Annotated in this window: 39 protein-coding genes (1 of these 39 cut by a window edge); 28 read left to right on the top strand and 11 right to left on the bottom strand. The window is 70.3% G+C overall.

Annotated elements, in window-relative coordinates:
* Window positions 1–264 precede the first annotated feature (264 nt).
* From pyrH to AB0J88_RS19935, 5 genes are all read left to right on the top strand, one after another.
* A complete protein-coding gene (pyrH, locus tag AB0J88_RS19955) occupies window positions 265–1,035 on the top strand; it encodes a UMP kinase (protein ID WP_364342088.1) in 771 nt (256 codons plus the stop codon).
* A 33-nt stretch (window positions 1,036–1,068) separates the two neighbouring features.
* On the top strand, window positions 1,069–1,626 hold the full coding sequence (gene frr / locus AB0J88_RS19950; protein WP_364342091.1) for a ribosome recycling factor: 558 nt from the start codon (window positions 1,069–1,071) through the stop codon (window positions 1,624–1,626).
* Window positions 1,627–1,742: 116 nt separating this feature from the next.
* A complete protein-coding gene (locus AB0J88_RS19945; protein ID WP_364342094.1) occupies window positions 1,743–2,903 on the top strand; it encodes a phosphatidate cytidylyltransferase in 1,161 nt (386 codons plus the stop codon).
* Window positions 2,904–3,235: 332 nt separating this feature from the next.
* A complete protein-coding gene (gene rlmN, locus AB0J88_RS19940) occupies window positions 3,236–4,354 on the top strand; it encodes a 23S rRNA (adenine(2503)-C(2))-methyltransferase RlmN (RefSeq protein ID WP_364342097.1) in 1,119 nt (372 codons plus the stop codon).
* Between the two features lie 43 nt (window positions 4,355–4,397).
* On the top strand, window positions 4,398–5,603 hold the full coding sequence (locus AB0J88_RS19935; RefSeq protein WP_364342100.1) for a DivIVA domain-containing protein: 1,206 nt from the start codon (window positions 4,398–4,400) through the stop codon (window positions 5,601–5,603).
* A gap of 737 nt (window positions 5,604–6,340) precedes the next feature.
* Here AB0J88_RS19935 and AB0J88_RS19930 read toward each other — a convergent pair.
* Window positions 6,341–6,571 (bottom strand): hypothetical protein, encoded by a 231-nt coding sequence (locus tag AB0J88_RS19930; protein WP_364342103.1) that lies wholly within the window; start codon window positions 6,569–6,571, stop codon window positions 6,341–6,343.
* Window positions 6,572–6,704: 133 nt separating this feature from the next.
* Between AB0J88_RS19930 and AB0J88_RS19925 the strand changes: the two genes are divergently transcribed.
* Window positions 6,705–8,303 (top strand): Rieske 2Fe-2S domain-containing protein, encoded by a 1,599-nt coding sequence (locus tag AB0J88_RS19925; protein ID WP_364342106.1) that lies wholly within the window; start codon window positions 6,705–6,707, stop codon window positions 8,301–8,303.
* 553 nt (window positions 8,304–8,856) lie between these two features.
* On the opposite strand, the gene AB0J88_RS19920 is transcribed toward AB0J88_RS19925, so the two are convergent.
* Together AB0J88_RS19920 and AB0J88_RS19915 are read right to left on the bottom strand one after the other, a co-directional pair.
* Window positions 8,857–9,327, bottom strand: coding sequence for a GyrI-like domain-containing protein (locus tag AB0J88_RS19920; RefSeq protein WP_364342109.1), 471 nt, complete (start codon window positions 9,325–9,327; stop codon window positions 8,857–8,859).
* Between the two features lie 106 nt (window positions 9,328–9,433).
* Window positions 9,434–10,147, bottom strand: a complete 714-nt coding sequence (locus AB0J88_RS19915; RefSeq protein ID WP_364342112.1) for a TetR/AcrR family transcriptional regulator — start codon at window positions 10,145–10,147, stop codon at window positions 9,434–9,436.
* A gap of 100 nt (window positions 10,148–10,247) precedes the next feature.
* Between AB0J88_RS19915 and AB0J88_RS19910 the strand changes: the two genes are divergently transcribed.
* Window positions 10,248–12,425: an MMPL family transporter gene (locus tag AB0J88_RS19910; protein ID WP_364342115.1), complete on the top strand. Its 2,178-nt coding sequence runs from the start codon at window positions 10,248–10,250 to the stop codon at window positions 12,423–12,425.
* Window positions 12,426–12,731: 306 nt separating this feature from the next.
* On the opposite strand, the gene AB0J88_RS19905 is transcribed toward AB0J88_RS19910, so the two are convergent.
* The gene (locus AB0J88_RS19905) at window positions 12,732–13,577 is read right to left on the bottom strand and encodes a YhjD/YihY/BrkB family envelope integrity protein (RefSeq protein WP_364342118.1); all 846 of its coding nucleotides are present in this window, start codon (window positions 13,575–13,577) and stop codon (window positions 12,732–12,734) included.
* Window positions 13,578–13,627: 50 nt separating this feature from the next.
* On the opposite strand from AB0J88_RS19905, the gene AB0J88_RS19900 reads away from it, so the two are divergent.
* Genes AB0J88_RS19900 through ispG form a run of 6 tightly spaced genes read left to right on the top strand, consistent with a single transcriptional unit; the run spans window position 13,628 to window position 18,854 of the window.
* The gene (locus AB0J88_RS19900; RefSeq protein WP_364342121.1) at window positions 13,628–14,164 is read left to right on the top strand and encodes a GNAT family N-acetyltransferase; all 537 of its coding nucleotides are present in this window, start codon (window positions 13,628–13,630) and stop codon (window positions 14,162–14,164) included.
* 42 nt (window positions 14,165–14,206) lie between these two features.
* Complete coding sequence (locus tag AB0J88_RS19895) at window positions 14,207–14,707, top strand: YcxB family protein (RefSeq protein ID WP_364342124.1); 501 nt, start codon at window positions 14,207–14,209, stop codon at window positions 14,705–14,707.
* 49 nt (window positions 14,708–14,756) lie between these two features.
* Window positions 14,757–15,170: a hypothetical protein gene (locus AB0J88_RS19890; protein ID WP_364342127.1), complete on the top strand. Its 414-nt coding sequence runs from the start codon at window positions 14,757–14,759 to the stop codon at window positions 15,168–15,170.
* 47 nt (window positions 15,171–15,217) lie between these two features.
* Entirely contained in the window at window positions 15,218–16,411 is a 1,194-nt protein-coding gene (dxr, locus tag AB0J88_RS19885; RefSeq protein WP_364344495.1) for a 1-deoxy-D-xylulose-5-phosphate reductoisomerase, read from the top strand.
* Window positions 16,411–17,646 carry a site-2 protease family protein gene (locus tag AB0J88_RS19880; RefSeq protein ID WP_364342129.1) on the top strand — a complete coding sequence of 412 codons (1,236 nt, stop codon included), beginning with the start codon at window positions 16,411–16,413 and terminating at the stop codon, window positions 17,644–17,646. Before dxr ends, AB0J88_RS19880 begins: the two co-directional genes overlap by 1 nt.
* A gap of 35 nt (window positions 17,647–17,681) precedes the next feature.
* Entirely contained in the window at window positions 17,682–18,854 is a 1,173-nt protein-coding gene (gene ispG, locus AB0J88_RS19875) for a flavodoxin-dependent (E)-4-hydroxy-3-methylbut-2-enyl-diphosphate synthase (protein ID WP_364344498.1), read from the top strand.
* Between the two features lie 180 nt (window positions 18,855–19,034).
* Here the strand turns inward: ispG and AB0J88_RS19870 are convergent, their stop codons facing one another.
* A complete protein-coding gene (locus tag AB0J88_RS19870; RefSeq protein ID WP_364342132.1) occupies window positions 19,035–19,601 on the bottom strand; it encodes a PadR family transcriptional regulator in 567 nt (188 codons plus the stop codon).
* A 209-nt stretch (window positions 19,602–19,810) separates the two neighbouring features.
* Between AB0J88_RS19870 and AB0J88_RS19865 the strand changes: the two genes are divergently transcribed.
* The 5 genes from AB0J88_RS19865 to AB0J88_RS19845 all read left to right on the top strand — a co-directional run bounded on the left by AB0J88_RS19865 (window position 19,811) and on the right by AB0J88_RS19845 (window position 25,830).
* On the top strand, window positions 19,811–20,650 hold the full coding sequence (locus tag AB0J88_RS19865; RefSeq protein ID WP_364342135.1) for a GNAT family N-acetyltransferase: 840 nt from the start codon (window positions 19,811–19,813) through the stop codon (window positions 20,648–20,650).
* A 111-nt stretch (window positions 20,651–20,761) separates the two neighbouring features.
* Window positions 20,762–21,277 carry a hypothetical protein gene (locus AB0J88_RS19860; protein WP_364342138.1) on the top strand — a complete coding sequence of 172 codons (516 nt, stop codon included), beginning with the start codon at window positions 20,762–20,764 and terminating at the stop codon, window positions 21,275–21,277.
* A gap of 79 nt (window positions 21,278–21,356) precedes the next feature.
* Complete coding sequence (locus AB0J88_RS19855) at window positions 21,357–22,172, top strand: SAM-dependent methyltransferase (RefSeq protein WP_364342141.1); 816 nt, start codon at window positions 21,357–21,359, stop codon at window positions 22,170–22,172.
* 2 nt (window positions 22,173–22,174) lie between these two features.
* Entirely contained in the window at window positions 22,175–24,331 is a 2,157-nt protein-coding gene (locus tag AB0J88_RS19850; RefSeq protein WP_364342144.1) for an EAL domain-containing protein, read from the top strand.
* A 200-nt stretch (window positions 24,332–24,531) separates the two neighbouring features.
* On the top strand, window positions 24,532–25,830 hold the full coding sequence (locus tag AB0J88_RS19845) for an MFS transporter (RefSeq protein WP_364342147.1): 1,299 nt from the start codon (window positions 24,532–24,534) through the stop codon (window positions 25,828–25,830).
* A 327-nt stretch (window positions 25,831–26,157) separates the two neighbouring features.
* Here the strand turns inward: AB0J88_RS19845 and AB0J88_RS19840 are convergent, their stop codons facing one another.
* A complete protein-coding gene (locus AB0J88_RS19840; protein WP_364342150.1) occupies window positions 26,158–28,563 on the bottom strand; it encodes an FAD-dependent oxidoreductase in 2,406 nt (801 codons plus the stop codon).
* A 134-nt stretch (window positions 28,564–28,697) separates the two neighbouring features.
* On the opposite strand from AB0J88_RS19840, the gene AB0J88_RS19835 reads away from it, so the two are divergent.
* The 9 genes from AB0J88_RS19835 (at window position 28,698) to AB0J88_RS19795 (ending at window position 38,391) form a co-directional block, all read left to right on the top strand.
* The gene (locus AB0J88_RS19835; RefSeq protein WP_364342153.1) at window positions 28,698–29,642 is read left to right on the top strand and encodes a choline/ethanolamine kinase family protein; all 945 of its coding nucleotides are present in this window, start codon (window positions 28,698–28,700) and stop codon (window positions 29,640–29,642) included.
* Between the two features lie 21 nt (window positions 29,643–29,663).
* The gene (locus AB0J88_RS19830) at window positions 29,664–31,232 is read left to right on the top strand and encodes an amino acid permease (protein WP_364342156.1); all 1,569 of its coding nucleotides are present in this window, start codon (window positions 29,664–29,666) and stop codon (window positions 31,230–31,232) included.
* 531 nt (window positions 31,233–31,763) lie between these two features.
* Window positions 31,764–32,495: an FCD domain-containing protein gene (locus AB0J88_RS19825; protein ID WP_364342159.1), complete on the top strand. Its 732-nt coding sequence runs from the start codon at window positions 31,764–31,766 to the stop codon at window positions 32,493–32,495.
* Window positions 32,496–32,552: 57 nt separating this feature from the next.
* On the top strand, window positions 32,553–33,920 hold the full coding sequence (locus AB0J88_RS19820) for a glutamine synthetase family protein (protein WP_364342162.1): 1,368 nt from the start codon (window positions 32,553–32,555) through the stop codon (window positions 33,918–33,920).
* Window positions 33,921–33,933: 13 nt separating this feature from the next.
* Window positions 33,934–35,289: an aldehyde dehydrogenase family protein gene (locus tag AB0J88_RS19815; protein WP_364342165.1), complete on the top strand. Its 1,356-nt coding sequence runs from the start codon at window positions 33,934–33,936 to the stop codon at window positions 35,287–35,289.
* A gap of 8 nt (window positions 35,290–35,297) precedes the next feature.
* On the top strand, window positions 35,298–36,062 hold the full coding sequence (locus tag AB0J88_RS19810; protein WP_364342168.1) for a 3-oxoacyl-ACP reductase: 765 nt from the start codon (window positions 35,298–35,300) through the stop codon (window positions 36,060–36,062).
* A gap of 61 nt (window positions 36,063–36,123) precedes the next feature.
* The gene (locus tag AB0J88_RS19805) at window positions 36,124–36,831 is read left to right on the top strand and encodes a gamma-glutamyl-gamma-aminobutyrate hydrolase family protein (RefSeq protein ID WP_364342171.1); all 708 of its coding nucleotides are present in this window, start codon (window positions 36,124–36,126) and stop codon (window positions 36,829–36,831) included.
* A gap of 253 nt (window positions 36,832–37,084) precedes the next feature.
* Window positions 37,085–37,774 carry a gamma-glutamyl-gamma-aminobutyrate hydrolase family protein gene (locus AB0J88_RS19800; protein ID WP_364342174.1) on the top strand — a complete coding sequence of 230 codons (690 nt, stop codon included), beginning with the start codon at window positions 37,085–37,087 and terminating at the stop codon, window positions 37,772–37,774.
* Window positions 37,775–37,818: 44 nt separating this feature from the next.
* On the top strand, window positions 37,819–38,391 hold the full coding sequence (locus AB0J88_RS19795) for a pyridoxamine 5'-phosphate oxidase family protein (protein WP_364342177.1): 573 nt from the start codon (window positions 37,819–37,821) through the stop codon (window positions 38,389–38,391).
* A gap of 147 nt (window positions 38,392–38,538) precedes the next feature.
* Here the strand turns inward: AB0J88_RS19795 and AB0J88_RS19790 are convergent, their stop codons facing one another.
* Together AB0J88_RS19790 and map are read right to left on the bottom strand one after the other, a co-directional pair.
* A complete protein-coding gene (locus AB0J88_RS19790) occupies window positions 38,539–39,231 on the bottom strand; it encodes a VIT1/CCC1 transporter family protein (protein WP_364344501.1) in 693 nt (230 codons plus the stop codon).
* Between the two features lie 17 nt (window positions 39,232–39,248).
* A complete protein-coding gene (gene map / locus AB0J88_RS19785; RefSeq protein ID WP_364342179.1) occupies window positions 39,249–40,106 on the bottom strand; it encodes a type I methionyl aminopeptidase in 858 nt (285 codons plus the stop codon).
* A 48-nt stretch (window positions 40,107–40,154) separates the two neighbouring features.
* On the opposite strand from map, the gene AB0J88_RS19780 reads away from it, so the two are divergent.
* Window positions 40,155–40,478 (top strand): STAS domain-containing protein, encoded by a 324-nt coding sequence (locus AB0J88_RS19780; RefSeq protein ID WP_364737929.1) that lies wholly within the window; start codon window positions 40,155–40,157, stop codon window positions 40,476–40,478.
* A 158-nt stretch (window positions 40,479–40,636) separates the two neighbouring features.
* Here AB0J88_RS19780 and AB0J88_RS19775 read toward each other — a convergent pair whose 3' ends face one another.
* From AB0J88_RS19775 to AB0J88_RS19765, 3 genes are all read right to left on the bottom strand, one after another.
* Window positions 40,637–41,353, bottom strand: coding sequence for a nucleotidyltransferase domain-containing protein (locus AB0J88_RS19775; protein ID WP_364342182.1), 717 nt, complete (start codon window positions 41,351–41,353; stop codon window positions 40,637–40,639).
* Between the two features lie 133 nt (window positions 41,354–41,486).
* The gene (locus AB0J88_RS19770) at window positions 41,487–41,951 is read right to left on the bottom strand and encodes a nitroreductase family deazaflavin-dependent oxidoreductase (RefSeq protein WP_364342185.1); all 465 of its coding nucleotides are present in this window, start codon (window positions 41,949–41,951) and stop codon (window positions 41,487–41,489) included.
* Between the two features lie 38 nt (window positions 41,952–41,989).
* A protein-coding gene (locus AB0J88_RS19765) for an FtsX-like permease family protein (protein WP_364342188.1) crosses the window boundary here: on the bottom strand, window positions 41,990–43,253 show its end. 1,451 nt of this gene lie beyond the right edge of the window; only the last 1,264 of its 2,715 coding nucleotides appear in the window; the start codon falls outside the window, past its right edge — the gene reads right to left on this strand; its stop codon occupies window positions 41,990–41,992.

Below are 43,253 nucleotides of genomic sequence, written 5' to 3'. Positions count from 1 at the left end.
CCCTCACACCACGACGCCCTCCCCGCGGGTGGGCGGGGGGCCCGGCCGCGCGGTCCCGCGGTCCGCCCGTTCGGCGGGGCCCCCGCCCGCCCGGGGGCCCCCCCCCCCGCCGGGGGGGGGGGGCCCCGCCACCGGCCCGGGGCGCCGGTGGCCTGCGTGGGCAATACGCTCCAGGCGGCACCGGACGGGTGCCGAAGCGACGCGCACCGGATCGGTGCCGGGAAGCGATGCGCACCGACTGGTGCCGAGGCGAGAGGCGGTCGGATGACGGACGTGGCAGGCGAGTCGACGCAGGTGGTCGAGGATCCCACCGCACCTCCTCCGGGCCGGCCCCGTCGGGTCGTCCTCAAGCTCTCCGGTGAGGTCTTCGGCGGCGGCCAGGTCGGCGTCGACCCCGACGTGGTGCAGGCCGTCGCCCGCCAGATCGCCTCCGTGGTCCGCCGCGGCGTTCAGGTCGCCGTCGTCGTCGGCGGTGGCAACTTCTTCCGGGGTGCCGAGCTGCAGAAGCGCGGCATGGACCGGGCCCGGGCCGACTACATGGGCATGCTCGGCACCGTCATGAACTGCCTGGCCCTCCAGGACTTCCTGGAGAAGGAGGGCATCGAGACCCGCGTGCAGAGCGCGATCACCATGGCGCAGGTCGCCGAGCCGTACATCCCGCTGCGGGCGATCCGTCACCTGGAGAAGGGTCGCGTGGTCATCTTCGGTGCGGGCGCCGGGATGCCTTACTTCTCCACCGACACCGTCGCCGCCCAGCGTGCGCTGGAGATCCGTGCCGACGTGGTGTTGATGAGCAAGAACGGTGTCGACGGGGTCTACACCGCCGACCCGCGCACCGACCCGACGGCCAGCAAGTTCGACTCGGTCACGTTCGCCGAGGTGCTCCGGCGCGGGCTGCGGGTGGCCGACGCGGCCGCGTTCAGCCTCTGCGAGGAGAACGGCTTGCCGATGCTGGTGTTCGGCGCCGAGGGCGACGACACGATCATGAGGGCCGTCGCCGGCGAGCGCATCGGCACCTTGATCACAGCCAACTGAGAGCCACATCCCCAGAAGGAGGCGACGGACCCGGTGATCGACGACACACTCCTCGAGGCCGAGGAAAAGATGGATGGCGCGGTCCACCACGCCAAGGAGGAGTTCGCCGCTATCCGCACGGGGCGGGCCAACGCGGCGATGTTCTCCAAGATCATCATTGACTACTACGGCACTCCGACGCCGCTGACCCAGATGGCGTCCGTCGGCACGCCGGAGCCTCGGATGGCGATCATCAAGCCGTACGACAACTCGCAGCTCGGTGCGATGGAAAAGGCGATCCGCGACTCGGACCTCGGTGTCAACCCCAACAACGAGGGCAACCAGCTGCGCATCGTGCTCCCGCAGATGACCGAGGAGCGCCGCCGCGACATGATCAAGGTGGCCCGGCACAAGGCCGAGGAAGCCAAGATCGCGGTGCGCAACGTGCGACGCAAGGCCAAGGAGGAGCTCGACCGGCTGGTGAAAGACGGCGAGACCGGGGAAGACGAGGGTCGACGGGGCGAGAAGGACCTCGACGATCTGACCCACCGGTACGTCACCCAGATCGATGAACTCCTCAAGCACAAGGAGACCGAGCTGCTCGAGGTCTGAATCGGACGACGTCGCAGGTGCAGTAGGCTCGGCACGATTCCTCCTGGTCAGGAGATCGATGGGCGAAGGGGGCTCGGCGACATGAGACGTTCGACGGCGGGCTCGATTGTGACCTGATGTCCTACTCCGACCCCTATTCGAGCGCTGATCCGCATCGGGCGCGACACTCCGGTGTCGCGCCCGAGAAGTACGACCCCGGGTTCCCGACCAACCTCGATGTCCCGGGTTGGGCCGGCCCCACGCAGCCTGGCATCGGGCTGCCGGACCCGGACCCGGACCCGGACCCGCGCCGCGAGCCGGACGCCATCGGCTACAGCGCGGAGACGGCTCAGCTCCCGCTGGTCACTCCGCGCGCCCAGCACCAGCCCGGAAACGACGATGCCGACGAGGACGCGACGCCGCCGCGTCGGCCTGGCCCCGGCAAGCGCCGTGCCGGCCCCGGGCGGCCGCCGACCGCCGAGAAGACCAGCCGCGCCGGCCGCAACCTCCCGGCCGCCATCGGCGTCGGCGTCACCCTCGGCGCGGTCCTGCTCGTCTCGCTGTACGCGTACAAGCTCGCCTTCCTCGGCGTTCTCGCGCTGGCCGTCGCGGTCGGCATCTGGGAGGTCAGCCGCGCGTTCCGGGAGGTCAAGGCTTACCCACCGGCGATCCCGCTGATCGCGGGCGGGGTGTTGATGGTCGGCCTGGCCTGGTACGCGGGTGCCGACGCCCTCATGCTCGGCCTGGTGGCGACGCTGCTCGCGGCGACCGTGTGGCGGCTCGCCGACGGGCCGAAGGGCTTCAAACAGGACCTGACCGCGTCCGTGCTGATCGCGGTCTACGTGCCGTTCCTCGCGGGGTTCGCCGCCTTGCTCGCGGTGCCGCCCGACGGCGCCGACCGCGTCCTCGTCGTGCTGATCGGCGTGGTCCTCTCCGACACGGGCGGCTACGCGGCCGGTGTCTTCCTGGGCCGCCACCCGATGGCGCCGACCGTGAGCCCGAAGAAGTCGTGGGAGGGGTTCGGCGGCTCGCTCGTCGCCGCGGCCGTCGGCACGGCCCTGAGCTGCTACTTCCTGCTCGGCGTCGACTTCTGGTGGGGCGCGCTGATCGGTGCCGCGATCAGCGTGGCGGCGGTCCTGGGCGATCTCGCCGAGTCGATGCTCAAGCGCGACCTGGGCATCAAGGACATGAGCCGGCTGCTCCCAGGCCACGGCGGCCTGATGGACCGCCTCGACTCGATCCTGTTCGCGGTCCCGACCGCTTACCTGCTGCTGGCGATCTTCGCTCCGGTGCGCTGACCTCTACCGCTGGGCGGGGAAAGCGACGTTTCGGAAATCACTTCATGCAGTGGCTTACGCGGATCGGCGGTCCCTTGGGGCATTTGCTGGGTTTGCGGCCCGCCCATCGCCTTCCCGCGGTTTCGGTCGTGCCTAGCGTGATGCGGGGGTAAATATGGGCTTTTGGCGGCACGCGGACCCGGCAGCGAAGCGCAGCGAGCGGTGCGCGCGGGAGCGAGCGGTCGTGCCCACGACGCACGTGCGTCGATGATCTGCCTCTTGATCTTCTTATTTCCGTCCCGGCACCCGGGCAGGTGAAGGTGATCGAACAGCCGTGGGAGACTTGAGCCGCCATGACGAGCCTCCCCATCATTCAGTCGGCCGCCACCCCTGGGCGGCGGCCGGCGATGCCGCCGCGCCATCTCGCCGATCTTGACGTCTCGGGCCGCGAGGCCGCGTTGGTCGCACTCGGTGAGCCCCGGTTTCGTGCGCGGCAGCTGTCGACGCACTACTTCGGCCGGCTGGTCCGCGACCCCGAGGCGATGACCGACCTGCCCGCGGCGACCCGGGCGAAGATCGCGGACGACCTGTTGCCGCAGCTGCTGACGCCGGTACGCGAGATGGCCACCGACGACGGCGCCACGCGCAAGGCGTTGTGGCGTCTCCATGACGGCTCGCTCGTCGAGAGCGTGCTGATGGGCTATCCGGATCGCGTCACGGTCTGCATCTCGAGCCAGGCCGGGTGCGGCATGGCGTGTCCGTTCTGCGCCACCGGCCAGGCGGGGCTGACCCGCAACCTGTCCACCGCCGAGATCGTCGACCAGGCGGTCTACCTCGCGGGTGTCGCGGCATCGGGCGCTCTGGCCGGTTCCCCCGCGCGGCTCTCGCACGTGGTGTTCATGGGCATGGGCGAGCCGCTGGCCAACTACAACCGGGTGCTGGGTGCGGTGCGGCGTCTGACCTCGCCGGCGCCCGAGGGTCTGGGGCTCTCGCAGCGACACATCACGATCTCGACGGTCGGCCTGGTGCCGGCGATGCGCAAGCTGGCAGACGAAGACCTCCAAGTGACTCTTGCGTTGTCGCTGCACGCGCCCGATGATGATCTGCGCGATGAACTGGTGCCGGTCAACCAAAGGTGGAAGGTGGCCGAGGTGCTCGACGCCGCGTGGCATTACGCGGATCGCACGGGGCGCCGTGTTTCCGTCGAATACGCCATGATCAAAGACGTGAACGACCAGCCGTGGCGAGCTGATCTGCTCGGGCGTCTGCTGGCCGGGCGGCTGGCGCACGTCAACCTGATCCCGCTGAACCCGACGCCGGGCAGCAGGTGGGATGCGAGTGCCAAGCCGGTCGAGCGCGAGTTCGTCCGGAGGCTGCGCGCGGCGGGCGTGTCGACTACCGTGCGTGACACCAGGGGTCGCGAAATCGACGGCGCGTGCGGCCAGCTCGCCGCGTCCGAGGTGACGACATGACCGCGTTCGGGGCCGCGGCCGAGCGAACTAACCAGGAGACATAGTGGCGAGCCAGGGTCAACGATTCCGCCGTCGGGCACTGCGTCGCGGCTACAAGGTCGACGAGGTCGACGCCTTCCTGGACCGCGTCGAGGCGACGCTCGCCGGCGATCCGGTCGGCCAGCCAGTCGGCGCGCAGGAGGTCCACGACGTCGTCTTCCGCGTCCGGTTCGGCGGGTACGACGAGTGGCAGGTCGACCTGCACCTCGACCGCGTCGAACGGCAGGTCGGCGAGCTCGAGGAGCGCAACGGGCGCTTCAACGGTCCCGACCGGATGGGCCTGCCGGAGCGGATGGGTCCGCCCAGCCAGCTCGGCCCGCCGCCGGGTGACCGGATGGGTCCGCCGGACCGGATGGGTGGAGGCCCGATGGGCGGCCCGCCGATCCCGGCCCCGCCGCCGGGCTCCTTCGGCCCGCCGCCGGACCGCCGTGCCGCGGCGATGGGGGCCAACCCGCTGCCGACCCGGCCGATCCCCAACGACGACCCGTACTCCCGTCCCGGCCCGCCGCCGCCGTACGGAGGCGGGTTCGACAGCGGGCCGCGTGGCTACGACGGCCCCGGCGGCGGTCCGATGCCGCCGAGCGGCGCCGGTCCTGGCGCCCCCGGGATGCGCGGTGGCGGGTTCCCGCCGCCGGACGACGGCTACGACGGGCCTGAGCAGCCCGGTCGGCGTGCGCGGATGGACATGACGGCGGAGATCCGCATGCCGGAGCGCGGCGACCCGGGCCGTGGGGGGCACCCTGGCGGGGGTCCCGGCATGGGTGGCGGTCCCGGCATGGGCGGTGGCCCTGGCATGGGTGGCGGGCCTGGCATGGGTGGCGGGCCTGGCATGGGTGGCGGGCCTGGCATGGGCGGTGGCGCACCGGGAATGGGTGGCCCCGGCCTCGCGATGGGTGGCGCACCCGGCGGCGGCATGGGCGGCCCTGGGATGGGTGGCCCGCCGCTGATGGGCCCGCCCGGCAGCGACCTGGCGCGGGTCGACTCGATCAGGCGGTCGTTCCAGGTGCGCCGGTTCGGCAGCGGCTACGACCCGATGCAGGTGGACCGCTTCTTCGAGGACGTACTGACCGGCATGACCGGCCGCGGCCCCATCCCGACCACGGACGCTGACTTCGACGCTGGTCAGTTCGGCCTGGTGCCGGGGGGGTACTTCGAGGCGGAGGTCGAGCAGGCCCTGCTGGAGATCCGCGACATCGTTCGGCGGCGCTGAGCCTTTAGTCGTTCGTCATCCCGCCCACCTGTCTTTGACCGGTGGGCGGGATTGTCTTTTGCGGCTCTTGGCTCAGAGGCGGCGTGCGCGGCCCAGCTCATCATCCGGAGGCAGAGCGAGTAGTCCGACGCCCTTCGACTCCGCGACACCGTCAATGGCGCGGTTGGCGGCAGGAGCTGAGACGCGGTCGCGAGACTCGGTAAGGCGCACGACGCGGCGTCATCGTGCGGTCGGGTCCGAGGACGGCACACACGTCGGCCTCGGCGAACACGAGCTTGGCGAACGTGACCACGGCCGGAACTGGGACGTCGACGAGCGCTACGGCAGCCGGTTCGCGGCAAGACGGCCGGCACCGACGCCGCGCGAGCGGCGACTTCCGGACTCTGTCACCTCACCGCTTGCGAGGGTCCTTGCGGCGCGGGCGTGGCAGCGAAGCGGAGCGAGCGGTCTCCGGCGGGAGCAACGGTCGTGCCGACGACGGACCCGGGAAAGCCTGGTTCTGGGTCTTACGCGTCGCGTGGCGTTCGGCGGGCACCTGCGCGCTGAGCCGGTCCGGGCCTCGGTCTAGCGATCGTCGGCTGGTCCGGGCACCTGTGCGCTGAGCTGGTCCGATCTCCGGCCTAGCGATCGTCGGGTGGTTCCTGTCGTTGGCGTTGACCAGGGACCGCGCTTCCAGGTCGACGGGACCGACGATCCTCCCGCGCGGGTTGCCTACGAGGGCGCCGGGCGGGACTGGCTCAGGAGGAGGAGCGCAGGCCGATGCGGCGGAGGACCGCGTCGCCGATGACCGCGAGGACCAGGGCGGCGGCGATGCCGTTGAGCCAGATGCGCTCGACGCCGGTGACCTCGTTGTTGCAGAACTGCATCAGCACCAGTGAGATGGCGACGACGATGGCACCGATCCGACCGCCCTTGCGGTGGCCCGGCTTCCTCTGGTCAGGGGCGATGACCGGCTCGTGCTCTGCCACCTCGTGGCTCCTCCCTCGGCTGCGTGCGGAGATCAGTGTGGCACGTCCGTGGCGTCGAGGATCGGGCACCCCGGCTCGTCGGGTAGCGTTTTCGCCGTACACGACGAGCTTTTGATCTTGGGGGTTTGCTGCCGTGCGAGTGACCGGGACGGGACATGCCTCCATGCGGATCGACACGCCAGCGGGGAGCATCCTGTGCGATCCGTGGGTGAATCCGGCCTATTTCGCGTCGTGGTTTCCCTTCCCTGACAACTCGTTGCTCGACTGGGAGACGCTCGGCCAGGTCGACTACCTGTACCTGAGCCACCTGCACCGCGACCACTTCGACGCCGCGCATCTGAAGCGCTTCGTGTCGAAGAAGGCGCGCGTGTTGCTGCCGGAGTACCCGACCAGCGAGCTCGAGGACCAGCTTCGCGAGTTGGGCTTCACCGACTTCATCAAGACCGTGTCGGAGGAGGTCCTCGAGCTCGACGGCGGTCTGAAGGTCATGATCCAGGCGCTGACGTCGCCCACGGACGGGCCGATCGGTGACTCCTCCCTGTGGGTCGAGTACGACGGGGTGCGGCTGCTCAACCAGAACGACGCCCGGCCGACCGACCTGGCGCTTTTCGAGTCGCTGGGCCACGTGCACGCGCACATGCTGCAGTTCTCGGGCGCGATCTGGTACCCGATGGTCTACGAGCTTCCCCAGGCAGCCAAGACGGCGTTCGGCAAGCAGAAGCGGGACCGGCAGTTCGACCGGACCTGGCGCTACATCGACGACCTGAAGGCGTCGCACGTCTTCCCGATCGCCGGGCCGCCCTGCTTCCTGGACGACGAGCTCTGGCAGTTCAACGACATCTTCGGCGACGAGGGCAACATCTTCCCGGACCAGTCGGTCTTCATGAAGGAGTACGCCAAGGTCGGCGGCACCAACGGCGTCGTCCTCCTGCCCGGCAGCGTCTCGGAGATCACCGAGACCTCGATCGAGACGACCCACCCGACCGACGTCGACGAGTTCTTCGCCAACAAGGTCGCGCACCTCGAGGAGATGCGGGAGCGCAAGCGCCCGATCATCGAGGCCGAGAAGGCGTCGTGGCGGCACCCCGAGATCGACGTGCTCAAGGAGATGAAGCGGCGGATCGAGCCGCTCCTCGAGGAGTCGATCTACCTGGCCAAGGGCGTCGGGGGTCCGGTCCGCTTCGACCTGGTCGGCTACGACGGCGAGGCGGTCGAGTCGATCGTGGTGGACTTCCCGGGCAAGGAGGTCCGGCGATACGCGGACGAGAAGGTCCGCTACCGCTTCCGCACCGAGCGCGCGCTCATCGAGCACCTCCTTTTCATCGACGAGGTGGACTGGGTCAACTCGCTGTTCCTGTCCTGCCGCTTCTCGGCGGCGCGGATCGGGCAGTACAACGAGTTCGTCTACGCCTTCTTCAAGTGCCTGTCCGAGGAGCGGCTGCAGTACGCCGAGGGCTGGTACGACGAGCACGAGCGCACCACGGACGCCGAGGACATCACCCTCGGCGACTGGGTGGTGCAACGACGCTGCCCGCACCTGAAGGCCGACCTCACCCGCTTCGGCATCGTGGACGGCGACCAGCTGACCTGCCAACTCCACGGGTGGCGGTTCGACCTGCCGAGCGGGCGCTGCCTGACCGGCGTCGGCCACCAGATCCGTGCGCGCCGCGCAGGCGAGCCGGCACCGACCGCGGACGGCGACGCACCCGAGACCGCGGCGACGCCGGCTTAGCCGGCGGCAACTCTTACTCGGGATATGCCCGCCGCTTGGCCGGCCGTCGGCCCCCAGGTCCGTGCGCGGCGGGCTAGCGAGCCCGCACCGACCGCGGACGGCGACCGCACCCGAGGCCAGGCGACGCCGGCGTATGACGCTGGCGGCGACTCCTACGCCCGATACGCCCGCCGCTTTGCTGGCGGTCGGGCCCAAGGTCCGCCCGCGCCTGCGGCCAGCCGATGACGACGACTCGGCGCCCTGCCGAGCGGCCGCTGCCGGGCTGGCGTCGGCCGCCAGATCCGTGCGGCGCCGGGTCGGCGAGCCGCGCGCCGACCGCGGACGGCGACGCGTCCGCGGCTGCCGCCATAACCGCCTAGCTGGAAGCGACGGTCGCAACGGCCTGGCGGCGGCGATGGAGCCCGCCGGGCAAGCCAGGCCCGGGCTGGCGACGGTTGGCCCGAGGCCGCGCGGCCTAGCCGGGCTGCGACCCGTCCGAAGCCCGAAGCTGCGATCACGCCGCGCCTGGCCGACCGGCGGTGGCACCGAAGCCGCGCCGCAATGGCTCGGCCGGTCAGCGGAGTAGGAAGGCTAGCTCCGTCTCCCACTTGTCGACCGGCACCTCGGCCGGGTTGGAGTGGTAGATCTCCAGCCGGCAGCGCCAGACGTCGCCGGCGGGGGAGTCGTGGTGGTCGAACTCCAGATCGCGGCCGTGTGCCCAGCCGAGCAGGTTGCCCGTCACGTCCAGGAGATGCTCGGGGTGGCCGACGTGGGTGACGGTCACGTAGCGGCCCGCGGGTAGGACGCCCGAGAAGATCTCGCCGCTGCCGCCGACCGGCATGTTGACCGGGACGCCGGCCTCGATCTCCAGCTCGGCGTCCATGTCGATGACGTTGTATTTGAGGAACGGCCCGCCGGCCGGCGCGATGCCGCGCTGTCTCAGGAACGCGAACAGGTCAGGGATGCGATCAGCGATGTCGGCGATCGAACTCATCGTCACCGTGCGCTTGATGGCGATGTAGTCCTGCGCCGGACGGTCGGTCACGGTGGGCTCGGTGGTCGGCCGGTCCTTTCCTCGTGGCTCGATGCGACCGGACCATTATGTGTGGAGGCTCTGACAGAAAACGCCGCCGTGCGTACGCGGGAGCCGGTCAGCTCTTCTCGCTGTGGCCCGTGAACTGGTCGACGTAGGAGTGCAACTCCATCTCGAACAGCGCTCCCGGGTCGGACACCGCCCACCGCAGATGATGGAAGACCTCCATCGACACCAGGCCGTAGAGCCGTGACCACCCACTGAGGAACGCCCACGCCACCTCGATCGGCACCTCTTCGCCGTGACCGGCACGCAATGGCTCCAAGTGGGCTGCCAGGCGCTCCTCCATCAGCGAGCGGGGCGGGGTGGGGTACTGCTCGCGTAGCCAGAGTGCGTTGATCGTCTCCATGAAAGGGCGTCCGAACTCGACGCCCGGATGGTGCTCGTCGTCGCAGTTCTCTTGGAAGGCGACGATTCCGGGCTGCGGGCTGCCGAGGATCAGGGCGAACTCGGCGGGGTGCGCGACCGACCATTCGCGGAACGCACGGGCCATCGCGATGATCTGCGCGACCGGGTCGTCGCCGGCATCGTGCTTGGCCGCGCTGACGATCTCGGAGAGCTCGATGTAGAGATCGCCCGCCAAGGCCTCGACGAGCGCGTCGAGGCTGTCGAAATACCGATAGATCGCGGGCGCGGTCATGCCCATCTCGCGGGCGATCGCGCGCAGGGAGATGGCGTCCGGGCCGCCCGTGACCAGCAGCCGGCGCGCCTCGTCCTTGATCTCGGTGAGGGTCGAGGTGCGGAGGCGCTCCCGGCGTGTCGGCGCGCTCAAACGCGAACCCCCTTGACTCCCGAGAACACCGTTGCAATAGTTAACGGCGTTCATTCTCCTAACGCTGTTCGTAGTTTGGCACAGATCTCTGGGGGGATCCATGTTCGCGTGGTGGGGGCGGGCGGTGGTCCGGTTCCGCTGGCTCGTGCTGGCGGCCGCGGCGGTGCTGGTGCTGGTCGGCGCGGCGTGGGGCACAGGGGTGTTCGGGGCGCTGACCGGCGGGGGCTTCGATGACCCGAAGTCCGAGTCGACTCAGTTCCGTGACCGCACGATCGCCGAGCTCGGCAGCCAGGACATCGACGTGCTGGTGCTCTACTCCGACCCGGCCGCGACCGTCGACGATCCCGGCTTCCGCGACCCGGTGACCGCGACGCTGGCCAGGGTCCGGGCGCTGCCCGAGGTCGCGACCGTGACCAGCTTCTACGACACGCAGTCGCCGGCATTGGTCTCGGTCGACCGGCATGCCACCTACGCGATGGTCCAGCTCAAGGCGATTGATCCCGACGGAAAGACCAGCGCGTACGAGGCGATCGAGCCGGCGTTGACCGCCCCGGGCATCACTACGGAGACGGGCGGCACGGTCCCGTTCCTCCACGAAGCCAACAAGCAGACGAGCGAAGACCTGGCACGCGCGGAGATGTTCTCGCTCCCCGTCCTGCTGGTCCTGCTCATCCTGATCTTCGGTGGCCTGGCCGCCGCGGCCACGCCCCTGATGATCGGTGGCATCGCGATCCTCGGCTCGCTGGTCGTGGTGCGGCTGATCAACATGATCACCGACGTGTCCGTCTTCGCGGTCAACATCATCACGTTGATCGGGCTGGGCATGGCGGTCGACTATGCGCTGTTCATCGTCAGCCGGTTCCGCGAGGAGCTCACCGCCGGTCACGAGCCGCCTGCGGCGATCGCGCGGACGATGGCCACCGCCGGCCGCACGGTCCTGGTCTCCGGGCTGACCATCGCGCTCGCGCTCGCCAGCCTGCTGATCTTCCCGCAGTCGTTCCTGCGCTCGATGGGCTTCGGCGGCCTGGCTGCCGTGCTGGTCGCGATGCTGGCCGCTCTGACAACGCTGCCGGCACTGCTGGCCGTGCTCGGCCACCGGATCAACGCGCTGCGCATCCCGCTGCCCTGGCCGCGCGGGCCGGAACACACCGGCGGCGACGGCGCCTGGGCTCGGATCGCCCGAAGCGTGATGCGCCGACCCATCGTGTACGCGGCCGGCGTCATCGTGATCCTCGCCGTGCTCGCGTCGCCGGTGCTGCGGATCGGCTTCGGTGGCTTCGACGAGCGCGTGCTGCCGCCGGGCTCCGAGCCTCGGGTGGTGTCCGACGCGATCAGTGCCAACTTCGCGGGTGGCACGGTCGGGCCCGTCGAGGTGCTGGTCTCCGGTGGTGGTCAGGCCGAGGCGCAGCGGCTGGCCTCGACCGTGACCGGCCTGCCCGACGTGACCGGGGCACAGGTGACGGCGTCGGAGGGGGCGTCGTCACTGCTCACGGTGACCTACAAGGGCGAGTCGACCGGCGACGCGGCACAGGAGATCGTGCGGGCGATCCGCGACCTACCGGCGCCCGAAGGCGTCGACATCCTGGTCGGTGGCCGCACGGCGGCCGACATCGACCTGATCGACAGCCTCGTGGCGCACCTGCCGTGGATGGCATTGATCATGGCGTCGGCGACACTGATCCTGCTTTTCCTGGCGTTCGGGTCGATCGTGCTGCCGATCAAGGCGGTCCTGATGAACCTGGTCTCGATCGGCGCCTCGTTCGGCGTGGTCGTCTGGGTCTTCCAGGACGGGCACTTCGCCGACTTCCTCGGCTTCACGCCGACGGGCTTCATCGAACCAAGCAACCCGATCCTGATGCTGGCCGTCCTGTTCGGACTGGCGACCGACTACGAGGTCTTCCTGCTGTCCCGGGTACGCGAGGAGTGGGACCGCACCGGCGACAACACGGCGTCGGTGGCGTCAGGCCTCCAACACACCGGCCGGATCATCACGGCCGCCGCCTTGCTGCTGACCGTGGTCGTAGCGGGCTTCGCCAGCGGCGGCATCGCCTTCATCAAGCTGATCGGCGTCGGCATGATCGTGGCCATCATTGTCGACGCGACCCTGGTGCGACTACTTCTCGTGCCGGCGACGATGCGACTACTCGGCCGCTGGAACTGGTGGGCGCCGGGACCATTGGGCGCGGTCTACCGCCGGTTCGGCATCCGTGAGCTCGACCCGCACCCGGACGCCGCGGCCAAGGAAGAGGCCCTGGCCGGAAGCGGCCGCTCGCGCTGAGCCGCACCGCGGTGGTCCGGCCATGGCGCCCAGGCCACCGGCGGACGACGCCATGGATCGGGTCCGGGCTGGCGGTGTCGGGCTGGCGGGCGTCAGGTCGTGTGGGTTCGAGGCGGCGTCCCGCCTGGCCGCAGCGTGCGCCGTGTCTCGGGCGCGATGCTGCTGGGTGGTAAGGCCACCCGGGGGCGGCGCGAGGCCGTTGGGCGGTCCCTGACCGGCGCCCGGGCGATGCCGTCGGAGCGCGCTGGAGGCGCACAGCAGCACGGCCGATACGTCAGGCGACGTCCCCGGATCGAGCGCGACCTGTCACGTGGTGCTGGCAACGGGAGCCGCGGCGGCGCGGCGCTCTGCGAGGGCCTTGCTGAGGGCGAGCGTCCCCGAATACCCAGCCAGCACGATGACGTGGAACAGGTAGAGCCAGAGCAACACCGCGACCACAGCTCCGACGGCGTCGAAGCCGCCGAAGGGAATGCCGAGGTCCAGCGGAAAGGAGGTGAACAGGACGAACCCATGCAGGAAGCCCGACAGGTTGGCGGCCGTGAACGACGCGACCAGGCAGGTCGGGCGCCAGTCGGGGCGGCCTGGGCCGACGATGCGGTACACCCAGATCAGCACCGGCGTCAGGACCAGCCAGACGGCCAGGAACGACAGGATCACTCCCAGCGCTACCGACCAACCTCCGCGGCGGACCAGGCCCGTCGTGTACGGGAGGCTGGCGATCGTGGCCAGCACCAGGGCAGGGGCCGGCGCGAGCAACGGGAGCAACAGCAGACGGCCGCGCCAGCCGACGAGGCGCTCGGCGCCCGGCTCCGCCACCGAGACGAACGCCCGGCGTAGGCCCTCGCCGTAGAACGACGCCGGCAGCACGGCCGCCAGCGCCAGCAGCGGTGTCAGCGTCAGGCCCGCCTCGACCAGTGCGGCGGCCGCGCGGTTCGCGCCGATCGACGCCGGCAACGTGTCAGTGGCGTACGCGGTCAGCCGGCGCACCCGGTCCGCACCCGCCACCAGGCCGGTGAGCCACAAGGCGAGCAGCGAGACCGGCACGATCGCGATCGCGGCGTAGAAGGTGATCGCCGCGGCATGCAGCGACAGGTCACGGCCGCGAAGGGGCGCGAACGCGGCACGCAGCACCCTTCGTATGCCCTCGACCATGCCCTCACTTTCCCCGGAAGGGCGCTCGACACTCCTTAGCATTCCCGGGCATGACGGTCTTCGAGACGGATCGCCTGATCGTTCGGCAGTGGACGGAGAGCGACGCCGACGTCGCCCGGGTCTTCGACATGTTGTCCCGTTGGGAGGTCGCCCGCTGGCTCGGCCCGCGGCCGCGGGTGCTCGAAAGCCCCGACGAGGCGCTGGCCGCGATCCGCCGGTGGCGGGACCGGAGCGACGACCTCCACGGAATCTGGGCGGTCGACGTCCGCGACACCGGCACCACCGCCGGCTCGGTGCTGGTCGTGCCGCTGCCCGGCGTCGACAACGAGCCGACCGACGACATCGAGGTCGGCTGGCACCTGCACCCGGACTCGTGGGGGCACGGGTACGCGACCGAGTCGGCGCGCGCGGCCATCGACCGGACGTTCGCGGCCGGCCTCGAACAGATCTACGCGGTCATCCGCGAAGGCAACGCGCCCTCGGTCGCGGTCGCCCGCCGGCTCGGCATGGCTCCGATCGGAATCCGGACCACCTGGTACGGCGGTATCGAGCTCGACACGTACCGACTCGCCGCCGCACACGGCTGACCGGGGCATCGGCGGACCGCGGCGCCGATCTACCCTCCTCCGGTGCGCATCGTCATCGTCGCGACCTTGGATACCCGGCGGCCCGTCGCGGCGCTTCGCCACGTGTCCCGGTGGGTGTTCCGAAGCTTCTGGGCCGTGGGACTTCTCGTGCTGGCCGTCGGCCTAGCCGGCATCGTCGCGGTGCGTGGTGGCGACCCCGCGCTCGACGCCGCGGTCATCGTCATCGGCCTACTGCTCCTGGCGGCGCCGAGCATCATGATCGCCTCCGTGCGCCGACAGCACCGCGAGAGCGCCGGAATGACCATCGAGTACGAGCTCGACGACGATGGCCTCCTGCGCCGCTGGGACGGCGGTGAGTCGCACGTGAGCTGGTCGGACCTGGTGCGCGCGGAGATCTTCAAGGACACGCTGCTGCTCTTCGAGACGAGAAACCAGTACATTCCGATCCCGATAGGTGACGTCTCCGCGGCGGACCGGGCCGACCTGACTGACTTCCTCGCGAGCAACCAGCTCTGGACACCGTCTGACCCCGCTCGCCGATAGCGACAACGCGGGGCATCGGGTGCGGTCGATGTCGATCTACCCTCCTGCGGTGAGTGTCGTGATCACCGCCGAGCCGGATCGTCGCAGGACGCGGACGGCCGTCGGATACGTGTGGCGCTGGCGGATCCTCGCTTGCCGCGTCATGGGCTCGATCGTCGTTGTTCTAGGCGCGTTCGTCCTGGTCGTCGATCCGGCCTACTCGCGCGGCTGGCTGGTCGAGGCGTTCGGGCTGTACCTCCTGGTCCACCCCTGGCTCTTCGCCGAGCGGGTCCGCCGGCAGTCCGGGCCGTTCCTCGACCTCAAGATGGAGTACGAGTTCGACGCCCAGGGACTGCACAGCCGCAACGAGCTCAGCGACTCGTCGGCCCAGCACGCCGAGCTGGCCGATCTGCTCCGTGGCCGCGGATTGCTGCCGGGTTCGCTCGCCACCCTGTGGACAACTTCGGACCCCGCACCGCGATAGGAGAGAATGGCCGGGTGACCCAAGCAAACCGGACCGAGCCGCGCGAGATCGTTCTGCTTGGCAGCACGGGTTCGATCGGCACTCAGGCGGTTGACATCGTGCGCCGCAATCCAGAGCGGTTCCGGGTGGTGGCGCTCGGTGCCGGCGGTGGCAACGTCGGGTTGCTCGCCGCTCAGGCTCTGGAGCTCGGCGTCGAGGCCGTCGGCGTGGCCAAGGCGTCCACCGCGCAGGACCTTCAGCTCGCCTTCTACGCGGAGGCGGCCAAGAAGGGCTACGCGACCGGCGACTTCCGCATTCCCAAGATCCTGGCCGGTCCCACCGCGATGGCCGAGCTGGCGGAATGGCCGGCCGATCTGGTGCTCAACGGCGTGGTGGGCTCGCTCGGGCTCGCGCCGACGCTGGCCGCGCTGCGCGCCGGCCGCACCCTCGCGCTCGCCAACAAGGAGTCCCTGATCGCCGGCGGCAGCCTGGTCAAGGCCGCCGTGACGCGGCCCGGGCAGATCGTCCCGGTCGACTCCGAGCACTCCGCGCTGGCCCAGTGCCTGCGGTCCGGCGCCGATCGCGAGGTGCACAAGCTGGTGCTCACCGCCAGCGGTGGCCCGTTCCGCGGTCGCCGCCGCGACGAGCTGACCGGGGTCACGCCCGACGAAGCCCTTGCCCATCCCACCTGGAACATGGGGCCGGTGGTCACGATCAACTCGGCGACCATGGTCAACAAGGGGCTCGAGGTGATCGAGGCGCACGAGCTCTTCGACGTCGACTACGACCACATCCAGGTCGTCGTGCACCCGCAGTCGGTGATCCACTCCATGGTGGAGTTCGTCGACGGCTCGACGATCGCGCAGGCCAGCCCGCCCGACATGCGGTTGCCGATCTCGCTGGGCCTCGGGTGGCCCGACCGGGTCACGGATGCGGCGAGGCCGGTCGACTGGACCACGGCGCACACCTGGACGTTCGAACCGCTCGACGACGCGGCGTTCCCGGCGGTCGAGCTCGCCAAGCAGGCTGGCCGGACGGGGCGGTGCCGACCGGCGATCTACAACGCGGCCAACGAAGAGTGTGTGGCCGCCTTCACGGAGGGGCGTTTGCCCTTCCTCGGCATAGTGGACACCGTGGAGCAAGTCCTCACGGCCGCACCCGACTTCGCCGAACCAGGTACCGTCGATGACGTGCTCGCCGCGGAAACCTGGGCCCGGAGGCAGGCGCGGGATCTGATCGGGTCAGCGGTGAGGGGAGCTTAATGTATCTGATCGGTGTGGCGCTTTTCGCCCTTGTCATCCTGATATCGGTCAGTTTGCACGAAGCCGGGCACATGCTCACCGCCAAGGCCTTCGGCATGAAGGTGACCAAATACTTCGTCGGCTTCGGGCCGACGTTGTGGTCGTTCAAGCGTGGCGAGACCGAATACGGGCTCAAGGGCATCCCGCTCGGCGGCTTCTGCAAGATCGTCGGCATGACGCCGCAGGACGACGACGTCGACCCGGCCGACGAGCCCCGCGCGATGTGGCGGTTCCCGCTGTGGAAGCGCACCGTCGTGATGAGCGCCGGCTCGGTCACCCACTTCCTCCTGGCGATCGTCACCCTCTGGCTCGCCGCGATGTTCATCGGCCTGCCGAACCCCGCGTTGGCCCAACCGCAGCCGGCGTACGTCAAGGTCACCGACTGCGTGATCGTCGGCGCGACCGCCAACCGTGACTGCATCCCCGGCGACCCGGCGAGCCCCGCCAAGCAGGCCGGTCTCCAGGACGACGACAAGATCACCGCCATCAACGGCGTGCCGGTGGCGACCTACAACGACCTGGTCAACGAGATCCGCAAGCTCCCGGCGGGTTCCCAGGCGACGATCAACTACCAGCGTGGCGGCGCCGACCAGCAGGTCAACGTCAACCTCGCCTCGGTGCAGCGGCCCCCGGTCGACAACCCCGAAGGCCCGGTCAGCGCGGTGAGCGCCCTCGGCGTGCAGGGGCCGATCCCGCCGCCGGGCGTGCCGATCATGGTCAAGTACAACGCGATCGACGCCGTGCCCGCGACCGCCGACTACACCGGCAACCTCGCGGTCGGCACCGTGCAGTCGCTCCAGCGGATCCCGGAGAAGATCCCCGCCCTCTGGGACGCGGTCACCGGTGAGCCCCGCGACGCCGACACGCCGATCAGCGTCGTCGGTGCCAGCCGGCTCGGTGGCGAGGCCGTCGAACACAGCGCATGGGAGATCTTTGTCCTGCTGTTCGTCTCGTTGAACTTCTTCATTGGTGTGTTCAACCTGCTGCCGCTGCTACCCCTTGACGGCGGCCACATCGCGATCTCGTGGTTCGAGCGGGCCAGGTCGTGGGTCGCCGCCCGGCTCGGCAAGCCCGATCCAGGGCGCGTCGACTACTACAAGCTCATGCCCGTTACGTACGTCGTTATCCTGATAGGTGGGGCTTTTACCCTGCTGACGATCACTGCTGACATCATCAACCCCATCACGCTCTTCTAGAACCCGCGCACAACCGTTCCGAGGTGAGTGTTCCCGTGACCGCGATCAGTCTCGGCATGCCGGCCGTTCCGCCCCCGCCGCTGGCCCCGCGCCGGCAGAGCCGCCAGATCCAGGTGGGCTCGGTGGCGGTGGGCGGTGGTGCCCCGGTGTCGGTGCAGTCGATGACGACCACGCTGACGGCCGACGTCAACGCGACGCTGCAGCAGATCGCCGAGCTCACGGCGTCCGGCTGCCAGATCGTCCGCGTGGCGGTGCCGTCGCAGGACGACGTGGAGGCGCTGCCCGCGATCGCGAAGAAGTCGCAGATCCCGGTCATCGCTGACATCCACTTCCAGCCGAGGTACGTGTTCGCGGCGATCGACGCCGGCTGCGCGGCCGTCCGGGTCAACCCGGGCAACATCCGGCAGTTCGACGACAAGGTCAAGGAGATCGCCGTCGCCGCCTCCGGCGCCGGGGTGCCGATCCGGATCGGCGTCAACGCCGGTTCGCTCGACAAGCGGCTCCTCCAGAAATACGGCAAGGCGACGGCCGAAGCGCTGGTCGAGTCGGCCCTGTGGGAGTGCTCGCTGTTCGAGGAGCACGGCTTCCGCGACATCAAGATCTCGGTGAAGCACAACGACCCGGTCGTGATGATCCGTGCGTACCGGCAGCTGGCCGAGCAGTGCGACTACCCGCTGCACCTCGGCGTGACCGAGGCCGGCCCGGCCTTCCAGGGCACGATCAAGTCGGCGGTCGCCTTCGGCGCGCTGCTGGCCGAGGGTATCGGCGACACCATCCGGGTGTCGCTGTCCGCGCCGCCGGTCGAAGAGGTCAAGGTCGGCCAACAGATCCTCGAGTCGCTGGGCCTGCGGGAGCGCGGCCTGGAGATCGTCTCCTGCCCGTCGTGCGGTCGGGCCCAGGTCGACGTCTACAAGCTGGCCGAAGAGGTCACCGCCGGGCTCGAAGGCCTGCCGGTGCCGCTGCGGGTCGCCGTCATGGGCTGCGTCGTCAACGGTCCAGGGGAGGCCCGCGAGGCCGACCTCGGCGTGGCGTCCGGCAACGGCAAGGGCCAGATCTTCGTCAAGGGCCAGGTCATCAAGACGGTGCCCGAGGGCCAGATCGTCGAGACCCTGATCGCCGAGGCCGTGCGCCTGGCCGAGGAGATGGGCGCCGAGCTGCCGGAAGAGCTACGCGAGCTCGCGATCGGCCCGACGGTCACGGTCCACTAGACGGTTTCCAGAGGGTCAACATCTGGATCATGACTCGGGTTCGCGGTGGTGCGGACCGTTCCTCCCGCGAGGGACCGCTCCGCTCGCCGGCCCCGCGTCGGGTCATGGTCAGAGCGAACGCCCAAGAACGACGGAAAGGCTCCACGAGATCAGATCTCGTGGAGCCTTTCGCGTGCGCCGTCACCGGGTCTCGGGGTCTTCGGCCAGGATCGCGTAGAGCTTGCGGCGCGCCTCGTCGAGTACCTCGGCCGCGCGGGTGCGCTGGTCGTCGTTGCCTGTGCGGAGCACCTGGCGAAGCGCGTTCATCGTGCCCATCGCCGCTTCGCGGATGTCCTGCCAGCTGTTGACCGCGCCGGCGGCCTCGAAGGCGCTCCAGGGCGCCTGGGCGGCGGCCTCGGTAGCCTCGGCCTGACCGGCCTCCGTGAGGGCGAAGCTCTTGCGACCGCCCTCGCTGGTGCTGGCGATCAGGCCCTCGTCCTCCAGCAGTTGGAGCGTGGGGTAGACCGAGCCCGGGCTCGGCCGCCACATGCCGCCGGTGCGCTGCTCGAGCTCCTGGATCATCTCGTAACCGTGCATCGGCCGCTCGGTGAGCAGCGCGAGCAGTGCGGCCCGCACGTTGGGTCGGCGCCCGCCCCGACCGCCGCGTCCGCGGCCACCCGGGCCTCCGCCGAAGCCGCCACCGCCGAAGCCGCCGCCACCCCAGCCGAAGCCACCGAAGTCGCCTCCCGGGAAGCCGTGCCCGCGCATCCGTGCGTCATGGCCACCGTGATGGCCGCGATGAAGATTTTCTCGTTGGAACCTCATTGGTCGTCCTCCGATCTGTTGTCGATACGTTGACGATATATCGGCAATGCATCGGCGACAACACGCCGTGACCTGGGTCACATCAATAGACGATGATCAAGGGCCAAAACCGGGGGAAGCCGTTCGCACCGCGATCTGGCACCCTTGAGAACGTGTTGATGGTGCCCGTCCGGCAGCTCGGTGAGACCGAGCGAGGAGCGGTCGAGCGCTTGCTGGACACCGATCCCTACGGCGCGGCCCAGGTGGCCGAGCGCGTCGCCGCGCGCGGACTCGCCTGGTGGCGGGCCGACGGGCGAGTCTTCGGCTACGGGTCGCGCCGGCACGTCGAGGCGCTCTGCTGGCTGGGCGGCCACCTCACCCCCGTCCACGCCGGACCCGGCGCGGTGGCCGCGTTCGCCGAGCGCCTGGCCGCCGAGGACCGGACGTGCTCGTCGATCGTCGGACGGGCCGACGCCGTCCTCGGCCTCTGGGACCGCCTCTCCGACCACTGGGGACCGGCCCGTGACGTCCGACCGCACCAGCCGCTGTTGATGGCCGACGCGATGCCGGACCTGAGCATCGACAAGTCCGTCCGGGTCGTCCGCACCGACGAGACCGACCAGCTCTTTCCGGCCGCGGTGGCGATGTACACCGAGGAGGTCGGCGTCTCGCCGATGCTCGACGACGGCGGCGTCGGCTACCGCCGGCGCGTGGCCGACCTGGTCAGGGCCCGTCGCGCGTACGCCCGCGTCGTCGACGGTGAAGTGGTCTTCAAGGCGGAGCTCGCGGTCGTCACCAAGCAGACCGCGCAGATCCAGGGCGTGTGGGTCGCGCCGAACTGGCGCGGCAAGGGGCTCGCCGCGCCGGCCCTCGCCGCGGTGATGCGGGACGCGCTGCGCCGCGTCGCCCCGACGGTCAGCCTCTACGTCAACGACTACAACGAGCCGGCCCGCCGGGCGTACGCCCGCTGTGGTTTCCGTCCCGTCGGCGAGTTCGCGACTGTGCTCTTCTGACCGAGGACTCCCACATGCTGAGATGCCTCGGCTAATCTCCGAATGCCGGAATCGGCCCGCCATTTACGCTAAGTGACGAAGACGACACCAAACGTCACTGGAGGTCCCTCGGTGGGCAGGATCGAGAAGCAAGTCTCCGAGGGCACGGTCAAGTACTACTGGTACCCGGGCGACAAGCGGGAATGGAAGCGTGCCGCCATCTCCGTCGGGATCGGACTGGGTGCGTTCCTGGTGCTCTACATGATGACCCGCGACCTGCTGCCCGCCGTCGTCGGCGGCACCTCGGTCACCGCGGCCGTCTCAGGCGTCAACTTCGGTCGCCGGGACGCGCGCGCCCTCAGCAGCTTCCCCACCCTCACCGGACGCTCCGCGCGCATCGCCGCGGTCGCGCAGACCGGCCGGGCGGCCTGGCGCGGTCTCGTGCACGGGCTCGGAGGCGCGACGGCCGCCGTGCTGATCCTCAACCTCCCGCACACCGGCATCATCGCCGACTGGGTCCTGCCCGTCGTGCCCGCTGTGGTCGGCGCCCTCGCGCACCAGGCCGGCATGCTGGCGGAGCAGTTGCCGTCAACGAAGCCAGCGGCCGCATCGGCCCCACCGGTCGCGGCCACCGAGGGGGCAAAATAGGAGGAGCACCGCACGGCCGCACGGAAGAAGTATGCTCGGGCGCGACCATGAGCCCAGCGGCATCGAACGAAGGCGGACGATGGAACAGTCGAGGGCGCTACCGACGGAGGTCGATCTCAGCCGGCCGAGCGCAGCCCGGGTCTACGACTACTTTCTGGGCGGCGCGCACAACTTCGAGATCGACCGGCAGCTCGCCGAGCAGATCGCGGCGATGACCCCGAACCTGGCCGACACCATGCGCGCCGGCCGGGCGTTCCTGCGCCGCGCGGTCGCCGAGCTCACCCGCCTCGGCATCGACCAGTTCCTCGACATCGGCTCCGGCATCCCGACCGTCGGCAACGTGCACGAGGTGGCCCAGGGCATCAACCCCGAGGCCCGCATCGTGTACGTGGACATCGACCCGGTCGCCGTCGCGCACAGCCGCTCCATTTTGGAGGACAACCCGCGCACCGCCGTCATCCAGGCCGATGTGCGGGACCCCGCGCACATCCTGGCCGAGGCGCGCGGGACCGGCCTGCTCGACTTCACCGAGCCCGTGGGCGTGCTGCTGGCCGGCGTCGTCCACTTCGTACCCGACAGTGACGATCCTGACCGCCTCATGGCCGCGCTGCGCGACGCCGTCCCGCCGGGCAGCTACCTGGTCATCTCGCACTCGACCTACGAGGACCAGCCGCAGGAGATGCTCGACGCGCAGAAGCTGTCGGCGCGCACCGCCACCGAGATCACGCTGCGGTCCAAGGCCCAGGTCTCCGCTTTCTTCGGCGATTTCGAGCTGCTCGAGCCCGGCATCGTCCACATGCCACTGTGGCGTCCGGACTCGCCCGGCGACGTCGACGACCACCCCGAGCGGTTCGGCGCGTTCGGTGGGGTCGGCCGAAAGCCGGCCGCGGGCTGACAATGGCACTCTCCGCTCCGGAGATCAGCACCTCGGGCGCGCGGCGTTATGCCGGGCGATGGACGCATGCCGTCGCCCGGCGGGCGTTCGTGCCGATGTCCGGCGAACAGGTCGAAGAGCTGCTGACCGGCCACGCCGTGCGGCTCGCGCAGGCCTTGGCCGCCAAGGAGTTCAGCGCTGACCCGGCCCGCGAGGTCGGTCAGGCGCTGGTCGAGGCCAACCTGACCGAGCCCGGCACGCTCGGCTGGTCGCTGCGCGCGCTCGACGAGCACCTGGTCGACGACGTGGTGCCAGGCCTGGAGCTGCCGGACCTAGCGGCGCGGCTCACCGAGTTGCAGGCCGCGCTGGCGGAGGGCTTCGCCTGGGCGTTGCGTGACCGCACGTTCGCGCAGCAGGAGCGGATCAGCCGGTCGGCCTGGGAAGCGCGCGACGAGGCCGAGCAGGCATTGCGCGACAGCGAGGCCCGCTTCCGCGCGGTGTTCACCGGGGCCGCGATCGGCATCGGCATCGCCGACCTGACCGGTCGGATCCTCGACGTCAACCAGTCCTTCGCGGACATGCTCGGCTACTCGCGCGACGAGCTGCGGGAGATCAACGTCAGCGACCTCTTCCACGCCGAGGACGCCCCTGGGATCTGGCAGCTCTACGAAGACCTGATCGAGGGCAAACGCGAGGGGGTACGGCTCGAGAAGCGCTACTTCCGCAAGGACGGCAGCGAGCTCTGGACCGACCTCACGGTCACGCTGATCCGGCACGACGACGGGCGGCCCCGGTTCACGGTGGCGATGGTCCAGGACATCACGGAGCGGTACGCGTTGCAGCAACGGCTGCGCTTCCAGGCGCTGCACGACCCGCTGACCGGGCTGCCCAACCGCACGCTCTTCTTCGAGCGGCTCGAAGCGGTGCTGGAGGACAGGCGACACGACCGTCGGGTCGGCGTCTGTTTCCTCGACCTCGACGGTTTCAAGGCCATCAATGACACCCTCGGCCACGACGTCGGCGACCAGTTGCTCATCGTGGTGGCCCGCCGGCTGGCCGAGGCGGTCGCCGGCGCCGGCCACCTCGTGGCCCGGATGGGCGGTGACGAGTTCGTCATCCTCGTCGCCGACGTCGACCAGGACGGCACGGCGGTCGAGGTGGCCGAGTCGGCGCTGCGGGCCGTCGCCGAGCCTGTCTACATCGGAGCCAACCAGCTGGCCGTCTCCGCGAGCGTGGGCATCGTCGACCGGTTCGTCGCCGAAGGCACCGCCACCGACCTGATGAAGGCCGCTGACACCACGCTGTACTGGGCCAAGGCGGAAGGCGGCCGCGGTCGCTGGGCGCGCTACGACCCGGAGCGCGCGGCCCGCGAGGCGACCAGCACCGCGCTGGCGGCGGCCCTGCCGTCCGCGCTGGCCCGAGACGAGTTCGTCGTCGAATACCAGCCGATCGTCTCGCTCGGCAACGGCGGGATGCGCGCGGTGGAGGCGCTGATCCGCTGGCAGCATCCGACGCTCGGGCTGCTCTCGCCCGACCAGTTCATCGGGCTGGCAGAGGAGACCGGTCTGATCATCCGGCTCGGCCAGTGGGTGCTGGAGCGGTCGTGCGCCGAGGCCGGCCGGTGGCACAAGGAGTTCCCGCGTGCCCGGCTGATGGTCAGCGTCAACCTGTCGGCCCGCCAGGTCAGCGATCCCGAGATCGTCGACCAGGTGGCCGGCGCGCTGCGCGACAGCGGCCTGCCTCCGGACCTGCTCCAGCTCGAACTGACCGAGAGCGCCGTGATGGCGACCGGGGGCGAGCCGGTGCGGGCGCTGCGGCGGCTGGCCAGCACCGGCGTACGCCTGGCCATCGACGATTTCGGCACCGGTTACTCGAATCTCGCGTACCTGCGTCAGCTTCCGATCCACACCCTCAAGCTCGCCGGCCCGTTCGTCGACGGGATGCGGGCGCACGACCCGGCGAGCGTGGTCGCCGAGCGGATCGTCGACGCGCTGGTGCGGCTCGCGCACGCGCTCGGGCTGTCGGTGACCGCGGAGTCGGTGGAGACGCTGGAGCAGGTGGAACGGTTGACGGCACTGGGGTGCGACAGCGGGCAGGGCCGGCATTTCGGCACGCCTGCCGCACCCGCGGCGATCACGGAGTTGCTGCGTTCGGCGGAGATGCCGGGCGGCGTTATCTGACGGGCAGGCGGGCACGCGTTGGTGTGCGCGCCCGCCCGCCGCCTCGCGCCGGTGCGATGAGAGAGGTAAATCGCACCGGTGCGTTCGCGCGTTCCGAGTGCGCGGTGTCTTCGGGGCCCCTCTTGACCTGAGACCAATGATGGGGTACGGGGCTCGGCGCGGCAACGGAATTGTCGGAGGGGACCGGCATGATGTCCCCCGTGACCCTCCTCGCCGACATCGACTTCCGCCGTTACTGGCTGTCCCGCATGGTGTCGGTCACCGGCTCGCTCGTCACCTACGTCGTGCTGCCGGTGCTGATCTACTCGGTGACCGGGTCGAGCCTCTGGACCGCGCTGGTCGTCGTGGCCGAGGGCCTGCCCTACCTGTGTTTCGGCCTGTTCGCCGGCGCGCTCGCCGACCGGCTCGACCGGCGGCGGGTGATGGTCACCGCCGACCTGGTCAACGCGGTCGTGCTGGGGTCGATTCCGGCCGCATTCGCGTTCGGCGTGCTGACGGCGCCACACGTGCTGGTCGCCTCGTTCCTGACCCAGATCTTCTTCGTCTTCTTCGACGCGGCCAACTTCGGCGCCCTGCCGGCGTTGGTCGGGCGCGCCCGCATCGCTGCCGCCAACTCGGCCGTGCACGGCGGCAGCACGGTGCTGGAGCTCATCGTGCCGGGCGTGGCCGGCGTGCTGCTGACCCTGATCGCACCAGCGCCGCTGCTGGTGGTCGACGCGATCTCGTTCGTGGTGTCGGCGCTGCTGGTGCGGGCGATCGCGGCCCCGCTGCAGATCGGGGTGACCAGCCCGTCTCCGGGCCTGTTCCGCGACATCCGCGAGGGCGTCGTGTTCCTGAGCCGGCAGCCCATCGTGCGCACGCAGACCATCGTGGGCTGCCTGCAGTCGATGACCGGCGGGGCGTTCATGGGTCAGTTCGTGCCCTGGCTCGACCAGACGCTTGGGGTCCGGCCGACCAACGACGCCCGGCTGGGCGTCCTCTATGGAGTCTGGGGTGCCGGCGGCATCGTCGCGGCCCTGATCTTCCCGCGCCTGGCCCGCCGGATGGGTGAGCCGCGGGTCACGTTGTGGTTCCTGCCTTTGTCGGCGCTGTTCGGCCTGGCGTGCGGTCTGGCAACCAGCTGGGTGGCGGCGGCGGTGCTGCTGGCCCTGTGGGCGATCGTCTATTCAGTGGTCATCCTGACGGCGATCACCCTGCGCCAGCGCGTCACGCCGGACCGACTACAGAGCCGGGTCAACACGGCCGGCCGGATGCTGTCGTTCGGGGTGGGCTGGCCCGTCGGAGCACTCATCGGCGGAGTCGTCTCGGACCTGACCAGTCCACGGACGGCGATCATCACCATGGCGGCGATGAGTGGTCTCGGGGTGATCGTCGCTTGGATGTCGCCACTGCGGCGGCTGGCGGGCGAGCCGATCCCGGACGCCGAGGAGCCGAGCCTGACTGCGGAAGCTGTCGCTGTTGACCGGGAGCGGGAGGAGACGGATCGGGTTGGAGCTTAGGCGCCCTTGACGGCGACACGCGGCGGCTTCGGACGCCCGCGGGGGTCGCGGCCACCGCTGCGGTGATGGCGGTGCGGGTCGTAAGCGCGGATAGAGATCGAGGCCAGGAGCCTGCCTCGTCGAGCCGCGGTGCCGGTTCGTGATCTTCCTGGCCGCGGCGTCCGGCGCTCAGGACCCCAGCGCGTTCACGTCCGCAGCGGGGGTCCCTGGACCGCTAGGTCGAACACGGTCGGCGGTCGTTCTGAAGCCTGCCCCCGAACCGGCTGCGGCTCAGCCTCACCGACGGCTGGTCGCGGGCTGTCCATCCTCGCGAACCCGTCCAGGGCATCAGCCGCGGATGCGGGTGTTCTGCGGGTCGTACAACGGCTCTCTGGCGACCGTGGCGGTCTGCCATTCGCCGAACATGCCTACCTCGACTGGCGCGCCCTCTTCGACCGTTGCCGGCAGGTAGGCGTAGGCGATCGACGCCTCCACGCGGTAGCCGTAGCCGCCTGAGGTGACTCGGCCTACCGGAACACCGGCTACCCGGACCGGTTCCGTTCCCAGGCAGACCTGGGACGGGTCGGCCATGACCAGGCAGCGTAGGCGGCGCTCCGGAGTCGTCGCCCGGAGTGCGGCGCTGCCCAGGAAGCCCTTGTCCTTGCGGACCGCGAACGACAACCCCGCCTCGTACGGCGTCGTCTCGGGGGTGATGTCCGAGCCCCAGACGCGGTAGCCCTTCTCCAGCCGCATCGACTCGATCGCGCGGTAGCCCGCCGGTCGCAATCCGAGCGGCACCCCGGAGGAGACCAGGAGGTCCCACAGCGTCAGGACGTACTCGGTGCCGACGTAGAGCTCCCAGCCGAACTCCCCGACGAAGGTCACCCGTTGGGCCAGCACCGGCACCGGGCCGAGGGTCACCCGGCTCGCTCGCATGAAGCGGGCGTCGAGATCGCCGTCTACCAGCGGCGCGACGATCTCCCGGGCCGCCGGACCCCATAGGCACAGGCAGCCGTACGCTCCCGTGACGTCGTCGATCACCACGTCGGACGGGGCGTGGCGGCGGAGCCAGGCGGCGTCGCGTACACCCGAGGCCGTGCTGGTCACCACGCGGAAGTGGTCTTCGGCCAGGCGCGTCACCGTCAGGTCGGCCTCGATGCCCGCGCGGGCATTGAGCAACTGGGTGTAGGCGGCGCCCAATTCCGGGCGGTCGACGTCGTTGGCGCACATCCATTGCAGGAACTTCGCCGCGCCGGCCCCTCGGACGTCGAGTTTCGCGAACGACGACTGGTCGAACAGACCCGCCGCCGACTCGGTGGCCCGGCACTCGGCGGCAATAGCGCGCGACCAGGTGCGGCCGGCCCAACCAGCGGGGCGCGCCGCCTCAGGGTCGTCGGCCCGCGGTGCGAACCAGTTGACCCGCTCCCAGCCGGCCTTCTCGCCCAGCGACGCCTCACCCGTGCGCGGCCACACGGCCGAGCGGCGCAACGGACGACCGGCGGTCCACTCCGTCTGGGGATAGACGACGTCGTAATAACGGGAGTACGCGTCGAGCGCCTTGGCCGTCGCCCACGAGCGGCTCGCCGCGTGCGCGCCGAACCGGCGAATGTCCATATGCGACACGTCATATTCGGGTTGGCCGTCGACGATCCACTCCGCGAGGACCTTGCCCACGCCGCCGGCGGCGGCCAGGCCGTGTACGCAGAATCCCGCCGCCACCCAGAAACCCCGCACGGCGGTCTCGCCCAGCAGGAACTCGCCGTCCGGGGTGAACGCCTCCGCGCCGTTGACCACCCGGGCGATCGTCGCCGTGCGCAGCGAGGGCACCCGGTGCTGGCCGGCCGCCCACGACTCGGCGAAAAGGTCCAGCTCCGGCGGGAACAACGAACGTGGCGACGCCAGCGGCGGACCGGACGACGGCCAGCACACCGACGGCGTCCGGATGTAGCCGCCGATCAACAGCCCGTCCGGCGTCTCAGCGTCGTCCGAGCCACGGAAGTAGACGATGTGGTCCGGGTCCCGGACCGTCGGCAGCGCGGGCACGTCCGGCAGCGGCAGCGCGGAGCTGACCACGTACTGATGCTTGATCGGCACGACCGGGACCGGGACCCCGGCGAGCCCGCCGACGTGGCCGGCCGCCGCCCCGGCCGCGTTGACCACGATCTCGGTGGCGACCCGGCCCCGCGACGTCCGCACCGCGCGGACCCGGCCGTCGACCACCTCGATCCCCGTCACCGCGGTCCCCGTCGCGAACGTGACGCCCAGCGCACGCGCCCCGGCGGCGAGCGCGCCCGCAAGCTGGTCGGGCCGCAGATAGCCGTCGCCGGGCAACCAGCCGGCCAGCCGCACGTCGGACACGTCGAGCATCGGAAGGCGATCACCCAACACACCGGGGGAGAGCAGCTCCAGCTCCAGCCCGTACGTGGTCGCCGACGACGCCTGCCGCAACAGCTCCTCGACCCGTTCCGGCGTCGTGGCCAAGCGGACACCACCGACGCCCCGCCAGCCGGGGTCGAGCCCGGTGCGGTCGGCGAGCTCCGCGTAGAGGCCCGACGAATACATGATCATGCGCGTTTGGCTGATCGTCGAGCGGAGTTGGCCGACGAAACCCGCCGAGTGCCAGGTGGTGCCCTCGGTCAGCTCGTGCTGCTCGACGACCAGGACGTCTGTCCAACCCAGGCGGGCCAGGTGGTACGCGATGCTGCAGCCCGCGACCCCGCCGCCGACGATCACTACGCGCGCATCAGTCCGCACAGGCGCAGTCCTACCACCAGAAAGGTATGACCAAATCAGCTATCCGGTCAGTGAACTTTTACCGCCGTGAGTATTGACCTCGGTGATCACGGAGGTCAACACTCCCGCCTAAGACACGGCATGCGGAGGCGGGCATGCGGATGGCGGAACGACCCCAGGCGGGCGAGGTGCTGGGCCGTGTGCCGCGCTTCGCGGGGCGGCCCGTGCGCGTCACGCCGGTCGCGGGCGGCCTGTCGCACCACATCTGGCGCGTCGACACCGGCGGGCGCAGTTACCTGCTGCGCGTACTCGATCCGGCGGTGTCCGCCGCTGGTCTCGGTGTACCGCCCGAGCAGGAGATCGAGAACACCTTGCGGGCGGCCGAGAGCGGCGCCGGCGCCCGGGTGATCGAGGTCGTGCCGGACGTACCCGCGCTCGTGCTGGAGTTCCTGCCCGGGCGCACGCTGCACGCCGACGACGTGCGCGACCCCGCGACCATCGCCAAGATCGCGGCCGCCTGCCGGAAGCTGCACGCCGGCCCGCCGTTCGCCAACGACTTCGACATCATCGCCAAACGGCGGGAATTGCTCGACATCTGCGCACGGCACGACCTGCGGGTGCCGGCGGGCTACCACGATCGCGAGTCCGAAGTGGACGCGATCGCCGGAGCGCTGACGCACGTCAGCAAAAAACCGTGCCACAACGACCTCCTCCCCGCGAACTTCATCGACGTGGCCGGCGACGTGCGCATCGTCGACTACCAGCTCTCCGGCAACAACGACCCGGCTTTCGAGCTGGGTGACATAGCGGCCGAGGCCGACTTCGACCCCGACCGGACGGCGGCGCTCACGGCCGCCTACTACGGCACAGAGAGCACGCCCGCGTTGCACGCGCGGGTGCGGCTCAACCTGATCCTGTCCAACGTCACCTGGACGCTCTGGTTCTCCGTGCACCACGGCCTGCTGCGGGCGCCGGACTCGACGTTCGACTACTGGAGCGAAGCGGCCGACAAGTGGTCCCGGGCCGTACACGATCTCGACGCACCTGATCTCGGTCGTCTGATCGACACCGCCGCGGGCCGCACGGCCACCCCGTTATGACCACCTCAGGGAGGTGTTGCAGTGACGACCACGTCGCCCGAGACGGGTGAGCAGCCACTGGACGACGATGCCCAGCGGCTCGCGGAGCTCGGCTACAAGCAGGAACTCAGGCGCAAGTGGAGCGGATTCTCCAACTTCGCCATCTCGTTCTCCATCATCTCGATCCTGGCCGGCTGCTTCACCACCTTCGGCCAGGCCTGGAACAACGGCGGCCCGATCGCGATCTCGTGGGGTTGGCCGCTGATCTCGATCTTCATCCTGATCATCGGCCTCTGCATGTCGGAGCTCGTCTCCGCGTACCCCACCGCCGGCGGCATCTACTGGTGGGCCGCGAAGATGGGCAAGCCGGTGCACGGCTGGTTCACCGGCTGGCTCAACCTGGTCGGCCTGATCGCGGTGACCGCGTCGGTCGACTACGGCTGCGCGACCTTCCTCAACCTGACCCTGTCGGCGCTCTTCGACGGCTGGGCCGGCACGCTCAACCAGGCGTTCCTACTGTTCGTCATCATCCTGGCGCTGCACGGGATCATCAACATCTGGGGCCACGCCATCATCGACGTACTCCAGAACGTCTCGGTCTGGTGGCACGTCGCCGGCGCCGCGGCCGTGGTGCTCATCCTGATCGTCGTGCCGGACAACCACCAGAGCTTCCAGTTCGTCTTCACCGAGCGCTTCAACAACTCCGGGTTCGGCGACGGCGACCACAACGGTCTGATGTTCTGGTTCTTCATCCTGCCGCTCGGGTTCCTGCTGACTCAGTACACGATCACCGGTTTCGACGCCTGCGCCCACGTCTCGGAGGAGACCCGCGGCGCCTCGCACGCGGCGGCCCGCGGTCTCTGGCAGTCGATCTTCTACTCGGCGATCGGTGGCTGGATCCTGCTGCTCGCGTTCCTGTTCGCGGCCACGGACGTCGACGCGATCAACGAGGCCGGCGGCTTCTCGGGCGCCATCTTCGAGACCGCGCTCACCCCGGTGTTCTTCAAGATCGTCATCATCATCTCGACCATTGGTCAGTTCTTCTGCGGCATGAGCTGCGTGACCTCGATGTCGCGGATGACGTACGCGTTCAGCCGTGACCGCGCGGTTCCCGGCTGGCGCCTCTGGTCAAAGGTCAACCGCGACGGCACGCCGGTGTACGCGATCATCGCCGGGACCGTCGCCGGCGGTGTGCTGACGCTGCCGGCGCTGTACCAGTACAACGGCATCCCGGTCGCCTTCTACGCGGTGGTCTCGGTCGCGGTCATCGGCCTGTACCTGGCCTTCCTGATCCCGATCGCGCTGCGCCTGCGCATGGGCGACGCGTTCCAGCCGGGGCCATGGACGCTGGGCAAGCGCTACAAGGTGCTCGGCTGGATCGCGGTGATCGAGATCGCGATCATCTCGATCTACTTCATCCTGCCGTTCACCCCGGCCGCCGTCCCGTTCAGCGACGACTTCACCTGGAGCGCGGTCAACTACGCCCCACTGGCCGTAGGCGGCGTGCTCCTGGCCGTCTGGATCTGGTGGCGCGTGTCGGCACGCCGGTGGTTCACGGGTCCACGCCGTACAGTCGACGAACCGGACACGGCCAGCACGCCAACACCCTGACCCTCGGGGGTTTCGGCTCTCCCGCGACCGGCACCCCGCCGGTCGCGGGGGAGAGGCCACATCCATTTGGGGGTACGCACGATGCCCACCGACGCGGTCCGCAAGCCGCCCCGGCGCCCACGCCCGACCAAGGCCACTCCGGCCACCGTCGCCGCGCCCGCCGACGGCCTACCGGATGCCACCGCGACGTCGTCGGGCTCGCGCAAGCTGGTCCTGCCGGCGGACAGCGGGGCGGCGTCGGCCACGGCAGTGGCGGATTCGGCTCACTCCCGATTCCCGACTGCCGCGGAGTCGCAGGGACCGGCGACCAGGCGCAGGGGAAAGCCGGCGGCAGCCACGGACGAAGGCCCCGTTGTGCGGCGGCGGTCCGCTCGACCCGCGGGCACACTGACGATGTCGGCAGGCGAGTCCGGCGCGGAGGTCCCGGCCATCGTGAAGCAACGGCGGCCGAGTGATCCCGACGCCGCGACCCTGAAGACTGCCGCGCCGCCGGTCAGACGCGGAGAAGATCCGGCGCCGACCGTGACCGGCGTGCCGCTGTGGCGGCCCGTCCGGGGTGGCAACGCTTTCGAGATCACCGTGTCGCGGTTGGCGCAGGCGATCCGGCTCGGTCTGGTCGCGGCCGGCGACCGGTTGCCCGCCGAGCGGGAGCTCGCCGAGCGCCTCCAGGTCAGCCGGGTCACGCTCAGGGAGGCGATCCGCGCCCTGCGCGAGGCCGGCTTCCTCGAGTCACGCCGCGGCCGCACCGGCGGCACCTTCGTGGTCGCCCCCGTGACCGACGATGTCGACAAGGGACGGAGGGCCGCCGCCCCGAAGGCGAAGGGCGCCGCCGAGCTCGCCCGGCAGATGGGCGACACCCTGCACGACGCGCTCGACTTCCGACGGGTGCTCGAGCCCGGTGCGGCCGGTCTCGCCGCCACCCGCACCCTGACCGCACCCGAGCGCCAACAGCTCGTCGCCTGCCTCACCGCCTCCCGCGACCGCGACCCGGCCACCCGGCGCGTCGCCGACTCCCGGCTGCACCTGGCCATCGCCGCCGCGTGCGGCAGCCCGTCGCTGGCCGCCGCCGTGGCCGACGTGCAGCTCGCGCTCGACCGGCTGCTGGCCGCGATCCCGGTCATCAAGAAGAACCTGGACCACTCGGACCGGCAACATACCCGGGTCGTGGACGCGATTCTTGCCGGCGACGCGGCCAGTGCACGGGCGACGATGGAGGAGCACTGCGATGCGACCGCGGTGTTGCTGCGGGGCTTGCTCGGGTGATTGACGACCCAATGGTTTGCGAGTAGACCTTTTGGAACGGCTGATGGAGGCGCGAGGATGACCCGACAACCGGCGTTCACGCTCGAAGAGCTCGCCGTGGCGGTCGACGGCGGTGAGATCGACACCGTCGCCCTCGCCCTCACCGACATGGAAGGCCGCCTGCAGGGCAAACGGCTGCACGGCCGGTTCTTCCTCGACGAGGTCACCGAGGCCGGCGCCGAGGGGTGCAACTACCTGCTGGCCGTCGACGTCGACATGAACACCGTCGACGGCTACGCGATGTCGAGCTGGGACCGCGGCTACGGCGACTTCGCGATGGTGCCCGACCTGAGCACCCTGCGCCGGGTGCCGTGGCAGCCGGGCACCGCGCTCCTCCTGGCCGACCTGGCCTGGCTCGACGGCTCCGGCGACGTCACGGCGAGCCCACGGCAGATCCTGCGCCGGCAGCTCGAGAAGCTGGCGGCCCACGACCTCACCGCGTACGCCGGCACCGAGCTCGAGTTCGTCCTCTACAAGGACTCCTACGAGGACGCCTGGCAGCGGGGCTACCGCGACCTGAACCCGGCCAACCAGTACAACGTCGACTACTCGCTGCTCGGCACCGCCCGCGTCGAGCCGTTGCTGCGCCGCATCCGCAACGAGATGGCCGGCGCCGGTCTGGTGCCGGAGAGCGCCAAGGGCGAGTGCAACCTGGGCCAGCACGAGATCGCCTTCCGCTACGCCGACGCGCTGACCTGCGCCGACCACCACGTCATCTACAAGAACGGTGCCAAGGAGATCGCCGCCCAGGAGGGCATGTCGATCACCTTCATGGCCAAGCCCAACGCGCGGGAGGGCAACTCCTGCCACATCCACTTCTCGCTGCGCGGGCCGGACGACACGTCGGCGATGCTGGGCGACGGACCGGCGCACCTGTCGAAGACGGGCGAGCACGCGCTGGCCGGACTGCTGGCCACGATGCGCGAGTTCAGCGTGCTCTTCGCCCCGAACATCAACTCCTACAAGCGCTACCAGCCGGGCTCGTTCGCGCCGACGGCACTGCGCTGGGGCAGCGACAACCGCACCTGCGCGCTGCGGGTGGTCGGGCACGGCCAGGGCATGCGCGTCGAGAACCGGGTGCCGGGCGCCGACGTCAACCCCTACCTGGCGATCGCGGCCCTGGTCGCCGGCACCGTCCACGGCATCGAGAACGAGCTGCCCCTGGAGCCCGAGTTCACCGGCAACGCGTACGGCGACGACACGTCCCCCAGGGTGCCGAGCACGCTGCGCGAGGCGGCGGCGCTCTGGGAGGGCTCCGAGATCGCCCGGGCCGCGTTCGGTGACGACGTCGTCGACCACTACGCCAACCGTGCCCGGGTCGAGCTGGCCGCATTCGACGCGGCGGTCACCGACTGGGAGCTGTTCCGCGGCTTCGAACGCCTGTAAAGGGAGAACCACCGTGACCGACCTGGTCAATCCGGCCACCGGACTGGCGATCGAGACCGTGCCGGCGAGCAGCCTGCACGACACCGACGCCGCTATCGAGCGCGCCCACGCGGCGTTCCCGAGATGGCGGGCCATGGCGCCGGCCGACCGCGCCCGGCTGCTGCGCCGGTTCGCGGCCACCGTCGACGCGCACATCGAGGAACTGGCCGAGCTCGAGGTGCGCAACTCCGGGCACACCATCGGCAACGCCCGCTGGGAGGCCGGCAACGTCCGTGACGTGCTCGACTACTACGCGGGCGCGCCCGAGCGGCTGATGGGCCGGCAGATCCCGGTCGCCGGCGGGCTCGACGTGACCTTCCACGAGCCGCTCGGCGTGGTCGGCGTGATCGTGCCGTGGAACTTCCCGATGCCGATCGCCGGCTGGGGCTTCGCGCCGGCGCTGGCTGCCGGCAACACCGTGGTGCTCAAACCGGCCGAGGTGACTCCGTTGACCGCGCTGCGGCTGGCCGAGCTGGCCTTGCGTGCCGGGCTGCCAGAGGGCGTGTTCACCGTGGTCCCCGGGCGCGGATCGCTGGTGGGGGAGCGGTTCGTGACCCACCCGGCGGTACGCAAGGTCTGCTTCACCGGCTCGACCGACGTCGGGAAGCGGATCATGCGGGGCTGTGCCGACCAGGTCAAGCGGGTGACGCTGGAGCTGGGCGGCAAGAGCGCCAACATCGTGTTCGCCGACGCCGACCTGGAGAAGGCGGCTGCGGGGGCACCGGCCGCGGTCTTCGACAACGCTGGCCAGGACTGCTGCGCGCGGTCGAGGATCCTGGTGCAACGCCAGGCGTACGACCGTTTCCTGGAGCTGTTGGAACCCGCGGTGCGGGCCTTCCGCGTGGAGGACCCGGCGTTGGAGACCGCCCAGATGGGTCCGCTGATCACCGAGGCGCAACGGGAGACGGTCGCGTCTTATGTGGATGATCAGGCGCGGGTGGCCTTCACGGGCAACGCTCCGGAGGGACCCGGCTTCTGGTACGCGCCGACGGTGCTGCTCGCCGACTCGCCCGAGGACCGGCACTGGCGCGAGGAGATCTTCGGCCCCGTCGTCTCGGTGCTGCCGTTCGACGACGAGGCCGACGCGATCCGGCTGGCCAATGACACGGAATATGGTCTGTCCGGCTCGATCTGGACCCGCGACGCCGGTCGGGCGATCCGGGTGGCGCGTGGCGTCGAGACCGGCAACCTGTCGGTGAACTCGAACTCCTCGGTCCGCTACTCGACCCCGTTCGGCGGCATGAAGCAGTCCGGCCTCGGCCGCGAGCTCGGTCCCGACGCGTTGCTCTCCTTCACCGACGTCAAGAACGTCTTCCTCGCGACCGATTGAGAGGTTCGATGAACAGGCTCCAAGACCGGGTGGCCGTGATCACCGGTGCCGGCAGCGGCATCGGGCTGGCCACCGCCCGGCGGTTCGCCGCCGAGGGCGCCAAGGTGGTCTGCGTCGACGTCGGCGCCGCGGCCGGCAAGGCGGCGGCCGACGAGGTGGGCGGGGAGTTCGTGCTCTGCGACGTGTCCGACGAGGACGGTGTCCGCGAGCTGTTCGACGGCGTCGCCGAAAGGTACGGGCGGGTCGATATCGCGTTCAACAACGCCGGAATCTCGCCGCCCGACGACGACTCCATCCTGGAAACCGGACTCGACGCATGGGAACGGGTCATCCGGGTCAATACCACCAGCGTCTATCTCTGCTGCAAGTACGCGATCCCGCACATGCGCCGGCAGGGCAAGGGCTCGATCATCAACACCGCGTCGTTCGTGGCCCTCATGGGCGCCGCAACCTCGCAGATCGCCTATACCGCCAGCAAGGGCGGAGTCCTCGCGATGACCCGTGAGCTGGGTGTCCAGTTCGCCCGGGAGGGCATCCGGGTCAACGCGCTGTGCCCTGGGCCGATCGCGACGCCGCTGCTCCTGGAGCTGTTCGCCGCGGACCCGGAGCGCGCCGCGCGACGGCTGGTGCACGTGCCGATGGGACGGTTCGGTGCGCCGGAAGAGATCGCAGCGGCGGTCGCGTTCCTGGCCAGCGACGACGCCTCCTTCATGACGGCGGCCCAATTCGTCGTCGACGGCGGAATTACCGGGGCATACGTCACACCTCTGTAGTCGTCGTTTGTCGATCGGGTCGCCGGGTAGCAAAGTATTGGGGAGGAGGTTCTCAACGACCGTGCGACCAATCGTCGGAATCACGTCCTATGTAGAACCCGCGTCCTGGGGTGTATGGATCGACCAGGACGCGGCGCTGATCAGAAAGTCCTACGTCGATGCGGTGACCGCAGCCGGCGCGAGGGCGGTGATACTTCCCCCGGATGACACCGACGCTGACGTACTCCGCGCCCTCGACGCACTGATCATTGCCGGGGGCGCGGATCTTGGGCCCGACCTCTACGGCGAGGAGCCAGGCCCGCTCACCGACAGCCGCCCCGACCGCGATCGGGGCGAGTCTCTGCTGCTCCAGGCGGCGCTGCGGACCGACCTGCCGGTGCTCGGCATCTGCCGGGGCATGCAACTGCTCGCGGTGACCTGCGGCGGCAAGCTCCACCAGCACCTGCCGGACGTGGTCGGCTCGGACAAGCACCGCCCCGGCCCGGGCGTCTACGGCTGGCACGGCATCCGCCTGTCTCCGGGCTCACTGGCCGCGGAGGTAGCCGGCGACGGCCCAGAGGGCGACGGCCGCGTAGAGGTCAACACCTACCACCACCAGGGCGTAGCCGACCCAGGCTCGCTAACAGTCACAGCCTGGGCGGACGACGGCGTAGTGGAAGCGGTCGAAGACCCTGCCAAGCCCTTCGTCCTGGGCGTCCAATGGCACCCGGAAGAAGCCGGCGAACGCCGCATCTTCGAATCCCTGGTAGACGCGGCCCGCACCACCTAACCGCACAACACCAACCCGCCACCCACCCCCGCATGAACACGCGACGCGGGGGTGGCGTTGGTTTGTGTGCCGCGGGCCTGGCTCGAAGCGCCAGCGAGTTTCTCCGGCGGGAGCAACGGTCCGGACCACCGCGGACCCGGGACCGCGATCTTTCGCCCTTGAGCTTTTGGGCTGTGATCGTGATCTTGGCTTATGGTCCTAGGACGGCGGATTTAGAGGGTTTGGGTTCTGGAAATTTCGCTAGAGTGAAGCGATGTCTCGGCCTGTGATCGGCTTGACGACCTACGCCGAAGAGGCGAGGTTCGGGCTCAACGACACGTTCGCTGCTGTGTTGCCGCTGGCCTACGTCCAGGCGGTGCACAACAGCGGTGGGCGTGCGGTCCTCATCACTCCTGACGCGCCCGATGTCGACGCCCTCGATGGTCTTGACGGGATTGTGTTCACGGGTGGCTCCGATGTCGACCCGGCGCTCTACGGTGAGGCGGCGCACCCCACCACCCAGGTCAAGCCCGAGCGGGACGCCGCCGAGATGTTGTTGCTGCGTGCCGCGTTGGCGGCTGATCTGCCGACGTTGGCGATCTGTCGGGGTATGCAGCTCATGACCGTCGCCTATGGCGGCAAGCTGCACCAGCATCTGCCCGAGGTGCTCGGGCATGACAACCACCGGCCGGTGTCCGGGCCGAAGTTCGGCTTTCATCGGGTCGACCTGGCGCCCGGGTCGCTGGCGCGGGGGGTGCTCGGCGAGTCGGTCGAGGTCAACTCGTTCCACCATCAGGGAGTGGCCGATCCGGGGAAGCTGACGGCTACCGGCTGGTGTCCCGAGGACAACCTGATCGAGGTGGTCGAGGACCCGGCGTTGCGGTTCGCCATCGGCGTGCAGTGGCATCCGGAGGACACGACCGACCACCGGCTGTTCGCCGCTCTGGTGGCTTCCACCAGCTGAAATCGCTTTCGAGCGCCGGCCGGGCCGGTGGCACCATCGAGGTCATGAAGCTGCACGAGAAGATCGACGGGCGCCTGCGGGAGTTCATCGAGGCACAGCGCATGTTCTTCGTGGCGACCGCGCCGTCCGGTGACGAGGGTCACGTCAACCTGTCGCCGAAGGGCATGGCCGGGACGTTCGCGGTGCTCGGCGAGCATCGGGTGGCCTATCTCGACTTTCACGGCAGTGGCGCGGAGACGCTCGCCCATCTGCGGCAGAACGGACGCATCACGATCATGTTCTGTGCGTTCGAGGGGCCGCCCAACATCGTCCGGCTGCACGGGCGAGGGACCCACACGCCGATCGGGAGTCCCGATCTCGCCGCTCTGCTCGCCGACTTTCCGGACGCGCCGGACGCGCACGGGCTGCGCGGGGTGATCACGGTCGAGGTGACGCGGGTCAGTGACTCGTGCGGGTACTCGGTGCCGCTCATGAGCTACGAGGGCGACCGGGACCTGCTGTTGCGCTGGGCGGATCGGAAGGACGAGGCGGCGCTCGCCGACTATCGGCAGGCCAAGAACGCCACGAGCATCGACGGACTGCCCGCCTTCGACATGGACGCGGTCGCCGGCCGCTGACCGGCACACCCGCGCAGTCCGCCGACCGACGCGGCCCCGCCGACCGACGCGGCCAGCGGACCGACGCGGCCAGCGGACCGACGCGGCCAGCGGACCGACGCGGCCAGCGGACCGACGCGGCCAGCAGACCGACGGCGGCCCGCCGGGTCAGGAGGCCGATACGCCGATCAGCGTGCCGATCCCATAGGTGGCAGCCGCCGCCAGCCCACCCAGCACCAGCTGGCGCAGCCCACCGCTCCACCAAGGCCGCTGCGTGAACCGCCCGACCAACGCCCCGGCCAGGAACAACCCAGCACCCCCGGCCCCGAGCGCGATCCACAGGTTGGTCACACCGACCAGGTACGGCAGCAGCGGGATCACCGCCCCGATCGAGAAGAAGACGAACGAGAGCACCGCCGCTGCCCACGGGCTCGGGTGGTCCTCGGCGTCGACTCCCATCTCCTCCTGGACGTGCACCCGCAACGCCTCGCGGGGGTTGTCGCGTAGCGCGTGCGCCACCTGCGTGGCCAGGTCCCGGGGCAGCCCACGGCGTACCCACGCGTCCGCCAGCTCCTGAGCCTCCTGCTCCGGGTGCCGTTCCAGCTCCAGGCGCTCCTTGGCCACCTCGGCGCCGACCTGCTCGTTCTGGCTGCGCACGCTCGTGTACTCGCCCAGGCCCATCGAGATCGCGCCCGCGACCAGGCCGGCCACGCCGGTGAGTACCAGGGTGTGCGAGCTGACGCCGCCACCGCCGACGCCGGCGATCAGGGCGATGTTGGTGACCAGACCGTCCATCGCGCCGAACACGGCCGGGCGCAGCCGGCCCCCGGAGACGTCGGCGTGGTGGTGCGGAGCGGGCAGCTCGGGGTCGAGTGCGGTCACGGAAGGGTCAGGATCTCGTGACCGTCCTCGGTCACCACGATCGTGTGCTCGAACTGTGCGGTCCACTTGCGGTCCTTCGTCACGACGGTCCAGCCGTCGCTCCACATGTCGTACTCGTACGTGCCCAACGTGATCATCGGCTCGATGGTGAACGTCATGCCCGGCTCCATCAGGTCGGTCGGGCGAGGGCTGTCGTAGTGCGGGACGTACAGGCCGCTGTGGAACGCCTCGCCGATGCCGTGCCCGGTGAAGTCGCGGACGACGCCGTAGCCGAAGCGCTTCGCGTAGGACTCGATCACCCGGCCGATGACGTTGATCTGCCGGCCCGGCGCGACCGCCTTGATCCCGCGCATCATCGCCTCGTGGGTGCGCTCGACCAGCAGCCGGTTCTCCTCGGCCACGTCACCGACCAGGAACGTGGCATCCGTGTCGCCGTGCACGCCGCCGATGAAGGCCGTGACGTCGACGTTGATGATGTCGCCGTCCTCAAGGACCGTGGTGTCCGGGATGCCGTGGCAGATGACCTCGTTGAGGCTGGTGCAGCACGACTTCGGAAAGCCCTTGTAGCCGAGCGTCGACGGGTAGGCGCCGTGGTCGACCAGGAACTCGTGCACCACCTTGTCGATCTCGTCGGTGGTCACCCCCGGCTTGCAGTGCTCACCGGCGAGCTGCGTGGCCTGGGCGGCCAGCCGCGAGGCCACCCGCATCTTCTCGATCGTCTCCGGCGTCTGCACGTTCGAGCCGCGCCAGGGGGTGGGCGCCTTCTTCCCGACGTACTCGGGACGAGCGATCGAAGGCGGCACCTGGCGCCACGGCGAGATCTTGCCAGGGGTCAGCGGAGCACGGTCGGACATGCTTCACACACTAGCGACGCCGAGCGGCTGCTTGCCGGGGCCAGAGGGGTGTGCCAAGGTTGTGCCGTGGATCAAGAGGAGACCGTCTTCTCCGCCACCAGCGAGGGTGACGCCGACCACCGACGCGTGGTCGTGACAGGCGAGGTCGACATGGCCACCGCGGACCAGATGTTCCAGGCCGCGACCAGGGATTCGGCCGAGCACGTCACCCTTGATCTGCGTGCCGTGACCTTCTTCGACTCAGCCGCCATCCAGGCGCTCGTCCGCCTCACCGACCGCATTCCGCACCTGAGTGTGGTTCCGTCCCGACGGGTGAGGCGCGTGCTCGATATCGCCGGTCTTGGCGATCAAGGCTGGCTGTCCGCCGAATAGGCGAAAATAACTAGCAGCTCGAGAGAAGATCAGGTTCTGGTCCCGGGTTCGTCGTGGGCGCGACCGTTGCTCCCGCCGGGGACCGGGCCGGGCGCCAGGGCGCCCGTCCCTGCCAGCTCCGCGATGGTGGAACTCAAAGATCAAGATCAGTCGCGGGGTCAGCGGTCGAAGAGGTCGCTGACTGTGCCGTCCACCGGGCGGCCGCGGTCGGCCAGGTCTTTGGCCTGGTCGCGCAGGATGATTCCCAGCTCGGCCAGGTCCGCCGATGCCACGCCCGTGCGGCGGACCGCGTCGGCTCCGTTGCGGAAGTAGGTGCGGGTCAGCAGCCCCGTCACCGTCGCCGCCGCCAGGCGGGCCTCGGCCAGCATCAACAGGGCAGCGTCGGTCTCGTACCAGGCCGCCAGCCGGGTCGCGCGGGCGTGGGCGCTGGCGCCTCGGCACCAGGCCTCGCGGGCCAGGGCCGTGAACTCCGCCGTGCGGGCCTCGGCCAGGCGGCCCAGGTGCACGTCGCGGAGCTTCTCCAGCCACGCGTCCGGGTCGTGGATCGGCTTCGTGGTCACGTAGCGGTCGGCGGCCAGCGGCCACGACGTGGTCAGGGTGCGGGCGTGCCGCAGGTACTCCTCCGCGCCCACGACACCCAGGTCGACCAGGACGCCGTCGACTCTTCGGGTGACCGGTCGCGGGCCGGCGCCCTGCCGGTAGGTGACCACCACCAGGTCGACGTCGCTGGTGTCGGTGTCGTCGCCGTGCGCGAGTGAGCCGTGCACGCCGATCGCGAGGATGTCGGCCGGATGGCGCCGGCGGGCCGCGTCGGCGACGAGCTCGGCCACCACCCAGCGGGGGTTCGCGAGGTACGGGTTCGGCTCATCAGCCACGGGCGCCATTGTGTCGCCTCAGGTGGGGCCGATCCAATGGATGACCGTCATGCCGACCATCGTGGGCGCGCTCCCGGCTGGACGCTCGTACCCGTCGATTCCATGGCACGATGCCGGGACACCGGCCGGAGAGTCAGCCGGGCGCGAGCCGGAACACGTGGATCCGGCGTCCCGCCGCGCGGGTCTCGTAGGTCGCGTAGCCCGGCCAGGCCGCGAGCATCAGCGCCCACGACCGGTCCCGCTCCTCGCCGGAGAGCAGCCGAGCCTTGACCGGCACCACCGCGCCTCCGAGCGTCAGCGTCGCGGCCGGGTCCGCCAGCAGGTTGAGCGCCCACGCCGGCTGCTCCGGCCGGCCCCAGTTGGAGCCGATCACGATGAAGCCGTCCCCGTCGGGCAGGCAGAGCAGCGGGCTGTCGCGCCGCGCGCCGGTGCGCCGTCCACGGGTCGTCAGCAGCGCCGACGGGATCAGGCCGAGCGCCACCACGCGTCCGCGGGTGAGCCGGCTGACGATCCGGTCGAGCGGCACCAGCAACGGACCCACCCGGTAGAGAAACCGAGTGGGTCCGAGGCGCCGGGCCGTCGCTCGAAAGAGGGACATCGACACATTCTGCGGGTACGGGCGCCGGAAGGGGAGGGTCAGTCCGCCCGGCGTTCGATCGGCAGCCGAGCGCGGGTCACCAGGCCGGTGCCGAGCATCGCGATCACCGGGATCGACACCAGCAGCAGCAGGACGATGCCGGGCACCGCGAACGGGTACGGGATCTCCTGCGGCCACCGACCGCTGAACTGCCGGTTGTAGGAGGCCAGGATCGCCCACCCGGTGCCGAGCCCGGCCGTCGTGCCGAGCAGCGAGCCGAGACCCGCGATCACGCCGGCCTGGCTGAGCGTCAGCACCCGCCGCACGCTCGGCGCGGCCCCGATCGCGGCCAGCGTCGACAGGTCGCCCCGGCCGTCGGCGGCGGCGAGCCCGGTCGCCACGAAGGTGGCACCCAGCGCCACGATGATCGCGGCGGCCGCGAGCACCAGGGCCTCGAACGGCACCCCGGTCGGCGCGCCCAGCTCGACCGTCGCGTAGCCGCGGCCGGGCAGCTCGGCGACCGCGGCCGCGAGCCGGTCCTGCGCGCTCTGGTCGGGCACCTTCGCCGTCGAGACCACGAATCCCTCGGGCACCGTGTTCAGGCCGAGCGCCGCGACCGCCGCGGGCGACAGGTAGGTGCGCTGCACCATGCCGATCGCGGGCGGCCCCTGGGAGGCCTCGACACCGGTGCGCAGCGCGTAGCCCGCGACCGTGGCCGACCGCAGCACCTTCTCGGTGCCGTCGCCGGAGCCGTCGTCGCCACGCACCTCCAGCGTGAGCTTGCCGTCGGTGAGCAGGTTCGGGTCGCTGACCACGGCGCCACCGGCGGCGAGCACGGTGGCCGCCGCCCGGAGATCCTCCTGCGACGGTGCCGACAGCGCCGCCATGTTGGCCCCGGTGCCGACCACCGCGGTGAACGGCGTGTTGCCGAACTGGTAGACGGCCGTCCGGCAGCGCGGGTCGGCCAGCGCCTGCTTCTGCTGCTCCGCGGGGAGCTCGCCGGCGTTGCGGTCGAACGGGCAGGCCAGCGCCGCGGGCATCTTGGCCGCCACGTAGCACCACTGGCTCTCGCCGTTCGTGCTCGGGCAGGTGATCCCGTCGACCTGCTGCACGCCGGTGACCGCGAGGCTCGGCGACACGGCGGCGGTTACCCGGTCCGTCGTCGGCACGCCCTTGTCGGCCTCGGCGAGCTGGATGGCGGCGTAGCCGAGCGGCAGGCCGGTCCGGTACTGGTCGACCTGGCGGTCGTTGTCGCTGGCCAGGAACGTGCCGAGCGCGACGCAGCTGGCCACCGCGGCCATCACCGCGGAGATCGCCGGTGCG

The organism is Asanoa sp. NPDC049475 (assembly GCF_040676915.1).
Taxonomy (GTDB): Bacteria; Actinomycetota; Actinomycetes; order Mycobacteriales; family Micromonosporaceae; genus Asanoa.
The sequence above is the reverse complement of the archived record's forward strand: the minus strand, read 5'-3'. Positions and strand labels throughout refer to the sequence as shown.

What these genes read in the sequence shown, in the direction of transcription:
- pyrH (WP_364342088.1), top strand. Translation starts at nt 265, where the DNA reads ATGACGGACGTGGCAGGCGAGTCGACGCAGGTGGTCGAGGATCCCACC.
- AB0J88_RS19945 (WP_364342094.1), top strand. Translation starts at nt 1,743, where the DNA reads ATGTCCTACTCCGACCCCTATTCGAGCGCTGATCCGCATCGGGCGCGA.
- rlmN (WP_364342097.1), top strand. Translation starts at nt 3,236, where the DNA reads ATGACGAGCCTCCCCATCATTCAGTCGGCCGCCACCCCTGGGCGGCGG.
- AB0J88_RS19910 (WP_364342115.1), top strand. Translation starts at nt 10,248, where the DNA reads ATGTTCGCGTGGTGGGGGCGGGCGGTGGTCCGGTTCCGCTGGCTCGTG.
- AB0J88_RS19905 (WP_364342118.1), bottom strand. Translation starts at nt 13,577, where the DNA reads ATGGTCGAGGGCATACGAAGGGTGCTGCGTGCCGCGTTCGCGCCCCTT.
- AB0J88_RS19900 (WP_364342121.1), top strand. Translation starts at nt 13,628, where the DNA reads ATGACGGTCTTCGAGACGGATCGCCTGATCGTTCGGCAGTGGACGGAG.
- AB0J88_RS19880 (WP_364342129.1), top strand. Translation starts at nt 16,411, where the DNA reads ATGTATCTGATCGGTGTGGCGCTTTTCGCCCTTGTCATCCTGATATCG.
- AB0J88_RS19870 (WP_364342132.1), bottom strand. Translation starts at nt 19,601, where the DNA reads ATGCGCGGGCACGGCTTCCCGGGAGGCGACTTCGGTGGCTTCGGCTGG.
- AB0J88_RS19855 (WP_364342141.1), top strand. Translation starts at nt 21,357, where the DNA reads ATGGAACAGTCGAGGGCGCTACCGACGGAGGTCGATCTCAGCCGGCCG.
- AB0J88_RS19850 (WP_364342144.1), top strand. Translation starts at nt 22,175, where the DNA reads ATGGCACTCTCCGCTCCGGAGATCAGCACCTCGGGCGCGCGGCGTTAT.
- AB0J88_RS19835 (WP_364342153.1), top strand. Translation starts at nt 28,698, where the DNA reads ATGCGGATGGCGGAACGACCCCAGGCGGGCGAGGTGCTGGGCCGTGTG.
- AB0J88_RS19820 (WP_364342162.1), top strand. Translation starts at nt 32,553, where the DNA reads ATGACCCGACAACCGGCGTTCACGCTCGAAGAGCTCGCCGTGGCGGTC.
- AB0J88_RS19810 (WP_364342168.1), top strand. Translation starts at nt 35,298, where the DNA reads ATGAACAGGCTCCAAGACCGGGTGGCCGTGATCACCGGTGCCGGCAGC.
- AB0J88_RS19800 (WP_364342174.1), top strand. Translation starts at nt 37,085, where the DNA reads ATGTCTCGGCCTGTGATCGGCTTGACGACCTACGCCGAAGAGGCGAGG.
- AB0J88_RS19795 (WP_364342177.1), top strand. Translation starts at nt 37,819, where the DNA reads ATGAAGCTGCACGAGAAGATCGACGGGCGCCTGCGGGAGTTCATCGAG.
- map (WP_364342179.1), bottom strand. Translation starts at nt 40,106, where the DNA reads ATGTCCGACCGTGCTCCGCTGACCCCTGGCAAGATCTCGCCGTGGCGC.
- AB0J88_RS19770 (WP_364342185.1), bottom strand. Translation starts at nt 41,951, where the DNA reads ATGTCCCTCTTTCGAGCGACGGCCCGGCGCCTCGGACCCACTCGGTTT.